The sequence below is a fragment of the Massilia sp. UYP34 genome (assembly GCF_056279385.1).
The window spans coordinates 1-50,545 of sequence record NZ_JBWBRF010000025.1; the positions used below are offsets into that span (position 1 = coordinate 1).

Consider the following 50,545-nt stretch of genomic DNA (forward strand, 5'->3'; position numbering starts at 1 on the left):
TGTAAAGCATGCCGCCAGCGTTCAATCTGAGCCAGGATCAAACTCTTCAGTTCAATCTCTGTTTGTTGACTCTTTCGAGTCATCGGCTATTGCTAGCCGAGTCGCTCACTCAAAATACTGACCGTCATCTCATTGCTGAGACAACGTTTAATACTTTGTGCGAACATTTGATAATTTAAGTATGCAAGAACCGAGGTTCTTGGCACCTTCATCAAACGCCCACACTTATCGACTGTTAATTTTTAAAGATCAGAATTCGGTACTGCCTTGCTGCATCTGCGAATCGTTTTGTTCGTCAGCAGCAGAGGAGAGAGATTATGCTGTATTCCTAAAACCTCGTCAACCCCCTTCGTTTCGCTTCGCCGCAGTTTTCACTGCTGACCTCATTGCGCTAACCGTTTGATTTGGCTCGCGTTTTTCAGTCAGTTCCGAAGCGGAGGCGAACTATAACAAATCAAACGCAGGGTCCGCAAGAGGGCGCGAGAGAAAGTGTGGCGACTACAACAGCCAGTCGATTGGCAGCCACGATAGCGCCTTCACCGCGGCCCGCTTGAACCAGCTCGTGCCAGGTTCCGTTTCATGCCGGATTACCTGGTCGCCGCGCCGCTCCAGCCAGATCACCGAACCGCGATCATCGAGCTTCACTTCATAGGCGTGCGTCGGCAAGGTTCGGTCCAGCGTTTCGGTCAGGCGCGTCGCCAGCGCCGGGCTGTCGATCACCATCCCCATCTCGGTATTGAGGTGAATGGAGCGCTGGTCGAAGTTGAATGAGCCGACGAAGACCCGATTCCCGTCCACGCCGAAGGTCTTGGCATGCAGGCTGGCGTCCGAACTGCCTATCCTGCTCCCGGCGCCGCTGCCGGCGCCGCGCTGGTCCCGGGTCGGCTCGTCGGTGGCGTCCCGGCGCAGTTCGTACAAGGTCGCCCCTGATTCGAGCAAGGGTTTGCGCCACTTGGCGTAGCCGGCATGTACCGCCGCGACGTCGGTCGCTTCCAGCGAATTGGTCAAAATCCTGGTCCGGATGCCCTTTTTGGCCAGGTTGACGAAAGCGGCCGTTCCTTCGTGGCCGGGAACGAAATAAGGTGAAACGAGATCCAGGCTGCGTCGCGGCTCGCCCAGGATGTCCCGCAACTTGAAGGCGACATTCGCTTCCGGCACCGCCGTCCCCATCACTTTGGCCGGATCGTCGCTGACGAACCTGGCGCGTGCCCATTCCAGCGGCAAGCTTCCTTCCACCAGTTGCTCGAGAAATGCGGAGCGCCTGATGGCTTCCATATAGACTTGCGCCTCGGCATCGGGCTTCCAGGCGGGCGTGGCGGCGGCATCCGGCGCCAGCAGCTCCACGGGGTAGGCCGACGGACTATTCCAGTACAGGTCGAAATCGTCCGACACGGCGCGCACGACCGGGCCCGCGACAATGACGTCGAGATCGGCAAACGAGATTTCACCCGCCGCGCCGAAATATTCGTTGCCCACATTGCGCCCGCCAATGATCGTGAGCTGGTTATCGGCGGTGAACGATTTATTGTGCATGCGCCGGTTCAGGCGCATGAAATCGGCGACCATGCCGACCGCCCGCAGGGAGCGGATGCCGTTGGGGTTGAAAAGGCGCACCTCGATCATCGGATGGGCGTCGAGCGCGGCCAGCGATTCATCCAGCCCGGCCGTATTATTATCGTCGAGCAATAGGCGCACACGCACTCCGCGCTCGGCCGCACGCCTGAGCGCGTCGAACATCAGCCGGCCGGTGGTGTCATTGCGCCAGATATAGTATTGGACGTCCAGACTGCGGTCGGCAGCCTGCGCCAGCAGGGCCCGCGCGGCGAAGGCGTCGCGCCCGTCCGCAAGGGCATGGATGCCTGCCAGGCCGGGATCGGCCATCGTCAGGGGCGTGAGCGCCTTGCCGAGACGGGTATCGTCGGTGTCGGCGATCGCCGTGCTCGCCACCCTGCCGTCCAGCGGCGGCAACGACGAGCAACTCGTCAGCGCCAGGGACAGCGCCAGCAGCGCCCCCGGCAGCACCAGCCATCCCCGGCGCGGGCCCATCGATTACAGCCCGTCGAAATCCGGCTTGCGTTTCTCGAGGAAGGCCGACATGCCTTCTTTCTGGGCAGGCGTGCCGAAACCGGCGTGGAAATAGCGCCGCTCGTAGGCCACGCCCTGGCTCAGGGTCGTCTCGTACGCCTGGTTGACGCTGTCCTTGATCTGCATCGCCACCGACACCGGCATCTCGGCGATGTCCTGGGCGATCTTGATCGCCTCATTCATCACCTCGGCCGCCGGATACACGCGCGACACCAGGCCGCTGCGCTCGGCCTCGAGCGCATCGATCATGCGCGCGGTGAGCAGCATGTCCATTGCCTTCGACTTGGAGATCGCGCGCGGCAGGCGCTGGGTGCCGCCGGCGCCCGGGGTGACGCCGACCTTGATCTCGGGCTGGCCGAATTTGGCGCTGTCGGCGGCGATCAGGAAGTCGCACATCATCGCCAGCTCGCAGCCGCCACCCAGGCAATAACCCGACACCACGCCGATCACCGGCTTGCGCACGTCGAGGATGTGCTCCCAGTTGCGGCCGATGTAGTTATTGCCGTAGGTTTCCTGGTAATCGTAATTGGCCATGGCGGCAATGTCGGCGCCCGCCGCGAACGCCTTCTCGCTGCCCGTCAGCACGATTACATTGATCGCAGGATCCTTGTCGAACTTGCGCAGGGCGTCGCCCAGCTCGTTCATCATATTGTCATTCAGCGCATTCATCGCCTTTGGACGATTCAGGCGCACCACGGCAACCTTGCCATGGTTCTCGATCAACAGGTCAGCATAGTCCATATCACACCCTTCATTGGTTAATCACGACTCTGCGATTCTAGCGCTTTACGTACGCGTCAAGTCGAGCAGGTTCTTGCGTCAGAAAGGATACGCTGCAGATTAACTGGCGGACGCGGCCTTATGGGACGGCGTCCGGCGCCACGGTCCTGGGCAGCAACACCCACAGCGACCCCTGCTGCTTCATCAGCCCCGCATTCTCGGTGGCCTCGGGCCCGAAGCCGAAGAAAAAGTCGGCCCGCACCGCGCCGCGGATGGCGCCGCCCACGTCCTGCCCCATCACCAGGCGCTGCAACGGCGCGCCATCCTTGGGCATGGTGGTCGACAGCCAGACCGGCGCGCCCAGCGGCAGGATGCTGCGGTCGATCGCGATCGAGCGGCCCGGCGTGAGCGGCACGTTCAGCGCGCCGCGCGGGCCGGCGTTCGGGTCCGTCACCTTTTGCTCGGCAAAGAAGATATAGCTGGCGTTCACGTTCAGCACTTCCTGGCGGCGCGCCGGGTTGGCCGCCAGCCAGGCGCGGATCGACTGCGCCGACACCTGCTCTGGGGTCAATATCCCCTGCTCCACGAACCAGCGGCCGATCGCCTTGTACGGATGGCCATTCTGGTCGGCATAGCCGACGCGCACCGTTTCGCCGCTATCGAGCTGCACGCGGCCCGAGCCCTGCACCTCGAGGAAGAAGGCCTCCACCGGATCGTTCACCCACAGCAGTTCCCTGCCCTTCAGCGGCGCCCGGTCGATCTCGGCGCGGCTGTAATAGGGCACCAGCGTCTTGCCGGACAACCGCCCGCGCAGGCGCCGGTTCTGCAGGTCGGGATAAATGCCGCCCAGGTCGACCGTGACCAGATCGTCCGGCACCCGGTACAACGGGGTCTGGTAAGCGCCGCCGCGCTTGCGCGCGCCGTACAGCATCGCTTCGTAGTAGCCGGTGATCATGCCGGTGTCGGTGCCGTCGGGATTGCGCACCTGGTTGGGCGTGAAATACGTCTCGAAGAAGCGGCGCACCGCCGCCGCGTCGCCGGCGTCGACCGAGCGCGCCGCCGCGCATGGCGCCTTCCACTCGGCCGCGCGCGCGGCCAGCACGCCGCACGACTGCTGGAAAGCCGGCCATGCCTGGCGCACGTCGTCCTGCCGCCAGCCGGGCAGCGCCTCGAAACTCACTGGCGTCAAGGGCGGCGTCGGCGCGGGCGGAGGTTGGGGCGAAGGCGCGGGCGTCGGCGCCGGCTGTTCGGTGGGCGGCGTAGGCGGCACCACCACCGGCCCCAGCGGCGGCGGCATCGTGATGGGCGGCTGGGATGGCTGCGGCGTGGTCGAGCAGGCGCTCAGCAGGCAGACGAGGGCGACCAGGGAGGGTACACTGCGGCGTGTCGTATCAATAGAAGGCATGGAGACGAAAATGTGGATCCTGATGGTGGAAGCCGGCGTGGCGCTGTTCCTGCTCGTATTTATCGTCTGGTGGACCATGTTCGCCGGCCGCAAGGACGTCGACCGCAAGGACGTCGACCGCAGGGTCGACGAACGCGACGACACCCGGCCCTGATCAGTGCAGCGAACGCGGCGGCGACAGCACGAATTCGGGGATCGGGGTCTCGAAGCGGTGGCCATCTTCGGCCACGCAGAAGTACTCGCCGCGCATCGAGCCCTGGGCGGTGCCGAGCTGGGTGCCGCTGGAGTATTCGAACTGTTCGCCCGGCTGCAGCAGGGGCTGGTGGCCGACCACGCCCAGTCCGCGTACCTCTTGCATCTGGTTGTTGGCGTCAAGGATCACCCAATGGCGTGAGATGAGCTGGGCCGCGATGCTGCCGGTGTTCTTGATCGTGATGGTGTAGCTGAACACGAACTGGTTCCGGTCAGGGTCGGACTGCTCCGGCAGGTATTGCGTTCTGACGGTGACAGTGAAATCGTAGGCGGGCATCGGGTTTCCTTGGATGATCGTGGACAAGGCCGCTGCGCTCTTCGCGGCGGCCGGCGCGCCGTATGGCGCAAACAACAACATGATACCGCCTGCGGCCCAATCCCGGCGCGGCCCGGGGCCAGGGCACTGCAAGCCGGTCCCGGACCGGCGTAGAATAGCGGCTTCATTCAATCCCGCTCCATCGTCCATGACCACCTACCGCATCGCTCCCAGCATCCTGTCCGCCGATTTCGCCCGCCTGGGCGAGGAAGTGCGCAAAGTCGTCGCCGCCGGCGCCGACATCATCCACTTCGACGTGATGGACAACCACTACGTCCCGAACCTGACCATCGGCCCGCTGGTGTGCCAGGCGATCCGTCCCCACGTGGACGTGCCGATCGACGTGCACCTGATGGTCAAGCCGGTGGACCGCATCATCCCCGATTTCGCCAAGGCCGGCGCCAACATCATCACCTTCCACCCGGAGGCGTCGGAACACATCGACCGCACCCTGCAACTGATCCGCGACCACGGCTGCAAGGCCGGCCTGGTGTTCAACCCGGGTACGCCGATGCACCACCTGGAACACGTGATGGACAAGATCGACATGATCCTGATCATGTCGGTCAACCCCGGCTTCGGCGGCCAGTCCTTCATCCCCGAAGCGCTCAAGAAGATCGCGATCGCGCGCCGCATGATCGATGAATCGGGCCGCGACATCATGCTCGAAGTCGATGGCGGCATCAAGGCCGAGAACATCGCCGCCGCCGCCGCCGCCGGCGCCGACACCTTCGTCGCCGGCTCGGCCATCTTCGGCAAGCCGGACTACAAGGCCGTGATCGACGCCATGCGCGCCGAACTGGCGACGGTGGGTAAGTAATGCGGGCCGGCGCTGCAAGCATCCAGGCCGCCATCGTCGACCTGGACGGCACCATGCTCGACACGGTGCCCGATTTCGAGGCGGCCCTGAACGGCATGCGCGCTGACCTCGGCCTGGGGCCCATCACCCAGGCGGTGATCAAGCCGCTGGTCGGCAAGGGCTCCGAGAAGCTGGTGCGCGACGCACTCCTGCTCGACTGGGACGCGGCGCGCGTGGAAGCGGCGCATGCAGAAGCGATGGCCGGCTACCAGCGTCACTACCTCGCCATCAATGGCCAGCGCAGCACCCTGTTCGACGGTGTGCTCGAGGGCCTGCAAGCCATGCGCGACCTCGGCCTGCGCCTGGTCTGCGTGACCAACAAGCCTGTTGCCTTTACCCTGCCTCTGCTCGACCAGAAAGGCCTGGCGCCCTACTTCGAGCAGGTGTTCGGCGGCGATTCGTTCGCAAAGAAGAAACCGGATCCGATGCCCATGCTCGGCGCCTGCGCCGCGCTCGACCTGCCGCCGGGCCGCGTGGTGGCGATCGGCGACTCGTCCAACGATGCCGAAAGCGCCCGTGGCGCGGGCTGCTTCGTGTTGACCGTTCCATACGGTTACAACCACGGACGCCCTGTGCAAGAAATTCAATCCGATGGTATAGTTGATTCGCTGCTCGAAGCAGCGGCCCTGATCGCTGCACACAATCGCACCGCAAACTAAGTCATCTAATCATGTTTTTCACCAAAAAACACACTGTCAACCAGACCCGCGCCCTTGAGGCCTGGCTGTGGCGACGCTGGCAATCCTGGGCTAACTGAGCCGTACCGATTGCTGCCGGCGCTTGTATCCGCGATAGTGTCCGCGATACCAAACCGGCAGGTTTTTTGAAGCACACCACCGCCCCACCTTGCCGGGCGGTCCGGAGAAAACATGACCGAACTCGAATTCAAGTCGCTGGCCAACCAGGGCTACAACCGCATTCCACTGATCGCGGAAGCCTTCGCCGACCTCGAAACCCCGCTCACGCTCTACCTCAAGCTGGCCCAGTCCCAGCACACCGGCAAGAACACCTTCCTGCTGGAGTCGGTGGTGGGCGGCGAGCGCTTCGGCCGCTATTCCTTCATCGGCCTGCCGGCCCACACGCTGCTGCGCACCACGGGCAACCTCACCGAGATCGTCAAGAACGGCGAAGTGATCGAAACGCACGAGGGCAACCCGCTCGACTTCATCGAGCAATTCCAGGCGCGCTTCAAGGTGGCCCTGCGTCCCGGCCTGCCGCGCTTCTGCGGCGGCCTGGCCGGCTACTTCGGCTACGACACGGTGCGCCACATCGAGCGCAAGCTGGCCGATACCTGCCCGCGCGACGAACTGGGCCTGCCCGACATCCAGCTGATGGTGACCGAAGAACTGGCCGTGATCGACAACCTGTCCGGCAAGCTGTACCTGATCGTGTACGCCGACCCGGGCCAGCCAGAGAGTTACGCGCGCGGCCGCCAGCGCCTGAAAGACCTGCGCATGATGCTGCGCCGGAGCGTCGACGCCCCGGTCACCTCGAGCTCGGTACGCACCGAGGCCGTGCGCGACTTCAGCAAGGAAGACTACCTCAAGGCCGTCGCGAAAGCCCATGAATACGTGATGGCCGGCGACCTGATGCAGGTGCAGATCGGCCAGCGCATCCGCAAGCCCTATGTCGATTCGCCGCTGTCGCTGTACCGCTCGCTGCGCTCGCTGAACCCGTCGCCGTACATGTACTACTACAACTTCGGCGACATGCAGATCGTCGGCGCCTCGCCCGAGATCCTGGTGCGCAACGAGCAGTCGCCCGAGGGCGGCCGCAAGGTCACCCTGCGCCCGATCGCCGGCACCCGGGGCCGCGGCGCGACGCCCGAGCAGGATGCGGCGCTGGCCGAAGAGCTGCTCAACGACCCGAAGGAAGTCGCCGAGCACGTGATGCTGATCGACCTGGCGCGCAACGACATCGGCCGCATCGCCGACACCGGCAGCGTCAAGGTCACCGACCGCATGGTGATCGAAAAATACTCGCACGTGCAGCACATCGTCTCCAACGTCGAAGGCAAGCTGAAAGACGGCATGTCGAACCTCGACGTGCTGCGCGCCACCTTCCCGGCGGGGACGCTCACCGGCGCGCCGAAGGTGCGGGCGATGGAAGTGATTGACGAACTCGAGCCCGTCAAGCGCGGCATCTATGGCGGCGCCTGCGGCTACCTGAGCTTCGGCGGCGAGATGGACGTGGCGATTGCGATCCGCACCGGCGTGATCAAGGACGGCAACCTGTACGTGCAGGCCGCGGCCGGCATCGTGGCCGATTCGATCCCCGAGATGGAATGGCAAGAGACCGAAAAGAAAGCGCGCGCCGTGCTGCGCGCCGCCGAGCAAGTGCAAGACGGCCTGGATGGGGAGTTCTGACATGCTGCTAATGATCGACAACTACGATTCGTTCACCTTCAACATCGTCCAGTACTTCGGCGAGCTGGGCGAGACTGTCCGCACCGTGCGCAACGACGAGATCACGCTTGAACAGATCGCCGAGATGAAGCCGGACCGCATCTGCATCTCGCCGGGCCCGAAGGCGCCGCAGGATGCCGGCATCTCGCTCGACATCCTGCGCGAATTCAAGGGCAAGCTGCCGATCCTGGGCGTGTGCCTGGGCCACCAGGCGATCGGCGAAGCCTTCGGGGGCAAGGTGATCCGCGCCAAGCAGGTCATGCACGGCAAGACCTCGAGCATCGCCCACATCGGCGAAGGCGTGTTCACCGACCTGCCCAGCCCGTTCACCGTGATCCGCTACCACTCGCTGGCGATCGAACGCGCTTCGCTGCCGTCCTGCCTCGAAGTGACGGCGTGGACCGACGACGGCGAGATCATGGGCGTGCGCCACAAGGACTACGACATCGAGGGCGTGCAGTTCCACCCCGAATCGATCCTGTCCGAGCACGGTCACGCCCTGTTCAAGAATTTCCTGACGCGCTGATGCGTCCATGCGTGCGCGCCACGCTCGCGGCGCCACGCCCTCATTACGTCTAGACGAACTGGAACCATCATGCCGATCACCCCACAAGAAGCGCTGCTGCGCTGTATCGAACATCGCGAGATCTTCCACGACGAGATGCTGTCACTGTTCCGCCAGATCATGGCCGGCGAAATGTCGCCGACCATGGTCGCGGCCCTGACCATGGGCCTGCGCGTCAAGAAGGAAACCATCGGCGAGATCACCGCCGCCGCCCAGGTGATGCGCGAGTTCTCGACCAAGGTGCCGATGGCCGACACCTCCCACCTGCTCGACATCGTCGGCACCGGCGGCGACGGCGCCAATACCTTCAACATCTCGAGCGCCTCGATGTTCGTGGCCGCAGCCGCCGGCGCGCGCGTGGCCAAGCACGGCGGGCGCAGCGTCTCTTCCGCGTCCGGCAGCGCCGACGTGATCGAGGCCTTCGGCGCCCACATCGACCTCACGCCCGAGCAGATCGCCCAGTCGATCGCCCAGACCGGCATCGGCTTCATGTTCGCGCCCAACCACCATGCGGCGATGAAGCACGTGGCCCCGGTGCGGCGCGAACTGGGCGTGCGCAGCATCTTCAACATCCTCGGGCCGCTGACCAATCCGGCCGGCGCGCCCAATATCCTGATGGGCGTGTTCCACCCCGACCTGGTCGGCATCCAGGTGCGCGTGCTGCAGCGCCTCGGCGCCGAGCATGCGGTGGTGGTCTGGGGCCGCGACAACATGGACGAAGTCTCGCTCGGCGCCGGCACCATGGTCGGCGAGCTGGTGAACGGCGAGATTCGCGAATACGAGATCCATCCGGAAGACTTCGGCCTCTCGATGATCTCGAGCCGCAACCTCAAGGTCAGCAACGCCGAAGAGTCGAAGGCGCGCGTGCTCGAAGCGCTGCGCGGCGAGCCGGGTCCGGCGCACGACATCGTGGCCCTGAATGCCGGCACCGCGCTGTACGCGGCCGGCGTGACCGGCTCGATCGAAGCCGGCCTACACAAGGCGCGCGAGGCGATCGCCTCCGGCGCCGCCATCGCCAAGCTGGAGCAGTTCGTCCAGGTCACGCGCCAGCTCGGCGCGGCCAATTAATTCCACCTGCGAGAACATCGATGTCCGACATCCTGAACAAGATCCTGGCCGTGAAGGCTGACGAAGTGGCCGCGGCCCGCAAGCACCGCGACCTGGCCAGCCTGCGCAGCGACGTGGAAAGCGACCGTGAAGCGCGCGCCACCCTGCGCGGCTTCGAATCGAGCCTGCGCGCGAAAATCGCGGGCGGCCAGGCCGGCGTGATCGCCGAAGTCAAGAAAGCCTCGCCGTCGAAAGGGGTGCTGCGTCCCGACTTCCAGCCGGCCGCGATCGCGCGCAGCTATGCCGAACACGGCGCGGCCTGCCTGTCGGTGCTGACCGACGTCCAGTTCTTCCAGGGCTCGAGCGAATACCTGCAGCAGGCGCGCGCGGCCTGCGCGCTGCCGGTGCTGCGCAAGGACTTCATGGTCGACCCCTACCAGGTCTATGAAGCGCGCGCGATGGGCGCCGATGCGATCCTCCTGATCGTGGCCGCGCTCGACCACGGCCTGATGGCGGAACTGGAGGCCTGCGCCATGGACCTCGGCATGGACGTGCTGGTGGAGGTGCACGACGGCGCGGAACTCGATGCCGCGCTCAAGCTCAAGACACCGCTGCTGGGCATCAACAACCGCAACCTGCGCACCTTCGACGTCACCCTCGACACCACGCTCGGCCTGCTGCCGCGCATCCCGAAGGACCGCCTGGTGGTGACCGAATCGGGCATCCTGGGAACGGGCGACGTGCAGCGCATGCGCGAGGCCGACGTCCACGCCTTCCTGGTCGGCGAAGCCTTCATGCGCGCGGAACATCCCGGCCAGGAACTGCAGCGCCTGTTCGGCTGAAGTAACGGAACGGTAGAGGAACTCCGGATGCACGGATGGGTCGAACTGGTACGCCAATCCCGGCGCGACCTGCGACCATCCTGCATCCGCCATGAAGAACCCTCATCGCAGCCTGTTCGTCTTCTTCGCACTGATCGTGCTCGCGGCCCTGGCCGCATGCGGCACGTCGACCCGGGCGCCAGCGCCCCAGGCCCGGGCGGTGACCATTCCCCTGACGCCGATCCCCGCCCCTCCCCCAACACGCACGCTCGACGCCTATAAAGCCGACGTCGCGCGTCACGTCATGCAGCACAATCCAGAAAGAGTGTTCGAGGGAGAATTGCCGCCCATGTTGCCGGCGGTGGTGGTGCTGAACATCACGGTCGACCGCGCGGGCCAGCTCGCCGACGTCCAGGTGCAGCGCTCGCGCGACCAGGGCGCCTCCGAGGTCGCGCTGGCGTCGCTGCGCCGCAGCGGTCCGCTACCGCCACCCGATGGCCTGGGGCCGGAACACGCCGACCTGATGACGTTTTCCGAGACCTTCCTGTTCGGCGAGCGCTACCTCTTCCAGATCCGAACACTGGCGGGACCGCAACGCTCGGGCTTGTAGCAATCAGTGAGGATGGCAGGATGCCGGCGCGGAATGGGCGGCGGCGTCCTGTGCGCGAGCGCCGCAACGCTTGCAATGCCGGCGGTTGCGCAGGTGCGCATACAGCAGCATGAAGCCGCTGATGACGGCGAGTACCGCTTCGGCGGTTTCGCCGAACAGCGGGCTGGCGACGAACACGGCGCCGAGAAAGATCGCCAGGCCGGCGCAGCCGACCAGCAGGGTGGTCTTGTCGCGGTGCTTCAGGTAGCCGGGCACCAGCGCCAGCAAGACCGGCACGGTGATTGCCGCGATCAGCGTGTCGTGGAAGGTGTCGTGCACGTGAGCCAGCCCGAGCATCGGAAACGCCAGGATCACGAGCGGCATCGCCATGCAGTGCAGCAGGCAGAGGATCGATGCCGCCATGCCGGCGACATCGCCGTATTTGATCAGGGATTTCATGAACCCTTGTTCCTTTCTTTGAAACCGGCGCCGCGAAAACCGTTCGCCGCGCCGGTGGATTGGGTCCGGTCAGAACAGTACGCGCAGGCCGGCCGTGAGGTTACGGCCGGTCAGCGGCGCATAGTCCTTGATGAACGAGGTGTGGCCACCTTGCGGTCGATGATGTTCACCACGCCGCCGACGGCGCCGCCGCCATAGGCCAGGGCCGACGGGCCGCGCAAGACTTCGATGCGCTCGGCCAGGACGGATTCGACAGCGACGGCGTGGTCGGGGCTGATGGTGGAGGCGTCCTGGATCTCGGAACCGTCGGACAGGATCTTCACGCGCGGGCCATCCATGCCGCGGATGATCGGACGGCTGGCGCCGGCGCCGAAATGGCTCGAGGTAATGCCCGGCATGCTCGACAAGGTCTCGCCCAGGGTCGACTGGCGGGTACGTACCAGCTCGTTGCCGCCGATCGACGTTACCGGCGTGACCATGTCGTCGCTGGCCACGCCGAGCCCGCTGGCGGACACGACGACGGTCGCAGGCGCAGCGGTCGATTGCGCGTGGGCGGCCAGCGGGCCGCCAAGGACCAGTACGCAAGCCAGTGCGAACGGCGTGCGCCTGCCGGTGAAGTCAGTCATGGGAATCCTTGGTCGTCGAATGCGCCCTGGTGGCAATGATGCTCCATCAGCGAAACCTAATGATAACTCATTATCGTTAAGGATTCAATGCAGTGCAGTGACGCAGTGCGGCAAGACAGTGCAGCAACGCAGTGTTGCAACTGAGCGTCGCAATTAAACACCGGCGTGGGGCTGATGCCGTTAAGTTAAGCTGCTGAGCTAGCCGTCAAATACGTCGTCCCCGCGCAGGCGGGGACCCAAGTTCTGCAAACGTCGTCGAAACGCTTGCAAGATTGGGTCCCCACCTTCGTGGGGACGACGTTTTTACGCTAACTCAAGAAGAATTTCGCCTTCACTTAACGTCATTACAGGCGCAGGACCACATTGCCCTGCGACGGCCGATGATCGTCGAAACCCGGTCTTAGAAGATGACGCGAATGCCCGCCGTCAAGTTACGACCGGTCAGCGGCGCCGCGTTCTTGATGAACGAGGTGTGGCTATAGGCCAGTTCGTCGGTCAGGTTGTTCAGGCGCGCATAGAACTGGGTCGGCACGCCGCCAATGCGGGTCGAGTAGTGGGCGCCGATGTTGAGCATATTGTAGCCGGCGGTCTCGGTCTCGTACTCGGCCAGCTTGTCCTGCTTGCCCACGCGGTAGAACTCGACCATGCCGTGCCACTGGTTCCAGTCGCCGTCGAGCTTGACGCCGAGGCGCGAGGCCGGGATGCGCGGCAGGTTGCGGCTGCCCGCGCCCTCGTCGAAACGGGCGCGCACGTAGTCGCCGAACAGGGTCGCGCTGATCGTTGGGGTCAGCTTCCGGCGGATCTCGCCTTCCAGGCCGGTGAAGGTGGCGTCGCGCTGGGCGTATTCCACCAGCTGGAAGCCTTCGTGGTTGTCCAGCGTGTGCGCATAGATGTAGTTGTCGACGCGGTTGTGGAAGGCGCTGACCGAGAAGGTGGTGTCGCCCTCGAACTTGCGCAGGGTGAGGTCGATGTTGTTCGAGGTTTCCTTGTCCAGGTCCTGGTTGCCGACTTCATAGGTGGCGGTGGCCAGGTGCACGCCGTCGGCATACAGTTCTTCGGCGGTCGGCAGGCGGTGGCTGCGCGACAGCGAAGCGCGCAGCGAGTACTGCGGCGCGAACCTCCACACGGCGCCGACCGAGGCCGAGGTGCCGCGCGCGTCGGTGTCCCGCAGGCCCGGCGCATCGACCTCGATATCCTGCCATTCGTGGCGCAGGCCGGCCTCGAAGCGCCAGTGTTCGAGCTTGTATTCCTCGGTCAGGAAAGCGGCATGCTTCTTGGTGAGGGTCGGCGGCACATAGGCTTCGTCGCCGATGGCCGCGAAGTCGCGGCGCGTGGTCTGCACGCCGAATACGCCGCGCCAGCCGGCCAGCGGCGCATGCACCGCTTCCAGGCGGACGTCGTGCCCCTTGCTGCGGAACGACGTCGAGACGACGTTCTCTTCCAGCTCGTCGTGGACGTAGTCGGTGATCGATGCGCGCATGCGCACGCGCTCGATGCCGGCCACCGGGTTGCGGTACTCGCCGCGGATGTCCCAGCGCTCGCTGTCGAGCTTCACGATCGGCACGCCGTGCGCGTGCTCATGCTCGTGGCCTTCCTCTTCATGGTCGAGGCCTTCTTCTTCATGACCATGGCCGCCGCAGTCCAGGTGGCCGTCGTGCGGGTGGCAGTCTCCGAATTCTTCGCTGTGCCCCGGGATGCCGTACTCGGTGCGCTCCTTGGTGAAGGCGGCGCCGATGTAGCCGTTCTTGCCGATCCACGACAGGCCGACGGTGCCGGTCTCGGTTTCCTTGTAGCTGCCCTGGACGTGGCGGCCTTCGCTCCAGTCCTTGCCGACGCGGTAATCGTCGGTGTCGCGCTTGACGCCTTCCAGGTGCAGGGCCAGGTTGCTGCCGGCGGCGGTCGTGAATTCGAAGGCGCCGGTCTTTTCGCGCGCCGCGGAATTGGCGCGCACTTCCGCGCTGCCTTCCAGGCCCTTCTCGGGCATCACGGTCGGAATCTTGCGGTCGAGGATGTTCACCACGCCGCCCACCGCGCCGCCGCCATAGGCCAGGGCCGACGGGCCGCGCAGCACTTCGATGCGCTCGGCCAGCACAGGTTCAAAAGCGACAGCATGGTCGGGGCTGATGGTCGAGGCGTCCTGGATCTCGGAACCGTCGGACAGGATCTTCACGCGCGGACCGTCCATGCCGCGGATCACCGGACGGCTGGCGCCGGCGCCGAAGTGGCTCGAGGTGATGCCGGGCTGGTGGGCCAGGGTTTCGCCCAGCGTCGATTCGCGGGCGCGCACCAGTTCACTGCCGCCGAGCGAGGTCACCGGCGTGATCATGTCGTCGTGCACCACGCCCAGGGCGCTGGCGGAGACGACCACGGTCGGCACGCTGTCCGGATCCGACGCCGCCCGGCTCGTCGTCTGGGCATGGACGGCCAGGGGCGCGCCAAAGGCCAGCATCAGCGCCAGGGTCAGCGGTGTGCGCTTGCAAGTGAAGTCGGACATGGTGTTTCCTCGAAATAAATGGAGCGGCAAGATGACGATGAGTCCGATAACGATAATCCGTTATCATTAGCAATGAAATGATAAGCCATTATCATTAAGCATTCAACCGCTTTTTGGCGCGTTTTGGTTTTACTGCACGCTTTGAGGTATCCTTCCGCCTATGCAACGCAACACACGTCAAAAATCCGCCATCCTGCATGCGATCGAGCATGCGCAGCGTCCGCTGTCGCCGCAAGAGATCCTGGACGAAGCCAGCCGCGAGGTCAGCCAGCTGGGCATGGCGACCGTGTACCGCAACCTGAAGTCGCTGGTGGACGACGGCGCGCTCAAGGTCGTCACTTTGCCGGGCGAAGGCGCGCGCTACGAATCGACCAGCGCCGCCGAACACCATCACCACCACTTCCAGTGCACCGTCTGCCAGCGCGTGTTCGACGTGCACGCCTGCCCGGGCGACATCGAGCACATGGCGCCGAAGGGCTTCAGCGTCGAAAGTCACGAGCTGACCCTGTACGGCCGCTGCGCCGACTGCCTGGTAGGGTCGGCGGCTGAGCCGCCGACGCGGCGCTAGTTGGCTGCCAAATCATTTGGCGCGACATTATCAGCGTTAACAATCACCGCGTCGGCGGCACAGCCGCCGACCCTACGCCTTATTTACCGAGCACGTTCAGCACGGCCAGGGTCATCGCCTGGGCGCCGGTCTTGATCGACGGTTCCGGCACCGGCGCGTAGAACGGCGAGTGGTTGAAGGCGATCGGCTTGCCGCCCTCGCGCTCGGCCTCGGCCACCACCTTCGGATCGTAGACGCCGGTGAAGAAGAACATCGACGGCACGCCTTCGTTGGCGTACAGCGAGAAGTCTTCGCTGGCGGTCATGGCCGGCATGCGCTTGGCCTTGTCGCGCCCGAACGCTTCCTGGAACACCACCTCGGTCTTGTTCACCAGCTCGGTGCTGTTGACGATCGCCTGGCCGCCGCCGCCGATCAGCATGTCCGGCTTCGGCGCCCCGGCCATCGCCGCCGACCCTTCGGCCACGCGGCGCACCCCTTCGAGCAGCTTGGCGCGCACCAGCGGGCTGTACGAGCGGATGGTGCCGCGCACCTGCACGCTGTCCGGGATGATGTTGCCGACCGTGCCGCCCTGGATCGAACCGACCGTCACCACGCCGAATTCCTTCGGATCCTTCTCGCGGCTGACCACGGTCTGGACGTCGACCACGAAGCGCGCCGCGATCGCCACCGGGTCGATGGTCTTGTCCGGCGCCGAGCCGTGGCCGCCACGGCCCTTGAAGGTGATCTCGAGCCAGTCCGAGTTGGACGACACCGGGCCGTCGTTGAAGCCCACCGTGCCATGCGCCAGCGGCCAGGAATGCAGGGCGAATGCGTAGTCCGGCTTCGGGAAGCGCTTGAACAGGCCGTCGTCCAGCATGGCCTTGGCGCCGGCGACGATTTCCTCGGCCGGCTGGCCGATGAAGACCAGCGTGCCTTTCCACTGCGATTTCAGTTCGACCAGGGTACGCGCCGTGCCCAGCCAGCTGGCCATGTGGACGTCGTGGCCGCAGCTGTGCATCACGAAGGTGTCGCGGCCTTCGCTGGTGGCGCGGGCGCGGCTGGCGTACGGCAGGCCGGTGCGCTCTTCCATCGGCAGGCCGTCCATGTCGGTGCGCACCAGGACCGTCGGGCCGGCCCCGTTCTTGAGCACCGCGACGATGCCGGTCTTGCCGACCTTCTCGGTGACGGTGAAGCCGAGCTTGCGCATCTCGGTCGCCAGCTTGCCGGCGGTGCGCACTTCCTGGAAGGCGATCTCGGGATGGGCATGCAGGTCTTTATAGACAGCGTCGAGCCACGGATACATGGCGTCGACCCTGGCGACGACGTCGTTCTTGAGGGGCGCGGCCTGCTGGGCGTAGGCGAAGTTTGCGGACAGTGCAAGGGCGGCGGAAACCGCGGCGGCCGCGGCGAGTCGGGTGAAGGTCATGGGATGCTTGTCGTTATGGTCAATGCGTGAAAATCAGACTGCGCTGGGGCGCTTGATCGCGGTCGACTTGCGGCCCGCCACGGCCGGCGCCAGGCTGATGCCCGGCACGCGGTCGCCCTGCAGGGTGACGTCGAAGGCCATCAGCTCGTCGCGGCGGAAGGCGTGCACGGTGACGCGCTCGCCCACGCGGTAGCGCGCCAGCAGCGCGTCGACGTTGGGCGGATTGCCGTTGACGCGCAGGCCGTCGATCGCGATCACGACGTCCAGCGCCGACAGGCCGGCCTGGTGGGCGGCGCCGCCCTCGTGCACCTGGGTGAGCCTGGCGCCGAGCGGGTCGCGACCGATGCCGGCGTCCAGCGTGGCCCTGCCGCCCTTGCGCTCGTCGACCAGCTTCACGCCCAGCGGCGCGAACAGCTTGGCCAGCGGCAGGTCGTCAAGGCCGCGCACGTAGCGCTCGAACATGTTCTTGAGCTTGAGGCCGCTTATCTCGTCGAACAGCGCTTCGACTTCCTGTTCCGTCACGCCGCGGCCGGCGCCGTGGTAGAAGTCGCGTCCATAGCGCTCCCACAGCGCCAGCATGACGTCGTCCAGCGATTTCGCGCCGCCGGTCCTGGCGCGGATGGTCAGGTCGAAGGCCAGCGCGATCAGCGACCCCTTGGTGTAGTAGCTGATGATCGCGTTCGGCGAATTCTCGTCCTGGCGGTAGTACTTGCTCCAGGCGTCGAAGCTCGAATCGGCCACGCTCTGCTTGAGGCGCCCGCTGCCGCGCAGCACGCCGCCGATGGTCTTGGCCAGCAACTTGAAATAAGTGGCTTCGCCGATGATCCCGGCGCGCACCAGCATCAGGTCGTCGTAATAGCTGGTGAAGCCTTCGAACAGCCACAGGAGCGGCGTATAGTTCTCGGCCTGCAGGTCGTAGGGAGCGAAGGCGGCCGGCTTGATGCGCTTGACGTTCCAGGTGTGGAAATACTCGTGGCTGCACAGGCCCAGGAAGCGCAGATAGCCTTCGCCCGGCTCGGCCGCCTTGGGCGTGGCCAGGCTTGGCAGGTCGGCGCGCGCGCAGATCAGGGCGGTCGAGGCGCGGTGTTCGAGGCCGCCATAGCCATCGCCCACGGCCATGGTCATGAACACGTAGCGCTCGAGCGGCGCGCGCTTCGTCTTCGGCTCGAAGAAGGCGATCTGGGTCTCGCAGATCGCCTTCAAGTCGGCCTGCAGGCGCGCCATGTCGAGGTTGGGCACGCGGCCGGTGATCACGATGTCGTGCGGGATGCCATGGGCCTTGAAGGTGGCCAGCTCGAAGTCGCCCATCTCGACCGGATGGTCGATCAGTTCGTCGTAGTCGGCGCAGGCGTAAGTGCCGAAGCCGTAGCGCCTGGCGCCCGCCTCTGGCATCGCTGTGGCCACGCGCCAGGTCTTGGCGGCCGGATCGAAGGGGCGCTGGATGTCGACCTGGTGGACCAGCGACTCCTGCCCCACCACGCGCAGGAACACGCTGGTGCCGTTGAAGAAGCCGTGGGTCTGGTCGAGGTGGGCGGCGCGCACCGACAGGTCCCAGGCATACACCTCGTAGTGCAGGGTCAGGGGGCCGGCGCTGGGGGCGGCGCGCCAGGAGTGTTTGTCCAGCTTGATGAGCGCGACCTCCTGGCCGCCGCTGTCGGCGCGGATGCGCACGATATTGCGCGCGAATTCGCGGATCATGTAGCTGCCCGGGATCCAGGCCGGCAGCGCGAACGTCTGGCCGTCGGGATCGGGATTGGCGACCGTGACGGTGACGTTGAAGAGGTGACCGGCCAGGTCCTTGGGAACGATGGTGTAGTGGATGGCGTGCTGCTTTTTCTGCGATGGCTTTTTCATGATCTTCTTGAATGGTCTCTCGGGACGCGCCGAATGGGCATAGTGTAATCCATCGGGCGAAACGCCCGCCATGCAGGGTGGATGGCGGCGCGCCGGCTAGGCCGGCAGATCGGAGGGGGAATCGATGTCGCGCAGGACGCCGGGATCAGGCACCTCGATCGCGGCGACCGGGCTGCTGGCAAGCAGGCGCCGCGCGCCCTGGTCGCCGTCCAGCGCCAGCAGGTCGTCGCGGTGCTGCGCGCCGAAGGCGACCGGATTGCCGCGCCGGCCCGCGAACAGGGGCGCGGCGATGGCGGCGCCCTCCTTGACCGCGGCCTCCAGCGCACGCAGGGTGGATGGGGCGACGAAGGGCATGTCGCCCAGCGCTACCAGCCAGCCTTCGCCGCGCGCCTGGTCGCCCGATTGAGCACCCAACTGAGCATCCGATCGAGCATGCAGGCAATGGCGGATCGCGTGCGCCAGCGACAGGCCCATGCCGCCGTCGGCCTGCGGGCATACCGTCACCTCGCAGCCCAGTTGGCGCAGCACGTCCCCCACCCCGCCGTCATCCGGCGGCACCACCGCCACCACGCGCGCGAACACGGCCAGCAGCGTGCGCGCGCTGGCGGCGACCACCAGCTCGCCGCCGGGCAGGCGCTGCAACAGCTTGTTGTTCTTGCCGGCCGGGTCGAAGCGGCGGCCCCGCCCCGCGGCCAGCAGGATGCCGGTCAGCGCCATGGTTTCATGCCTCCAGTGCCGCGGCGGCGTCCTTGATGGCCGCGCGGATCCGCTGATAGGTGCCGCAGCGGCACAGATTGCCGCTCATGGCGTTGTCGATGTCGGCATCCAGCGGACGCCGGTTGGCGCGCAGCAGCGCGACGGCGCTCATCACCTGGCCGCTCTGGCAGTAGCCGCATTGCGGCACGTCGTGGCGCACCCAGGCATCCTGGACCGCCCTGCCGACCGGATCGTCCTGCATCGCCTCGATGGTGGTGATGGCCTGGCCCGCGACCGCCCCGATCGGGGTGACGCAGGCGCGGATCGGGGCGCCGTCCAGGTGCACGGTGCAGGCGCCGCACAGGGCCGCGCCGCAGCCGAACTTGGTGCCGGTCAGGTTCAGATTGTCGCGCAACGCCCACAGCACGGGCGTGGCGGGGTCGGCGTCGACTTGCAGGTCTCTTCCGTTGATGTTCAATGTGAGCATGCATGGCCCCCAAGGTAGGGTTGGCAGCGTTGCTGCCGACGCGGCGATTGTCATCCGCTTCGATGTCGAGCCGGATGATTTCGCCGCCAACCATCACCGCGTCGGCGGGATACCCGCCGACCCTACCGCGCCGGCTTCGCTTCCAGCGAATCGAGCTTGGCTTCGAGCGACTTCAGGTCGATCGCACCCGGAATGCGGGTGCCGTCGCTGAAGAAGATCGCCGGCGTGCCGGTGATGCGCAGCTTCTGGCCGAGCGCCAGCACCTTGTCGTTCGGCGATTCGCAGGCAGCCGGCGTCGCCGGCGGCACCTTGCCGTTGATCATCCAGTCATCCCAGGCCTTGTTGCGGTTCGGCGCGCACCAGATGTTCTTCGACTTTGTGAACGAATCCTGGGACAGGATGTTGTACATGAAGGTATAGATGGTGACGTTATCGATCTCGTTGAGCGTCGTCTGGCGCAGGCGCTTGCAGTAGCCGCAGTTCGGATCCTCGAACACCGCGATCACGCGCTTGCCGTTGCCCTTGACCTGCTTGAGCGCCATCTCGAGCGGCAGGTCGCTGAACTTGATCTTGTTGACCTCGTCGATGCGTTCGCGCGTCAGGTTGCGCGAACTCTTGACGTCATATACCTGGCCGATCACGAGGAACTCGCCCTTTTTGTCGGTGTACAGGATGTCGCCCGCGACCCGCACCTCGTACAGGCCGCCATACGGCGTTTCCTTGACCGACTCGATCTTGGCGCCGCCCAGATGCGGTTCGAGCGCCTTCTTGATGTTTGCCTCGACCGTGTTCTGCGCATCGACGCACGATGCGAGCAGCGCCGTCGCCAGCAGGACGGCGAGCTTCATTTTGATCATGCTTGGTTCCTCAGATTGATGACTTGCCCATCGCATGCGCCATCAGGCGCCGCTTCAAAGCAGGCATTTTATCAAGCAAGTTGAGTCCAAGATTGCGCACGACGCGCACGGGCTCCAGATTTGCCCCGAACAGACGCTCCAGGCCATCGGTGGCCAGCTGCATCATGAGCACGTCTTCCTTGCGCTTGCGGGCGTAGCGCGCCAGCACCCGTTCGTCGCCGATCGCGCGCCGCTCCTCGCGCTCGCGCACGGTGGCGAGCAGGTCGACCACGTCGCCGAAGCCCAGGTTCATGCCATGCCCGGCCAGCGGATGCACGGCGTGGGCGGCGTCGCCCACCAGCGCCACGTGCGGCGCCACGATCGCATGCGGCTTGACCAGCGCCAGCGGCACCGCCGCCACGGCCTCGGGTTGCAGGGGACGCAGGGCGCCCAGCTTGTCGTCGGCATATTCGCCGAGCCGGATCGCCAGTTCGCCCAGCGACTCGTCCATCAGGGTGTCGGCCAGGGTCTCGGGCGCCGACCACACCAGCGAGACGCGGTTGCCCGGCAGCGGCAGCAACGCGATGATGCCGTCGGCGCAGGTGAACCACTGATGGGCCACGCCATGGTGCGGCTTGTCGCAGGCGAAGTTGGTGACGATGGCGCGCTGGTGGTACATGCGGTAGTCGACGCCGATGTCGCACTGCCCACGGACCCAGGATTCGCGGCCGTCGGCCCCAACCAGCAGCTCGCACTCGATCCGGCGGCCGTCTTCCAGGCGCAGCGCGGCGCCTTCGCCGCTGCAGGTGAGCTCGCAGGCCCGGCCCTCGACGCGTTGCACGTTGTGGGAGAACTTGAGCGCGGCATCGAGCGCCCCGTTCAGGTTATGGTCTTCGACGATCCAGGCCAGGGTGCCGACCCGGGCCCCGAAGGCGTCGAAACCGAGTTTGCCGCCGCCCTCGCCGTCGCCATGCACGTCCATGGCATCGACCGCGGCGACGCGCGCCAGGTCGAGGGCGCCCCAGACCTTGAGCGAAGCCAGCAGGTCGTGGGCCGTATGGTTGAGCGCATAGACGCGCACGTCCCATGGACGGTCCGCGGCCGAGGCCGTCGAGCCGCCCTGCGCCTCGGCCCCGGGACGCGCGGGCGGCGCCAACAGGGTCACGCTGTGTCCGGCCTGGGCAAAGCCGAGCGCGGTGGTCTTGGCGATGGCGCCATTGCCGACGATGCAAACATCGGTCCGGGTGGTGGAGGTCGTGGGCGTGGTCATAGTGCTCATTATAGCGATATGCCCATCCCGCACGCAGGGTGGGCCGGGGGGGCGCGCCAGCGCTACATGCTGACAATGCATCAACAAGCACTTGCGCAACTGAAAATCGCTGGCTATAATCATGCCTCTCTTGGCCTGGTAGCTCAGTTGGTAGAGCAGAGGATTGAAAATCCTTGTGTCGGTGGTTCGATTCCGCCCCGGGCCACCAAGAACATGCCTCACGAAACGCCCACTCATGCAAGTGGGCGTTTTTCGTTTCTGCGGCACTATTGTCCTGTCCGGTGCGCAGAATGCGCACGCGCCCCTCCGAATAAACCACCGAAACGAGCGACCATCTCGTCCAGGCGCCCTCCAGACGTCCGCATTCCTGCATGGACGACTGGGCGCTTGCGGCAGTCCTAAGCTACTGACACTACACAATAAAACACCGCCCTCTCCAAGGTAAGCTCAGCAACGGGGATATGACAAGTCTCTACCGTTTGTACGGCGATCAATTCGCAGTGAGCACAGGAAAACCGCATGGGCAACTTCCCTTGTAGCCTGAAAGAAATCCTCCAAGAACGCCAGACCGCCCGTATCCTGCGTCTGGCGTTCCCCTTTGATGACGCGCCAACATCCGAGCTGCTGGTCAACAAACTCGATGCCACCGAGGGGCTGTCGCGCGATTTCGAATTTGCTGTCGAGCTGCTGTCGGACAACGCCTTGCTCGACCTGAAAGACATGCAGGGCAAGTTGCTGTGCGTGGAATTGGTGCGCCACGACGGCGCCTTGCGCTATTTCACCGGCTACGTCTTCAGTTTTCGCCTTGTCAGGACAGATGGCGGTGTCGCGTTCTACGAAGCCAGGCTCGGGCCGTGGCTGAAATACCTTTCTCTGCGCAAGGACTGCTTTCTATTCCATAACGCCACCCTGTACGAGCAAACGACCAGCATCTTCCGCGACTACCTCGCGCATCCGGAATGGGAATTTCGCCGCCACGGCGACGATCCGGCGATGACCGATGCCTGCCAGTTCAACGAATCCGATTACAACTACCTGAGCAGACGCTGGGAGGCGGCAGGCTGGCACTACACCTACGACCATACGGCAAAGGGCCACACGCTCATCCTGAGTGACGATTCGACTTGCGCGGAACCGATAGACGGCACGGAAATCGCGTTCCAGCGCGATTGCGGCTCATATGAGGATAACGGCATTGGCGAGTGGTCGGCGACCCGTCGCATCGTGTCCGCCAGCACGGCGCTGTCCTCCTTCAATTTCAAGTCGCCCAGGCCGGTCAACGTCGAGAGGCCGACGATCATCGAGCAGGGCAAGGTGCTGCGCAAGGAGGTCTACGAATATGCGGGCGCCTATGGGTTCAAGGATAGTCGCGACGGCGAACGCCGGGCGACGCTGCGCATCGAAGAGATCGAGCACGCAGGAGAACTATTCGAGGGCGCAAGCACCAACCGCAACGTGGTTCCCGGGCGCTGGTTCCGCCTCACCGGCCACTTCTACGGCGGCAGTAACCAGGGCCAGGAATTTCTGATCATCGAGGTGCACCACAGCGCCAGCAACAATTACCACGTGAACGACGCCAGTCCACCGCATTACGAGAACCGCCTGTCCTGCATCCGCAAGTCCATCCCATGGCGCCCCGGCCGGGGCTTCAACAGCGTCGAGCCGAAAATGTACGGCCTGCAGACGGCGATCGTGGTCGGCCCCCCGGGCGAGGAAATCCACACCGATGAGTATGGGCGTGTCAAAGTCCAGTTCCATTGGGACCGCGCAGGAGAGCTGGACGAACGCAGTTCGGCATGGCTGCGCGTGGCGACGGCGTGGGCCGGTCCCAACTTCGGCATGACATCGATCCCGCGCATCGGCGCCGAAGTCATCGTGCAGTTCCTTGACGGGAATCCCGATCGTGGATTCGTCACCGGCATGGTGCCGAACGCGCACAACATGCCGCCGTGGGATCTTCCCGCAAACAAGACCCAGAGCGGCATCCTGTCCCGCTCGACACCGAAGGGCACATACGGCAATGCCAACGCGCTGCGCTTCGAGGACAAGCAGGGCCAGGAACAACTGTGGCTGCATGCCGAACGCGACCAGCTTACCGAGGTCGAGCACGACGAAGATAAATGGGTCGGCAACGACCGCCGCAAGACCATCGACCGCGACGAGACCTCGCATATCAAGCACGACCGCAAGGAAACCGTCGACCACGACGAGACCATTACCGTCCACAACGACCGCACCGAGCAGGTCGACAAGAACGAAACCATCGGCATCGGTGGCAACCGCGTCAAGACGATCGGCAGGAACCGCAAGGACGACATCGGCAGGAACTGGTCCACCCACGTTGCCCGCATGAAGACGGAGACGGTCGGCATGGCTTACATGCAGAACGTTGGCCTGGGCCGCATGGAGAACGTCGGCCTTGCCTACAACCTCAACGTCGGAACGATCATGGCCACCGTGGTCGGTATCAGCCAGATCACCAAGGTCGGCAAGGCGGTATCGATCACGGCGGGCGAAGAGCTGTCGATCACCGTCGGCCTGGCGCGACTGAAAATGACGGCGGACGGCAAGGTATTCATCAACGGTTCGCAAATCGGCATCGAGACCAGCGGACCGGTGCAAATTTCCGGCAACGACGTGGACGTCAACTGACCGGCCCCCGCGCATGGAATTTCGCAACCTTACGCCTTTTCCCGCGATAGCGTTCGATAGCCTGGACCAGCACGACCAGCGCTTCCACAGCGTGGTCATGCGCCTGACTTTCGAGGTAGGGGACGACGGCAAGCTCACCCTGGCCCCCGTACAGACGCCGTTGGCGATGACCGACGAATTCCACGGCGAAGCAAACCAGTCCAGCGTCAGGCAAGAGTCCGACCTGGCGCCCTACAAACCGCACACGGACGTGATCGTCATCGCCGACGCCTGCGCCCCGCAGGGCAAACCCAGCAAACTGTTCGGCGTCGCCCTCAAGATCAACAGTGCGCCGACCGCGCCGGATTTGCCGCCCGAGCCGCACGGCCTTAATCCGACGTATCGCGCCTCACCCGAACGCATGGCCGAGTGGCGGGAAGAGTGTGCCCGGTTGACGGCACATGCGCTGGAAGGCCCTCTCGTGTTGCGCAAAGTCCTGCTGATCAGAGGCGGGCGCGAATGGCGCAAACGCCCCACGGTGACGCGGGCGCTGAGCCTGTTTACGCTGCCGCGCTGGAAGCTGACAGCGCCGATACCTGTCACCACCCTCCCCCTGCGCTACGAATACGCCTATGGCGGCGAAAACAAGATTCTCGCCACCGAGCAGGCGGCCAGTCGGGTGGACAAAAAATATCGCTTGCCCGGTCGCGTGCCGCAACCCGGCAACGCCGGCGCGGGCGATTTGCATGAAGCAATCGCCCACAGCGTGTACGAACAAAATCCGGTTGGTCGTGGCTTCGCCGAGCGCTGGTATCTGCACGCGGCCAGGCTCGCATGCGTGCCGGCGCCGCAGATAGAGGCGCCCAGCCAGCCCATAGGGCGCTTCGGCAAGCAATACACGCCGCAGGGCTTTGGCGTCGTTGGACGCGGCTGGCGACCGCGCTTAGGGCTGGCAGGGACCTATGACCAGCAATGGCAGGATGAACGTCACCCGAATTTGCCCGCCGACTTCGATTTTGGGTACTGGAATGGCGCGCCCGTCGATCAGCAAGTGACACCCCACTTGGGCGGCGACGAGCAAATCTCGCTGTTCAACCTGTGCCCCGAGGGCGCGGCAACCAAGCGCGACGCCTCCGGCAATACCTGCCTGTCTTTCTCCCTGCCGGGGCATTTGCCGTTTGTGCTGGTGCGGTTCCAGGATGGACGAATCGGCGAACTGGCGGCGAAGCTCGACACGCTCATCATCGATGCAGCCCCGGACGCCAGCGACCCGGAAAAGAGGATATCCGTCGTGTGCGTCTGGCGCGCCACAGTCGCCACCGCCCCCAGTGTGCGGGTGCTCGAGGCACGCATGCTGACCCATGCCGACGTCGCGGCGCTGCGCGCTCGGGGGCAGGACGTCAAGCCCCCATCGCCCCCGCGCCTGACAGTCGTGCCCAGCCAGGAATCGCCGCCAACCGTCTAAGAGGAATCCATGCCGACTGCTGCCCGCAAGAACAGTATCTTCCTGGCCGTCAGCCTGCTCCCTGACGTGTGCAAGACGCCGATGGGGCCGAACATGGTCCCGGTTCCCTACCCCATCGTTGCGGACCTGAGCAACAGCGTGGAAGTAGCGAAGTCGGTCCGTTTCAATGGCGATCCCGTCTTCCTGCTCAACGACAGCGTTGTCGCCACCGTGACCGGCAACGAGGCCGGAACGGGCGGCGGCATGAAGTCCGGCGTCAACAGAGGCAAGGTGCGTGCGACAGCCAGCGCCAAATCCGTGCGGGTGGAGAAAAAATACGTCGTGCGGCATGGCGACGAGTGCGACATGAATCTGGCGAGCTGAGCATGACCACCAAAGGTGTGATTCTCGAACAGGCGAAGCCCTCGACAACGCACATCGATCCGGACGGCGGCGGCGCCAATCCGCCGCTCATGCCGGAAACCGAAGCCGAACAAACCATGTGGCAGAAGGCTAGCCCGTGGGTGCATGGTTTGCTGGGCGTGGCCAGTTTCGTTCCAGGCTTATCGGTCGTGACAGGCGCGGTGGATGCGGCCATCTACGCGGCTGAAGGCGAGGCGGTCGAGGCAGGCCTTGCATTGGCAAGCATGATCCCCGGCGGCAAGGTGGTCACGACCGTCGGCAAGGTCGCCAAGGGCGCAGTCGGAATGGCGAAAGGAACGGGAACAGCAGCGCGGGTCGTCAAGGGGGCGCACGAAGCGGAAGAAGTGCTACAGGCGGCCAGGAAAGCGGAAGAGACGGCCAGGATTGCGAAAGAGGCCAAGGCAGCCAGGGAAGCCAGGGAAGCGCAAGAGGCAGCGGAGAAGGCGCGGGAAGCAGCTTCGGGCACAAAGAAGCCGAAAAAAGAGGTGACGGTCAAGGCGCGCGCGCATAAAGTGCCCTGCTTCCATCCGTTCGACAAGAAGAAGTTCATGCAGATGAGCAAAGCCGATCAGAAAGCCTATTTGAAGGAGATGGCCGCGCAACTCAAACGCCAAGAGGATGCAATCAATAGCCTGACTGTTACCGAATACAAAGCGGCAAGGGATGCATTTGGAGCGATGAATCGCAATCCAGCTGCGGCTTCGGCACAGGAATCAGCGCGTAAATTATTCGAAGAGAGAGTTGCAGGAAATATCAAGAAAAGTCTGCAAAAGGGGGGCATGGGAGCGCTAAAGGCAAAACAAGAAGCTGCTGCTCGTGCTAAAGACGTGATGAGCAAATTGGCGGCATTGCACGATCCAGACATGGTGGCCGGCGGGTGGATGCACCCAAATTCCACGGGGATGGGACGTGCAGACGTGAACTCGTCGATAGGCGGTGGCTGGAATCAAAGCGATAGGATTTCCGGAATGGATCGGGAAGCAAACAGGGCAATCGAAGGCGGTAGAGTAGACCAAAAAATGAATGTTAAACTGGAGCCGTGCCGCGGCAGGGGACTGAGATGAGAGACGAAGACTTCGAACTTTTTATAGACGAGTTTGGCGAAGCGACCAGCCGGACGGATGTTCCAATGGAAGCTATCCAGAAATGGCGCGGTAAGCTTCCGGACCAATTATTAAAGTATTGGCAGGCAGAAGGTTGGTGCGGCTATGCAAACGGCTTGTTCTGGACAGTTAATCCGGATGACTATGAAGATCTAGTAGATGAATGGCTTGCTGACACGCCACTTGAGCAACTTGATAGCTTTCATGCAATTGCTCGAACCGCATTTGGGTGCCTGTACCTGTGGGGAGAGAAAACGGGCGATAGCGTAACTGTCGCATGTAGTATTAACTCAATAATTGCGTTTAGCAGTAACCTAAAGCAAGAAATGGACGATCCGGATTTCGATGCACGAGTGTTCTTCAGCAATAAGTCACCCGATCACTGCGACCTTAAGGATGAATCGGGGCAGCCACTTTTTGAACGCGCTTTGGCTAAACTAGGTCCACTTGAGCCGGACGAATTATATGGCTTCGAACCTGCACTCGTGCTCGGCGGGAAGATGCGTCTAGAAAACCTCACCAAGCTCAACCTGGATGTGCATTTGACCATCCTTCGTCAACTCGCCTCACCGACACTGCCGTTCTCGCATGTTGACCTCGACAATTTACTTAATTCGTAATTTTCCTCTGCTGTACAGATCGCACGCCATCGGATAGTTAATCAGAATCCCGTTTTCGGAAAATCGTGTTAACTGGCATCACAGGCATATATTTTTGTAATTAATGGTCGAACAGTCAAATCCCAAAGCCCCAGCCGGAGCTTTGGGCTTTTTGCCCGACAAAGCCAGTGCCCGGCATGGCACGGGCTCCCCCGGTCCATCCGGCGCATGCCCGGCTCGCGCCCGGATGCTCCTGATCAGAATCGTTCTCAGCGGTCTCCACCCGCCATGGCAGGCACCGGGCGTACCGGCTTGCCTTGCGGCCGTTGCGCCCGCTCCAGCTGCGGCCGGACCGGGGCCGCCAGCGCCGGCGCGGCCGGGCCGTCGATCTTGAAGATGCTCACTGCTTCGGCCAGGCTGGCCGCTTGTTCGCGCATCGACGCGGCCGCGGCAGCCGCCTCCTCGACCAGCGCCGCATTCTGCTGCGTCACCCGGTCCATCTGGCCGATGGCCTGGTTCACCTGCTCGATGCCGTCGCTTTGCTCTTTCGAGGCGGACGCGATTTGCGACATGATGCCGCTCACGCGCTGGACGCTCCCCACCACCTCCTGGATGGTCGCGCCGGCCTGGGTCACGAGGCGGTTGCCGACGTTCACCTTCTCCACCGAATCGTCGATCAGGGTCTTGATCTCTTTGGCCGCCGCCGCCGAACGCTGCGCAAGGCTGCGCACCTCGGACGCCACCACCGCGAAACCACGGCCCTGCTCGCCGGCGCGCGCAGCCTCGACCGCCGCATTCAGGGCCAGGATGTTGGTCTGGAAGGCAATGCCGTCGATGACGGAGATGATGTCTTCGATCTTGTGCGCCGAATCGTTGATCGCGCCCATGGTTTCCACCACCTGCGAGACCACGCTGCCGCCCTCGATCGCGATCTTGGACGCGCGCGCGGCCAGCTCGTTGCCCTGGTGCGCGTTTTCAGCGTTCTGTTGCACGGTGCTGGTCAGTTCTTCCATCGACGAGGCGGTCTCTTCCAGCGCGCCGGCCTGCTGCTCGGTGCGCGCGGACAGGTCCTGGTTGCCTGCCGCGATCTCGGCAGATCCGGTGGCGATGGTGTCGGTGCCGGCGCGAACGCCGGCCACGATCCGGTTGAGGTTGTCGGTCATGCTCGAGAGCGCGTCCATCAGCTGGCCGGTTTCGTCGCGCGAGTACACCTCGTCCTTGCGCGACAGGTCGCCCGCGGCCACCGAGCGCGCCACCTCGACCGCCTTGCGCAGGGGAACGGTAATGCTGCGGCTCAGGAGGTACGCGAGCAAGGCGCCGAGCACCAGCGCCGCACTGCCGACGGCGACCAGGATCGTCCGGCTCGAGGCCACGGTCTGGTCGACCCTGTCCTTGGTCTCGTCGAACAGGCGCTGCTGGTGCGCGGCGAGGCTGGCGACCGTGGCGTCGTAGGAGACCAGCGTCGGCCGCATTTTTTGCTCGATGAGCTCGCTCACCTGCTGCATGCTCTGGCCGCTGTCGCGCAGGGCGAACACCTGATTGCGCACGTCCATGTAGACAGTGCGGGCGGCGGCGATTTGCTCGACAATGCGCTTGCCTTCGTCGCCCATGACGGTCGCGGTCAGCTGGTCCTTGATCCGGGTGATGTCGGCGCTCCTGGCTTTCATCTTGTCGTCGACCAGCTTCGTGTCCTGCGCATCGTCGGCGCGCAACCGGGCCTCGGTCATCGCATCGTTGATCAGGTTACCCGAATACCAGAGCGCGGCAAGGTCGGCCTTGTGCTTGGCCTCCTCCATCTCGGCCGTGGCGACACCTACCTCCTGCAGGCGCATCACGGCTACCGCCATCAGGGCGAAGTTCAGGAGCAGCATGGCGATAAAAGCCATACCGAGGCGGGTAGCGATGCGGAAGTCTTTGAGGTTCATTTGTCGACGGAAGAGGAAGTGCTCGAGATCGTGGGGCCTTCTGGTGGCCCGATGGCAAGCGAGCTGCGGCATGAAAGGGTTGCCGATATGGAATTTATATGCGCTCACGCGAGGCGAAAGGCATATGCATGTAAGTTCACCCACGGTACCGCGCGGTGCGGTGTCCATGTGGTGCCCATCAGGTAAGCACAATGCGTGCCAATATTGAACAGTGGAAACACCGCTTACTTGATGGCACGAATGCGCCATTCGGGTGCATTGCTGCGCCAGAGCGCACCAGCACGTGCACCAGAACAGACAGGACGATATTTCTGCGAAGTCCCAGGTCGACGCTAGTCTGATGATCTGGATTAGGCGGCAGCGACCGACGACACGTGACGGTGTGGTCGCTCGTTCGACCGGATGGCGGCTGAGCCGCACGCGCTTTCCACGACGCGCTTTGGTCGTGAAAGCATGCCAGGCATTGCTGGCGCCGCCTTGTCGCCAACGACGGCGCAGACCTGCCTGAGGAAGTTCAGTCCTTGATGAGCGCGTTCGAAGGCAGGGTCACCCTGCATTCCGGATGACTGCCATTACGCGCCGGGGCCGGGGGCTCCCGGCCCGGTTCTCATGACGGGCGCAGTGCGCTGCCCTTGCCTGCGCCGTCGGCCCCGGGGACCGGCTGCGCGGGCCGGATCTTCACCCACAACACCGCCACCGCCGCGCACAGCATCAGGGCCCCTGCCAGGCGGATCACGTTTTCCGGATTGCCGCCCAGGGCGCTGCGGTAGAACAGCGGCAGCGTGAAGATCTGGATGATCATCGGAATCACGATGAACATGTTGAAGATGCCCATGTAGACACCGGTCCGATCCGGCGGGATGCAGCCGGCCAGCATGACATACGGATTGCCCATGATGCTGGCCCATGCCAGGCCGATCCCCACCATCGGGATGAATAGCATTGCGCTCTCGCGAATCAGCGGGATCGACAGCATGCTCGCGCCGGCGACCGCCAGGCAGAAACAGTGCATGTGCTTGGCGCCGAAGCGGCGGGTGAACGGCACCAGCGCGAAAGCGGCAAGGAAGGCGACGAAGTTATAGAAGGCGCCGATCTGGCCGTTCAGCAGGCCGGCCTCGCGGAAACCCGCGCTCGCCGGATCGGTGGTGCCGAACAGCGTGGTCGACAGCGACAGCATGATGTACTGCCAATAGCAGAACAGTGCATACCACTGGAACAGATTGACCACCACCAGCTGGCGCATCGTGGGCGGCATCTCGCGCAGGGCCTGCCAGATATCGGCCGCCACGGTCTTGATGCCGATGCGGTGCGCGCGCAAGCGTTCCACCTGCTCCGGCGCGAGCGGCAGCTCGGGAGTGGTCTTGAGCGACCACAGCACGCTCGTGATCGACACCACGGCCCCGATCATGAACGCCGCCACCACGACTTGCGGGATGTTGCTGTCGTTGGTGGCGTCCCGGTCCATGCCGAAGAAGACCAGCAGCGATGGCGTCAGATAGGCCAGTGTCTGTCCCAGGCCGGTGAACGCGCTCTGGGTCAGGAAGCCAAGCGAATGCTGGGGTGGCGCCAGCTTGTCGCTGACGAAGGCGCGGTACGGCTCCATCGTCACATTGTTGGCGGCGTCGAGGATCCACAGGAGGCTGGCCGCCATCCACAAGGTCGGGCTGAAGGGCATGAACAGCAGGCCCAGGCTGCAAAAGATCGCGCCGATCAGGAAATACGGGGTGCGCCGGCCCCAGCGGGTGACGGTGCGGTCGCTCATGGCGCCGACGATCGGCTGCACGATCAGCCCGGTGACGGGCCCCGCCAGCCACAGCAGGGGCAGCGTCGCTTCGTCCGCCCCGAGGTACTTGTAGATCGGACTCATGTTGCTCTGCTGGAGACCGAAGCTGAACTGGATGCCGAAAAAGCCGACGTTCATGTTCACGATCTGCCAGAACGACATATGGGGTTGATGTTGCATCGCGTCCTCTTTCAGGTAGGGCTGGCAAACCACCGCGCACGCCAGGGTGCATGGAAGGAAGGGTCGGACGGCACGGCGCCGCGTACCTCGCAGATGGCGCCGGCAAACGCCACGGCCCGGTCCAGTATCGTCTGCATCGGCCACTCGAGCACGCTTCCCAGGACGAACACGGCGGAAAACGCGTCGCCCGCGCCGACCGTGTCGCACAGGGCGTCGACCGGCGCCGCCGCCGCATGCAGGCGCGTGCCGTCGGCGCCGAACCACAATGCCCCGCGTTCGCCGAGCGTGACCACCAGGCCGCGCAGGCCAAACGCCGCGATCAGGCCGGCGCAAGCGGCGGCGGCCGCCGCGCCGAAGATGTCCTCACCCAGGGGAGGAACGTCGCTCAGCATCGCATGCACCCGCTGCAATTCTTCTTCATTGAGCTTGGCGATAGTCGCCTGGCGCAACGAGGCCAGCACGCAATCGTCTCCCACCTGATCGGCGCGCAGGTTGACGTCGAGGAAACGCGGTGCGCGCGGTGCGGCGGTCGCTTCCAGCAGCCCGGCCAGCGCCGCGCCCGATGCCGGTGCGCGCTGGGCCAGGGTGCCGAAATACACCAGGGCGGGCGTGGCATGGCCGAGCGCATGCAGCAGGGCCGGCGCCGCGATGTAGTCCCAGGCCTGGTCGGGAAGGATCACGAAACGGTGCTCGCCGCCGTGCTGCTCGACCACCACCCGGCCGGTGGGCCGGGCCGGATCGATCTGCAACCCGTCTTCGCGCAGACCGAAGCGCCCGAACTGCGCGCGCACCAGCGCGCCGTTGGCGTCCTGGCCAATCCGCGTGAACAGCTGGGGCGAAGCGCCGAAGGCCGCCAGGTGGCGCGCGACGTTGAACGGTGCGCCGCCAACCACCGGGCCGTCCGCGAATTCATCGACCAATGCTTCGCCGAATACGGCGACGTTTTGGCTATCCTGTCTCATAGATATGTTTTCTGTTTTATGGATGCTTTGTTGGTCGGCGCAGGGCTAGCGCTGCAGCCAGCGCATGCCCCACGGTTCCAGCACGACCCGCTCCGGCCAGTCCAGGCCGGCCGGCGGCGCCGCCTCCACGCTGCGTCCGGAAAAATTGAACAGGCCGAGAAAGCGTTCGCCGCGGGCCAGGGCCAGCACCGCGGGGTCGCCGGCGTCGAGCAGCGCACGTGGCGCCGACGCCGCCAGCGCCGGAGTGCGGCGGCGCTCCGCAGACAGCGCGCACAATGCCGCGAATGCCTGTCCGGCCCAGGCATCGGGCTCGTCGCGGCGCGCCAGGATGCCGGCATCGAGCCGGGGACGCTGTACCCAGCGCGTATCGTGGGCGCGCTCGGGGTCGTCCCGGTAAGCGTGATCGTTGCCCATGCCCAACTCGTCGCCCATGTACACCAGCGGCATGCCGCCGAAGACCAGCGCCACGCCGTAGACCAGCAGCAGGCGGCGCAGCGCCAGTTCGCGCGCGACCGGGCCCTGCGCCGTATCGAACCCGGCAAGCGCGGCGGCCATGCCATTGGTGGCATGCACTGCCGCCTTCGATCCCGCCTGGAACGGCACCCCGGCCGCGAAGCTGCCGGGTGCGCCATGGAAGAAGTCCGCGATCGCTGCCAGCCGGTCGGTCGACCCGGCCTCGTCGGCCAGGATCTTCCAGCCGATGTCGTCGTGGCAGCGCACATAGGTCAGCCAGGAAGCCCCCGCGGGCAGCGCGGGCGTGCCTTCGATGACGCTGCGCAGCAGGCCCGCGTCCTGCTCGGCCAGCGCGGCCCAGCTGGCGGCCATCAGGGTGCTGTGGTAGGCCAGGTGGCATTCGGGCGCGTCCGGCGCGCCGAGGTAGGCCGGCAGCTCGCGCGTGGGCACGATGGCCTCGGCCTTGAGCAGGACACCGGGCGCCACGATCGCGACCATCGCGCGCAATGCCTGCAGCAGGGCGTGCACCTCGGGCTGGTTCATGCAGCCGGTGCCTTCGCGCTTCCACAGGAAGGCCGTGGAATCGAGCCGGAAGGCCTCGACGCCGCGGTTGGCCAGGCGCAGCAGCGCGCCCACGATCTCCGTCAGCACCAGCGGGTTGGCATAGTTCAGGTCCCACTGGAAAGGATAGAAGGTGGTCCAGACCCAGCCCAGGTTCGGCACGAAACTGAAGTTGCCTGGCGCCGCCTCCGGGAAGACCTGCGCCAGCGTCGCCTCGTAGCGCTCGGGCAGCGCGCGATCCGGGAAGACATGGAAGAAATCGCGCCGGGCCGGGTCGCCGGCGGCCGCTTCCCGGGCCCAGGGATGGTCGTCGGCGACGTGGTTCAGCACGAAGTCGGCGCACAGGCTGATGCCGGACTGGCGCAGTTGCGCGCACAGGTGCTCGAGGTCATCCATGGTGCCGAGCGCGGGCTCGATCTCGTCGAAGCTGGCCACGGCGAAGCCGCCGTCGTTCTCGCCGGCGCGCGCGCGCAGGAACGGCAGCAGGTGCAGGTAGGTCACGCCGAGCGCGCTCAGGTGGCCGATCCGTTCCTCCACACCGCGCAGGTTGCCGGCGAAATGGCCGGTATAGGCGCTGTAGCCCAGCATGTCCTGGCGGGTGAGCCAGCCGGGATCCTGCTCGCGGCGCGCATCCAGCGCCAGCAGCTCGTCCGGCCGCGCCGCGTGCAGTGCGCCCAGTGCGGCCAGCAGGCCGCCATACCAGCGGTCGAAGTCGGCCAGGTCCCCGTAGACGCTCGCCAGGCGCCGGTACAGGAGCGGGCCAAGGACGGCGTAGCGGCGCGCCACTTCGTCCCGGCGTGCGGCCGGAAGCGCTGCCAGCAGCGGTTCTGGCGAAGGAAAATCGGTCATCGTCGAAGCAGGATAAGAAGCCGGCGCCCATGCGGGCGCCGGCTGGCCATCAGAAGGAATACATCAGAAGGAATACTTGACCGTCGCCTTGACCGAGCGCCCGCTGATCGAGCGCGCGGCATGGCCGCTGCCCTCGACTTCGGTATAGCCGATCTCGTCGAACAGGTTATTGGCCGACACGGACAGCATGACGCGCTGGGTGACGGCATAGTTGACGAAGGCGCTGACGGTCCGGTAGGCCGGCATCCGGATCGTTTGCTGGTCGTCGGCCCACGACTTGCCGGTGCCGACCAGGCTGGCGCCGAACAGCGCCGGCCCGACCTCGTAGCTCGTGGCCAGCTGGTACACCGCGCGCGCCTGGCGCCGCGGCGTATTGCCGATGACCGCTTCGTCGCCCGGCGCCGTGCCGACGATCTCGGCGTCGGTCAGCGTCAGGCCGCCGTTGAGCTGGAACGCGCCACGGCGCCAGGCCGTCTCGATTTCCACGCCCTTCGCTTCGTAGCTGTTGGCGGTGGTGGTCCGGGTGGTCACTTCATAGTTGCTCTCGCGCGTCTTGGCGTGGAAGGCCGTAATGAAGGTGCTCAGCGGGCCATTGCGCCATTTCACGCCGCCCTCGAGCTGGCGCACGGTGTTGATGCTGACCGGCGTGCTGCCGTCGAGCGGGTTGCCGAACAGGATGCGGTCGGCATTGAAGGCGACGCCTTCGCTGGCGCGGGCGAACACGGCGAGCGCTTTCGTCACGCGGTAGTTCGCGCCCAGCGAGTACGAATTGTGGCTCAGGTCGTAATCCACCGCTTGCACGGTCGACGGTTCGTAGCGCTGCGCCGCGGTGGCGATGTTGGCGCTGCCCCGGGCGCTCTGGCGGTCGTGGCGCACGCTGGCGTCGACGTTCAGCGGGCCCTTTTCGACACCGATGTTCACATAGGGCGACAAGTAGCGGTATTCCATGTCGACCACGCGCGAGCAGCAGCCTCCGAACGCCGGGCCGACCAGTCCGGGCGTCGCGTTCCCGGTTTGCAACAGTGCCGGCTTGTCGCCGCTGGCCTGCATCAGGTATTCGTTGAAGTTCCAGGTCAGGCCCAGGTCCTGGACCGATGCATACAGCCCGCCCGTCAGGCTCAGGCGGGCGCCGCCGGACAGTTGAAAATCCTTGGCCAGCTTGGTGTCGCTCATGGTCGAACCGGCGTCGTCGATAGAGGTGTTGAACACGACTGCGGAGAAGGCCCGGCCCGCGTAGGGCTGCCCGGCGCGCGGGCCGGTGGCGAAGGTGTAGTTGCCGACGGTGCCATTGTTGGCGGCGAAGACGCCCAGGAAGCGGCCCTCGTTGCGCGACTTGCGCAGGCGTTCGGTTAGGGTCCAGCCCTGGCCGAGCGCCAGCTCCGCTTCGAGACCGAAGGCGTCGCTGCGCACGCGCATGCCATCGTTGACGTCGTGGGCGACCAGGCTGTTGTTCCTGTCGAGCGCGACGTCCGGCACCCAGTAGGGCGAGTAGAAAGTGACGGTGCGCGGGTCGATGCCTTCGATCGTGGAAATGCGGCCGTTGGTGACGCGCACCGGTACCGGCAGCGCCGTCGGGCTGCGGTCGTCGAGGTGCTTGTACGAGACCCGCACATAGCCTCCGTCGAATTCATGGGTCAGGTTGGCGCGCAGTTGGCCGCCCTGTTCGCTCGTCACGCCCGTCTTGCGCACGCCTTCGCCGGTGCGGTAATGGCCGCCCACGAAGAAACGCGTCCTGGCTCCCAGCCTGCCGCCGATGTCGGCGTCGACGCGGTTCGCATCGTAGTCGAGCCCCGAGGTGAGGCTGATGCTGCCGCCCTCTTCCTCGCCGGTCTTGCCGATGAAATTGATGATGCCGCCCGGGGCATTGGTCGCCAGCGTCGATGCCGAGCCGCCGCGCACCACTTCCAGGTGCGACAGCGAACCGTCGATACGCACGTAGGCGTCCGGGGTGATGAAGTTGAAGTCGCCCGACTGCAGTACCGGCAAGCCGTCTTCCTGGATCTGGACATAGCGCGCGCCGCCTGCCGAAATCGGCACGCCGCGCACCGTCATGTTGGCATTGCCCTCGCCGCCGGAGGATTCGGAGCGCACGCCCGGCACCGAACGCAGCACGTCGGCGGCGCTGGTCGGAACGGTCTGGGTGATGGTGTCGGCATCGAGGGTACTGATCGATACGCTGGACTTCATTTTCGAGGTGCCGACGGCGCTGCCGGTAACCACCACGCGCTCCAGCTGCAGGCCGTCCTCGGTCTGCAGGGACGGCGCCGGCGTTTCCTGGGCATGGACGCCGCTCATTTGTAACAGGGCGAGCGATACCGCCGCCCCCAATCGGGTGCATGGGAATTTCATAGTCTCCTCCGTTGTATTTATTACACAGCATGCTGCGCTACGGCTTGTCTGACGCCGTAGCGCTCGCCTGTGACTTCATTATCACCACTTTTTTAAAGCATTACAATCGATTGCAATCGAAATTCCGCATGTGGCTGTTTGGAGACATCTTGCCAACGTAGGGCATATACCGGGATTCGCAGACGGGAGTTGAGAGAAAGTCGAAGGGGTGCTTGCAATTAACTGTAATCGTTTGCAACCGACTCAGTCGGGCATGCGCGCGGGCGGCGCCGCATGCCCTTCAGTTCGGGATTTCGCCAGCGCTGGCGCGCACCACCAGCTCGGTCGGCAACTCCATCGACGCGGCCGGCCTGCCGTCGATCTGGGCCAGCAAGGCTTCGACCAGGGCGCGACCGGCGGCGCCGATCGGTTGGCGGATCGTTGTCAAGCGGGGGTGGAAATAGGCCGACTGGTCGATGTCGTCGTAGCCGACGACGGCCACATCGTCCGGAACGCGCCGGCCATGCGCGCGCAGGCTGTCGATGGCGGTCATTGCCAGCAGGTCGCTGCACGCGAAGACGGCATCGTAATCGACGCCGCGCGCCACCAGCGCATCGACCGCCTCCTTGCCGCCGCCCGGCAGGAAGGAACCCGACACCTGCAAGCGCGGATCGACCGGGATCCCATGGCTTTCCAGCGCTGCGCAATAGCCGCGGTAACGCTGCGCCGGCTCGGGCAGCGCGAGATCGCCGAAGAAGGCGATGCGCCTGCGGCCTTGCGCAAGCAGGTGGGCGGTGGCCAGCCTGCCCCCGCCGACGTTGTCGCTGCCGATGCAGCAGTACAGTTGCTGCGGCAACTGCGCACCCCATACGGCGAGCGGCACCTTGCGCGCCGCCAACTCGTTGAGTTCCCGGTGGCGCCCCCATTGGCCGACCATGATGATGCCGACCACGCGCCCGGAATCGTAAGGCGCCGCCGCCTTGCCGATCTCGTCCGTACCAACGCGCGAGAACAGCATGTCGAAACCGCGTTCCGTCAGGGCATCGGCCAGGCTGCCCAGCATGGTCAGCAGGAAGGGGTCGGTCAGGTTCTGGTGCGTATCGCGATCGACCGGAATCTGGACGCTGATCGTCCGGTTCTGCTTGAGGCGCAGGTTCTGGGCGCCGATGTTGATCGAATAGTTGAGCGACGAGGCCAGCTCGAGGATGCGCCCACGCGTTTCTTCATTGACCAGCGGGCTATGGTTCAGTGCGCGCGACACGGTGGCGGTCGACACGCCAGCCAGCCTGGCGATGTCGGCCATCTGAAGACGGCCTTGCGCCGCGTGTTGTCCATCACGGTCCTGCCTTGCTTTCGCCATACATCCATTTCGTTGAGCTCCGAAGGGAGAATGGATTGTATGACAGGCCCGGCGCCACGCAAAGCAGGCACGCGGGATGACGCGATGTCGGGGGTGGCCGGGCTGACCGGGGAAGCACTGATGTATTATGCACGGCAACTGATGGGGATCGGCGCCGGGCCGGAGTTCGTTGCAGCCGTGCGTGCGGCTGGCATGCGATCCGGACATGCGGCGCCCGTCCGATGGCGCGCAGCCGCTGCCGAGCGGCGTTTGCCCATCTGCTTCCCGATTGCGGCCCTCGAGCGCCGCCGATGATTTTCAAGGTTCACATGCACACCCTTCCTCCCTGCCCCCACTGCCAATCCGCCTATACCTATGAAGATGGCGGCGGCCAGTATGTGTGCCCTGAATGCGCCCATGAGTGGCCGGCCGAGGCGGCCGCGGCCGCCGCCGATAGCGTGCGTGTCTACAAAGACGCGTCAGGCAATGTCCTCCAGGATGGCGACACCGTCACCGTGATCAAGGATCTCAAGCCGAAGGGTTCGGGCAGCGTGATCAAGCAAGGCACCAAGGTCAAGAACATCCGCCTGGTTGACGCCGACCACGACATCGACTGCAAGATCGATGGCTTCGGCGCCATGAGCCTCAAGACGGAATTCGTGCGCAAGGTATGAGCGCCCCCTGTGCAGGGGCCTTCAGCCTTCTGCCGCCGGCACGCGCGCCAGGCGCGGCAGGGACGACTCCACCTACCGGGATGGGCTCTCAGTGCAGCGAGCCTGCCGCCTCGCGGGTCAGCACGATCTCGAGGTATTCGGCCGGCGCCACCACCGAATCCGGCCCGGCCGTATTGAAACGGTCGACCAGGGCCAGCAGGTCTTGTTCGAGCGCGTCGGCGGCAGACGGCGACAGGGAGGCGAACGCCCGGTTCAGCGGTCCGTAGTAATCGCGGAACACATGCAGCCAGTGCGTGGGCGACGCGTAACGGAAGTTGAACATCCTGGGTGTGATGCGCACCTGGCGCGCGTCGGCGCCGAACAGCTGGCGCACATAGTCTTCATTTCCCCACAATAGCGGCGACGCCAGCCCGACCGGCGGCGAAACGTGCTTGCCGACCACCTTGAACAGCTGGCCGATGAAGCCTTCGGGCGTCCAGTTCGCCATGCCGATGCGTCCGCCTGGTCGCACCACGCGCCGTATCTCGGCGGCGGCGCGCGCCTGGTCGGGCGCGAACATCACGCCGAAGGTGGACAATGCCACGTCAAAACTGGCGTCAGGGAACGGCAGCGCCTCGGCGTCCGCCTCGCGGAAGTCGACCGCCAGGCCCTCGGCGGCGGCGCGCGCCCGCCCCTTCTCGAGCAGCGCCGGCACGTAGTCGGTGGAGGTGACGCGGGCGAAGCGGCGCGCCGCGGCCAGCGTGGCGTTGCCATTGCCGGCCGCGACGTCGATCACGCGCTCGCCGGCACGCACGTCGACGGCCTCGGCCAGCAGTTCGCCGACGATCTGCAGCGTGACGCCGACGACGGCGAAGTCGCCGCTGGCCCAGGTGGCCTGCTGGCGCTGCTTGATCGCCGCGAGATCGGGACCGGGAGCGGCCGACGCCGGCTGGGACGACGGCGCGGGGTGGGCGGGCTGGGTCATGATCGTCCTCCTTGAGCAGGCATGTTGTCGATATGACTGGCCACGCCACCCGTGGTTCGGCACCGTGCCTTGTGCCTTCTCAATCCCGAAGTGGGAAATCGGTCCGCCGATGTGACTCCAATGACACTGACACTGCAGGCACCGCGCCGCACCGGGAGGGAGTCATGAAAAAACCGCGCCTCTTTTCATCGCGCCTTGCATCGCGTGGCGTCGCCGCCGTTGCCGCAATCGTCGTCCTTGCCTTTGTCGTGATCGGCGCAGTAGCGCTCGCCGCCATGCCGTCGCTCTGGTCGGGACGCGGCACGGCCAATACCGGTTTCGACCCGCTGTTCGCAGGCGCGGCCGGCGGCGCTTGCGCGCCGGCGCGCGCCGGCGCGCCGCCCCTGCTGGCCCACCTGGTGCGGGCGCAGGCCCAGACCGAGACCCGTCCCTTCGCCCCGGGCCAGCAGGCGCCGGCCAGGCCGGACGCCAAGGCCGCGGACAAGCCGGGCCAGGCCGCGCCGCCGCCCCTGTACGACAACCTGGGCACGCTGCACGTGCCGGTCACCACCGCCAGCAAGCGCGCCCAGGCCTATTTCGACCAGGGCATCCGCCTGACCTTCGCCTTCAACCACGCCGAAGCGGCGCGCGCCTTCCGCGCCGCGCAGGACGCCGACCCGAACTGCGCCATGTGCTACTGGGGCGAGGCGCTGGTGCTGGGCCCGAACATCAACGCCCCCATGTTCCCCGAGGCCGTGGCGCCGGCGGTGGCCGCCGCGGCCGAGGCCGAGCGCCTGGCGCCGCGCACCCGGCCCGACGAGCAGGCCCTGATCCGCGCCGTGGCGCGCCGCTACAGCGCCGATCCCGGCGCCGACCGCGCCGCGCTCGACAAGGCCTACGCCGACGCCATGGCCGAGGCGGCGCGTGACTTCCCGACCCACGACACCATCCAGGTGCTGTTCGCCGAATCGCTGATGGACCTGTCGCCCTGGGACTACTGGGCGAACGGCGGCGCCCGGCCCAAGAACCGCACGGCCGAACTGGTCGCCGCGCTCGAGAAGGTCCTGGCGCGCAACCCGACCCATGCCGGGGCCGCCCACTACTACATCCATGCGATGGAAGCCTCGGCCCGGCCCGAAAAAGCCTTGCCCGCCGCGCGCGTGCTGGCGAGCCAGATTCCCGGCGCCGGCCACATCGTGCACATGCCCTCGCATATCTATTACCGGCTGGGCATGTACCGCGAAGCACTGCGCGCGAATGTCCAGGCGGTCGCCGTCGACGAACGCTACTTTGCCGACGCGGCCAGCGATCCCGTCTACCGGGGCGCCTATTACCCGCACAATATCCACTTCGTGATGGTGTCGGCCCTGATGGGCGGCGACGGCGCTACCGCACTCGACGCCGCAGGCAAGCTCGACAAGGTGATCACGCCCGACCTCCTGACAGCCATCGGCGCGCTGCAGCCGGTCAAGTCGGCGCCCTACTTCGCGCACGTCCAGTTCAGCGATGCGGACACCCTGCTCGCGCTGCCCGACCCGGGCCCGCGGTTCGTGCTCGTTCGGGCGATGTGGCATTACGCGCGCGCCGTCGGCCATGCGCGCAAGGGCGAATTCGATGCGGCCGCGCGTGAAGTCGCCGCGCTCGACAAGATCGAGAAAAAGGGCGACTTCAAGCCGGTGAACGAATGGAACATTCCCGGCCGCGAGATCGTCCAGACCGCCCGCCTGGTGGCCCAGGCCCGGATCGCCGACGCCCGGGGCGACTTGCCGCGCGCGATCAACGCCTACCGCCAGGCGATCGCGGTGCAGGACGCACTGCCCTACATGGAGCCGCCCTACTGGTATTACCCGGTGCGCCAGTCGCTCGGCGTGGCGCTCCTGCGCAGCGGACAGCCGGACGCAGCCGAAAAAGTCTTCCGTGATTCGCTGGCGCGCACCCCGAGCAATGGCTGGGCGTTGCGCGGCTTGATGGAGGTGTACCGCAAGCGTGGTGACGAAGCCGCGCTGGCGGCCGTGCAAAAGCAGTTTGCGACCACCTGGCTTGGCAAGCCGGACGGGCCGGCCCTGTCTGCACTCTAGACCCTGGACGCATCTTGACGCGGCGTGATCGGGCCTTGCCGGGCGTTGCGCGCCCGGCCGTCCTCATCTGTGTCGCATCTTCCGCATCCGCCATGGTGCAGGCAGGCCGCCGTCATGCGGCGCGCATGCAAGTCATGCGACACAGCAATGCCATTGTCATTTATGCTAGGAGCCCGAATATTGACAAGAGGTTTCGATGAACGCCAAGCCTTCGTTCTTCGCGTCGTGCGCCGCCCTGGTCCTGTCCACCCTGTGCGCCGTTCCGGCGCTGGCAGCGGACAGCGCACGGCCGCTGCAGCCGATCGAATCGCTGGTGGTGCCGCGCTACATGGGCGTCTGGTACGAGATCGCGAAATTCCCCAACGATTTCCAGAAAAAATGCGTCGGAGACACCACCGCAAGCTACAACCTGGGCAAGGATGGACGTGTGCAAGTCGTCAACCGCTGCCGCACTGCCGAAGGTAAGTTTGACGTGGCCGATGGCGTCGCGCGCCAGCTCGGCGGCGCCACCTCGCCCAAGCTCAAGGTGCGTTTCGCGCCGGCGATCCTGTCCTTCATCCCGATGGTGTGGGGGGATTACTGGGTCATCGACCTCGACGAGAAATACCAGTTGTCCGCGGTCAGCGAACCCAAACGCGAATACCTGTGGATCCTGTCGCGCACGCCACAAGTCGACCCAGCCGACTACGACGCCCTGCTCACCCGCCTTGCGGCCCAGGGACTGGATGTGTCCAGGCTGGTGCGCACTTCGCAAACCCAGTTGCAACAGCCCGGGCGATAGGTTCTGGCAGCCTAACGGACGTCGGCGGCGCCCGCCGGTCCTTGCCGTCAGCGCCGACGAACGACCCAGCAGGCCTGGAAATCCAGGCAGGCGTCCCCATCTTCAATTTCAGCGGGATTCGCACACGGCGCCGAGATCCGGTCGGTGTTTCGCCGTCCGTAATTCTTTCCGCATAGGTAATATCCCCAGCCAACACCGTGCGCCGGCCCCGCCGGCTGCCCTGCAGTCCTTGAAGAGTTCGATGCCCGGTCCGATTTTCTCTCCCGCGTTCCGTCTTATCCTGTCGACCTCGGCCGCGGTGGCTACGCTGCTGGCGCCGCATGCCGCCCTGGCCGCCGCCTCCATTGCTCCCGTCTCCGCGCCCGCCAGCAGCGACGATCCGCTGGCGACGCTGGTCAATGCCTACCGCGCCGATCCCGGCGCCTGCGACGGCCGTCCCGCCGCGCCGGCCGCCGCGCTCGATCCGCACCCCGCCCTGGCCCAGGTGCGCATCGGCGCCGGCACCTTCATCGAATCCGCGCTCGAACGCGCCGGTTATGCCGCCGCGCAGGCGCAGGCGGTCTACGTCACCGGCCCCGAGGACGCCCAGGCCGCCATGACGGTGCTGGCGCAAAAATACTGCAAGGTATTGCTGAGCGACCGTTTCTCGGCGGTGGGCAGCTACCGCGAGGGCGCGACCTGGACCGTCGTGCTGGCGCTTCCGGCGCCACCGCTGCCCTCGGCCACCTATCCCGACTGGCGCGAAGCCGGCCGCGCGATCCTGGATGAAGTCAATGCCGCGCGCGCCAGCGCCCGCTCCTGCGGCGAGCAAGCGTTCCCGGCGGCGCCGCCCCTGAGCTGGAACGGCGCGCTGGGCGATGCCGCACTGGCCCATAGCCGCGACATGGCCGCGCGCCGCTATTTCAGCCACCGCGCCAGGGATGGCAGCCAGGCTGCCGACCGCGTCCTGCGCGCCGGCTACAGCTGGCGCCGGGTGGGCGAAAACATCGCCTTCGGCCAGCGTTCGCCGCGCGAAGTCGTCGAAGGCTGGCTCGACAGCCCCGGACATTGCGCCAACATCATGAACCGCGATTTCACCGAGATGGGCGCCGCCTATGGCGTCACGCCGCAGCGGCAGGCCGGCATCATCTACTGGACCCAGGTGTTCGGCACGCCGCGCTGAGCCCGAACGAGGGCCGTCAAGGGGCCGCCGCCGTGCCTGCCCCGCCTTCGACCCGGATTGCGTCCCGCGCTGAACCTCTCCCGACAGCTGCTTCGGATAGACTTCCCTCAACATCAACCTCCCGTGCGCGTCCCGCCGCGCCGGCCCGGAACACATGACCCAGCCAGCCCCGCAACCACGACTCGGCCTCGTCTGCATCACCGTTTCCAAGGACGTGCGCTACCGCGCGCTCACGCGCAAGCGCCTGCTCGAACATTCTGAAGAGGGCCAGCGCCGCTTGCTGGAAGATATCTACCGCGACAATATCCAGACCCTGGACAATGCGCTGCGCTACTGCGAGCGCGAAGGCATCGCCCTCTACCGCATGCCCTCGTCGATCTTCCCGTTTGCCGATACGCCGTTCGGGCTGCACATCCTGCAACAGTTCAAGGAAACCCTGGGCCGCTCGGGCCGGCGCGCGCGCGAGCGCGGCATCCGCCTGGTGATGCACCCCGACCAGTTCGTGGTGCTCAGTTCGGACTCGGAAGACGTGGTCGCCAATAGCATCAAGATCTTGCAGATGCACGCCGACATCATGGATTTGCTGGACCAGCCGTGTTCGCCCTGGGCGCTGCTGGAAATCCACGGCGGCAAGGCCGACCGCGAAGACAATCTGGTCGCGCGCATTGCAGAACTGCCGGACGCGATCCGCCGCCGCATCGGCCTGGAGAACGACGAATACGCCTACAGCGCCGACGAGATCCACGCCGTGTGCGTGCGCGCCGGCGTGCCGATGGTGTTCGACGCCCACCACCACATCGTCCACGAAAAGCTGGACAGCTACGAGCATCCGAGCGTGGCCGAGATGGTGGCCAGGGCGCGCGCCACCTGGCCCGACCCGGCCCACCAGCTGGTGCATATCTCGAACGGCCGCGAGGGCTTCAACGACCGCCAGCATTCCGACCTGATCGCGACGATGCCCTCGTCCTACCTCGCCGCGCCATATATCGAGATCGAGGCCAAGCTCAAGGAAGAGGCGATCCGCGGCCTCGATGGCTGGTGTTCAAGGTTCACGCCGGCCTGATTCAGCTGTCCGGCAGTTGCGCCAGCCACGGCACGATCACGTCGCACAATGCCTGCGGCGCCTCGAGCGGGATCATGTGGCCGCTATCCTCGACCAGCGCGAACTGCGCCCCCGCGATGCCCGCATGCAGCTCGCGCGCTTCTTCCAGGCTGCGCAGGCGGTCGTGCCCGGCCGCCACCACCAGCGTCGGACAGCGGATCTCGCCCAGCAGGTGCAGGTCGCCCGGCCGCTCGACCATCGACTGGTTGCGAAACGCCGCGCCGCCCAGGCGCACGCCCATCATGCGCACGCGCTCGACCAGCGCCTCGTTATCCGCTTCGCGCGGATGCAGCGAGCTGGCGATCGCGGTGCGGCTGAGCCCCGCGAACGAGACCGACGGCGCCGCCCGCGCCACCGTGCGCTTGCCCTGACGGACGGCGTCGGCATCGGGCCGGGTCGAGGTGGCGATCAGCACCAGCGCGCGCACGCGCCCGGGCGCCTGGCGCACCATCTCGCGCGCGACGTAGCCGCCCATCGAAAAGCCGATCAGGATGAAGGACGGCGGCGCCTCGGCCAATGCACGGCGCGCCAGGTCCTCGATGGTGGAATCGTGACGCAGGTCGGCATGCGCCAGCGGGCCGAAGGGGGCCAACCGGTCGCGCATGCCGTCCCACAGCGTCTCGTCGAGCATGTAGCCGGGAACCAGCAGGATAGTCATCGCGCCATCATAGCAAAGCGCGATGACGGGCGCGCCGGGCCGCCCGTCGGGCCGCCTTCCTGGGGCGTGGTGGCCCGCTTCCGCGCCGCTATCGGCTGACTCAGGTATTGCGCATCTGCGCCTGCGACACATTGCTGCCCGGCGGGACGCTCTGGGTCAGCCAGACGTTGCCGCCGATGGTCGAACCGGCGCCGATCGTGATGCGGCCCAGGATGGTGGCGCCGGCATAGATGACGACGTCGTCCTCGACGATCGGGTGGCGCGGCGTGCCCTTGACCAGGGCGCCGCTGTCGTCGACCGGGAAGCGCTTGGCGCCGAGCGTGACGGCCTGGTACAGGCGCACGCGCTCGCCGAGGACGGCGGTTTCGCCGATGACGACGCCGGTGCCGTGGTCGATGAAGAAGCTGCCGCCGATCTGCGCGCCGGGGTGGATGTCGATGCCGGTCAGCGAATGACCGATGTCGGCCGTCACCCGCGCCAGGAACGGCACGCCGAGGCGGGTGAGGCAATGCGCGATGCGGTGGTAGAGGATGGCGATGGTGCCCGGATAGCACAGCATGATCTCGGCCACCGAGGTCGCGGCCGGGTCGCCGGCCAGCGCGGCCTGCACGTCGGACACCAGCAGCGCGCGGATGGCGGGCAGGCTGGCGGCGAACTCGCGCGTGATGGCGCGGGCGCGCTCGGCCAGCACGGCGTCCTCGGTCTGGTCGTGCTCGAAGGACGAATCAGGCGAATGCGCGGGCGAAAAGCGCAGCGCGCGCCGCACCTGCTCGGCCAGGCGGTCAAGCGCCACGTTGAGCGTGTCGGCGACGAAGTAGTCGATGCTTTCGTCGTTCAGGTCGGGGCGGCCGTAATGGGTCGGGAACAGCGCCGCGGAAATGCCGTCCACGATCTGGCGCACGACTTCGCGTGACGGCAGTTCACGTACCCTGCCCTGGTGCCGGATATTGTGGGTGGATTCGCGCGAAGTGCGCAGTGCCTCGATGACGGGTCCGAGGTGCCACTGCACCGATCCGCCTTGATGGAAAAATTCGCTGTTCATTCGCCGAGCCTATACGATTCGTTTTTCAATGACTATGATTTTATTGGTATGTCGATATGTCTGCTTTGACCGGCTCGAAAACAGTCCCCGCCAACGGCAGAACTTGCCGTGCGGCAGTTTCTAAGGCAACATCCAGCACTGATTTTCTTTTGTAATGACACGACCATGAACCTGCCCTCCCACCAGCTCAGCATGACGGTGCTGATGACGCCCGACACGGCCAACTTTTCCGGCAACGTGCACGGCGGCACCATCCTGAAACTGCTCGACCAGGTCGCCTATGCCTGCGCCAGCCGTTACGCCGGCCGCTACGTGGTCACGATGAGCGTCGACCAGGTGACCTTTCGCCAGCCGATCCACGTGGGCGAGCTGGTGACCTTCCTGGCCGCCGTGAACTACACCGGCCGCAGCTCGATGGAAATCGGGATCAAGGTGATCGCCGAGGACATCCGCAGCAAGGTGGTGCGCCATGTGAACAGCTGTTTCTTCACGATGGTGGCGGTGGGCGACGACAAGAAGCCGGCGCCGATCCCGCCGCTGGAACCGTCGACGCCGGATGAACTGCGCCGCTTCGAGGAAGCCAAGGGCCGGCGCGAGTCGCGCCTGGCGCTGGAACGCGACCACGCGCAGCGGATCTCGCCCAAAGGGTGAGGCGGCGCGGGATTGTTTATCCGCCGCAAACGCTGCTATAATTGCGGCCTCTTGGCCTGGTAGCTCAGTTGGTAGAGCAGAGGATTGAAAATCCTTGTGTCGGTGGTTCGATTCCGCCCCGGGCCACCAAGAATTTCTTAGAACGCCAACCCATGCAGGTTGGCGTTTTTGCATCTGCGACTAAACGTCAGCGTGTCCGGTCCATTTCCGGATCCGTGCGCAACTCCGTGCGGCATGACGATTCAAGCGAATTGCGAATGGAGTGTTACGCCATTCAGGGCGTGACCGCCTTCGCCGCCTTCACAGCAGCTTTGAGTGCTTCTTCAGACGCACACACTGCAATAAAATCTTCCCACTTCACCTTCACTCCATTCTCTTTCTTTTTCTTGCCGTTGCACCAAACCAAACCGGTCATTGTGGCGTAGCAATCTCCCAGCTGGGTCGTGCCATCCTTACTCCGAACCTCCAGCTCGATCCCCTTTTGCTTTACCTGCATCGCTACTTCAAGCGACTTGATCCAAACTTCCATTTCACTCTTTCGATTTAAATTATTACAGTTTGTTAATTGTTTCATAATGCGCACGACCTATGCGCCGCCTGATCCCTCCTGGGAGTACAGAGTGAAAAATGCTCTGGAACGACTTTTTAAGGATTTCGTCGACTTTTCAATGCCATTTTAAAACACGCTAAAATTAATAAGAGGAAAATTTGTGCTATACAGCCTGTGGCATCTCCTCTCTTTGCGCACCCTTTAGTTTGAGAACCAGAAGATGTTTGTTTTGCTCAAAGGTATAGATGGCAGCCAAAGGGATGGCCGTGATGAACATGCCCGAAAGAATTGCGGAGACTTGCGGATTGAATTTATTGAGCAGGGGCACTGACGCGATTCCTTGACTGATCACGCGCTGCACATAGACCCCTGCGACCGCCGATGCGGTTCCAAGCATGATCACTTGCAAAGCGGCGAGCTTGTCAGGTTCGTCACTGGCCAATACACGGACACAGCGCACAATGCTGAGCGTGCTTTCGCGGATGATGGAATAGATAAACGCCGGCATCTTCAGGATCAGAGAGATCAGTATCTGCGGAATCACGCTCAGGGCGCCCGAAACCCCCGCCTCCATGCCCAGCGCCTTCGCCTTGGCCCAGATCTGGCGCTCCTCGAAGCGCTCGCTCAAGCGGGCTGCAATCCGGTCCTTGCTGTCCCTGAATTCATCGATCATCCCGGCGCTGGAAACCAGCTTCACCTTTTTGAGCTCGTCCATGAAGACATCAATGGTCTCCACCACGATCAGGCCCACCACTTGTTGCGCCGCCATGGTGGCGCCGGTGACGGCCATTGAGCCCGCAATTCCCTTCACCGCTTCGATCTGGCCATCGCGATACGCTTGCTTGCTGTCGGCATAGGCCTGATCAATGGCCCGTTTATCCACCACATGCTCTTCGCCGGATCCTTTGATGGTGACGATCACCTTGTTCGGATCGGTAGGATGGGGTTTGCCAAATTTATCGAGCCAGTCGTAGACGTCCAGATTGCTTTTCTGGCTATTCAGATTGCGGTTCGCATACACCAGGTTGCGCGGATCGTTCATCACGTCGCCTAGTTCCTTATCGGTGAGGCCTGCTTTCAACAGCATGCTCTGGAAGATCTCATTCTTCGAAGTGACATGGTCGACGGAAACTTTGGTACCGCGGGATTTTTCATAGACCAGCGGCGCGTCTGGGTTGTAGCCGTTTTCGAAAACGGTGCCATCCGGCGTATTTCTGTTAGGTTTCAGGGCGCCATAGTTTTCATGCTTGTCACCGACCAGATCCTGGCGCGATGTACGGAAGGTATCGTAGCTGTCGGTAAGCTTGTCATACTTGGCCTGGCTTTTATCGTCCAAGATGTTCCCCAGCACGAACGCCGCTATCGCCCGACGCACCGCTTCGTTGCGGCATTGCTCGTAGATATCTTCCATAGACTGCGCAGGGACGGGAAGCTTGTTACGGATGTCGTTGACCATCTCGAAAGTGGACTTGTCCACCTCGAAGGTACTGCGAATGTAATGATGAAATTTGTTTGCCGATTCCTTTGCGAAACTGACAGCAGCTTCCCTAGATTCATCGAGATCGAAATTGCGCACTGTATCCGCTGCTTTCCCGACCATTTCACCGGCGCTCTCCCTCAGCCCGGACGCTGCCGAGTGGGCATGCTGCCTGGCGCCCTCGTAGTCGAATTCACGCACAGCATCGGCGGCATTGCTGGTGACCTCAGCGGCCATTTGAGCGATCTTGCTACCGGCTTCACCGGCCTTGGCATTCCATCCGCTGGCCGAGTCCTGCAATGTGTCCTTGGCACTCTCCAGCTTGTCTTTTGCAGCGGAGGCTGCGTTCTTGAGTGAATCCAAATTCAGCCGTTTTCCGAACAGTCCCATTTTTTTCTTCCCTCGCTTCTGCAATGGGAAAAGTATATCTTGCCATAAGAAAATAATGGGATTTCTGAACAGAATGTGCTGTAACCCGGCCGCGATGCGTCAGGCTCGCGATGTCGATATGACATCAACCCGGCGATGGTAGGACAATACCTGTAGCGCAAAAATGTTTTTCTTAGGCATCGTGACAGAATAGATAACACTTGTCACGTTGTTCACTCCTCGCAGTTTTGGACCTTGTAGTCGAGTTCGGCCACCACGGATTGTCCTCTGCCGGTCTTCTCAGCAATTCTCAACAAACTATGTGGCGAACCGGACACCGCTGCATCAGGAAGTTATCTAGCCCCTGCTCCTTGCGCACTTGAACCGACCGTTCCACTGCCCGTCTATTGCGCGGATTTCGCCAACCCGAGCGGCCATTATGTTTGTTAAGGGAATACGGTATGGACAGGCAGAACCACAGCGCGATGCGCCAGCGGGCCTGCCGCCGTGTTGTATCGGCAACGCTCCACGCCAGATCGGCGAGCAATAGCAGAACCTCTGCCCGGCAAATCGCTGAGGCCGTGACAGACGCGGCGCGAATATTGAAAATCCTTGTGTCGGTAGGTGTCAAGTCCCGCCTGTTCATAAACCCGCTTAACGAATAATTCCGGCCGTCTTTGTTGCCATTCCTTGAGTGCGAGGATGGGCGTCTTTGCATC

At 64.8% G+C, this 50,545-nt stretch carries 44 protein-coding genes, 2 tRNA genes and 1 pseudogene; 22 read left to right on the forward strand and 25 right to left on the reverse strand.

Annotated elements, in window-relative coordinates:
• Nucleotides 1–498: 498 nt before the first annotated feature.
• From ACZ9AQ_RS22170 to mltA, 3 genes are all read right to left on the reverse strand, one after another.
• The gene (locus ACZ9AQ_RS22170) at nt 499–2,046 is read right to left on the reverse strand and encodes a phospholipase D family protein (protein WP_429206837.1); all 1,548 of its coding nucleotides are present in this window, start codon (nt 2,044–2,046) and stop codon (nt 499–501) included.
• 3 nt (nt 2,047–2,049) lie between these two features.
• A complete protein-coding gene (locus ACZ9AQ_RS22175) occupies nt 2,050–2,826 on the reverse strand; it encodes an enoyl-CoA hydratase (RefSeq protein WP_429206838.1) in 777 nt (258 codons plus the stop codon).
• Between the two features lie 118 nt (nt 2,827–2,944).
• Nucleotides 2,945–4,210 (reverse strand): murein transglycosylase A, encoded by a 1,266-nt coding sequence (gene mltA, locus ACZ9AQ_RS22180; protein WP_429206839.1) that lies wholly within the window; start codon nt 4,208–4,210, stop codon nt 2,945–2,947.
• Between mltA and ACZ9AQ_RS22185 the strand changes: the two genes are divergently transcribed.
• Nucleotides 4,209–4,364, forward strand: coding sequence for a hypothetical protein (locus ACZ9AQ_RS22185; protein ID WP_429206879.1), 156 nt, complete (start codon nt 4,209–4,211; stop codon nt 4,362–4,364). The genes mltA and ACZ9AQ_RS22185 overlap by 2 nt on opposite strands.
• Here ACZ9AQ_RS22185 and apaG read toward each other — a convergent pair whose 3' ends face one another.
• The gene (gene apaG / locus ACZ9AQ_RS22190) at nt 4,365–4,739 is read right to left on the reverse strand and encodes a Co2+/Mg2+ efflux protein ApaG (protein WP_429206840.1); all 375 of its coding nucleotides are present in this window, start codon (nt 4,737–4,739) and stop codon (nt 4,365–4,367) included.
• Nucleotides 4,740–4,926: 187 nt separating this feature from the next.
• Here apaG and rpe point away from each other — a divergent pair, with 187 nt between their 5' ends.
• The 7 genes from rpe to ACZ9AQ_RS22225 all read left to right on the forward strand — a co-directional run bounded on the left by rpe (nt 4,927) and on the right by ACZ9AQ_RS22225 (nt 11,085).
• Nucleotides 4,927–5,598, forward strand: coding sequence for a ribulose-phosphate 3-epimerase (rpe, locus tag ACZ9AQ_RS22195; RefSeq protein WP_429206841.1), 672 nt, complete (start codon nt 4,927–4,929; stop codon nt 5,596–5,598).
• Nucleotides 5,598–6,296: a phosphoglycolate phosphatase gene (gene gph / locus ACZ9AQ_RS22200; RefSeq protein ID WP_429206842.1), complete on the forward strand. Its 699-nt coding sequence runs from the start codon at nt 5,598–5,600 to the stop codon at nt 6,294–6,296. Before rpe ends, gph begins: the two co-directional genes overlap by 1 nt.
• Nucleotides 6,297–6,506: 210 nt before the next feature.
• Nucleotides 6,507–8,003 (forward strand): anthranilate synthase component I, encoded by a 1,497-nt coding sequence (gene trpE / locus ACZ9AQ_RS22205; RefSeq protein WP_429206843.1) that lies wholly within the window; start codon nt 6,507–6,509, stop codon nt 8,001–8,003.
• Between the two features lies 1 nt (nt 8,004).
• Entirely contained in the window at nt 8,005–8,568 is a 564-nt protein-coding gene (locus ACZ9AQ_RS22210; RefSeq protein WP_429206844.1) for an anthranilate synthase component II, read from the forward strand.
• Nucleotides 8,569–8,637: 69 nt separating this feature from the next.
• Nucleotides 8,638–9,675 (forward strand): anthranilate phosphoribosyltransferase, encoded by a 1,038-nt coding sequence (trpD, locus tag ACZ9AQ_RS22215; protein ID WP_429206845.1) that lies wholly within the window; start codon nt 8,638–8,640, stop codon nt 9,673–9,675.
• A 20-nt stretch (nt 9,676–9,695) separates the two neighbouring features.
• Nucleotides 9,696–10,496 carry an indole-3-glycerol phosphate synthase TrpC gene (trpC, locus tag ACZ9AQ_RS22220; RefSeq protein ID WP_429206846.1) on the forward strand — a complete coding sequence of 267 codons (801 nt, stop codon included), beginning with the start codon at nt 9,696–9,698 and terminating at the stop codon, nt 10,494–10,496.
• Between the two features lie 91 nt (nt 10,497–10,587).
• Entirely contained in the window at nt 10,588–11,085 is a 498-nt protein-coding gene (locus ACZ9AQ_RS22225; RefSeq protein WP_429206847.1) for a TonB C-terminal domain-containing protein, read from the forward strand.
• Between the two features lie 3 nt (nt 11,086–11,088).
• On the opposite strand, the gene ACZ9AQ_RS22230 is transcribed toward ACZ9AQ_RS22225, so the two are convergent.
• From ACZ9AQ_RS22230 to ACZ9AQ_RS22240, 3 genes and pseudogenes are all read right to left on the reverse strand, one after another.
• Nucleotides 11,089–11,523: a MerC domain-containing protein gene (locus ACZ9AQ_RS22230; protein WP_429206848.1), complete on the reverse strand. Its 435-nt coding sequence runs from the start codon at nt 11,521–11,523 to the stop codon at nt 11,089–11,091.
• A gap of 140 nt (nt 11,524–11,663) precedes the next feature.
• Nucleotides 11,664–12,149, reverse strand: a pseudogene (locus ACZ9AQ_RS22235) (TonB-dependent receptor plug domain-containing protein); the annotation flags it as partial.
• Nucleotides 12,150–12,549: 400 nt separating this feature from the next.
• Nucleotides 12,550–14,643, reverse strand: coding sequence for a TonB-dependent receptor domain-containing protein (locus tag ACZ9AQ_RS22240; protein ID WP_429206849.1), 2,094 nt, complete (start codon nt 14,641–14,643; stop codon nt 12,550–12,552).
• Nucleotides 14,644–14,803: 160 nt separating this feature from the next.
• On the opposite strand from ACZ9AQ_RS22240, the gene ACZ9AQ_RS22245 reads away from it, so the two are divergent.
• Complete coding sequence (locus ACZ9AQ_RS22245) at nt 14,804–15,211, forward strand: Fur family transcriptional regulator (RefSeq protein WP_429206850.1); 408 nt, start codon at nt 14,804–14,806, stop codon at nt 15,209–15,211.
• A 79-nt stretch (nt 15,212–15,290) separates the two neighbouring features.
• Here the strand turns inward: ACZ9AQ_RS22245 and ACZ9AQ_RS22250 are convergent, their stop codons facing one another.
• The 6 genes from ACZ9AQ_RS22250 to ACZ9AQ_RS22275 form a co-directional block, all read right to left on the reverse strand.
• Nucleotides 15,291–16,616 carry an amidohydrolase gene (locus tag ACZ9AQ_RS22250; protein WP_429206851.1) on the reverse strand — a complete coding sequence of 442 codons (1,326 nt, stop codon included), beginning with the start codon at nt 16,614–16,616 and terminating at the stop codon, nt 15,291–15,293.
• Nucleotides 16,617–16,649: 33 nt separating this feature from the next.
• Nucleotides 16,650–18,470 carry a M61 family metallopeptidase gene (locus tag ACZ9AQ_RS22255; RefSeq protein ID WP_429206852.1) on the reverse strand — a complete coding sequence of 607 codons (1,821 nt, stop codon included), beginning with the start codon at nt 18,468–18,470 and terminating at the stop codon, nt 16,650–16,652.
• Nucleotides 18,471–18,566: 96 nt separating this feature from the next.
• Entirely contained in the window at nt 18,567–19,187 is a 621-nt protein-coding gene (locus ACZ9AQ_RS22260) for a nucleotidyltransferase family protein (protein ID WP_429206853.1), read from the reverse strand.
• A gap of 4 nt (nt 19,188–19,191) precedes the next feature.
• A complete protein-coding gene (locus ACZ9AQ_RS22265; protein WP_429206854.1) occupies nt 19,192–19,653 on the reverse strand; it encodes a (2Fe-2S)-binding protein in 462 nt (153 codons plus the stop codon).
• A gap of 122 nt (nt 19,654–19,775) precedes the next feature.
• Nucleotides 19,776–20,510 carry a DsbC family protein gene (locus ACZ9AQ_RS22270; RefSeq protein WP_429206855.1) on the reverse strand — a complete coding sequence of 245 codons (735 nt, stop codon included), beginning with the start codon at nt 20,508–20,510 and terminating at the stop codon, nt 19,776–19,778.
• A gap of 10 nt (nt 20,511–20,520) precedes the next feature.
• Complete coding sequence (locus ACZ9AQ_RS22275) at nt 20,521–21,759, reverse strand: FAD-dependent monooxygenase (protein ID WP_429206856.1); 1,239 nt, start codon at nt 21,757–21,759, stop codon at nt 20,521–20,523.
• Nucleotides 21,760–21,891: 132 nt separating this feature from the next.
• On the opposite strand from ACZ9AQ_RS22275, the gene ACZ9AQ_RS22280 reads away from it, so the two are divergent.
• The 6 genes from ACZ9AQ_RS22280 (at nt 21,892) to ACZ9AQ_RS22305 (ending at nt 27,980) form a co-directional block, all read left to right on the forward strand.
• Nucleotides 21,892–21,967 (forward strand) — tRNA-Phe (locus ACZ9AQ_RS22280).
• A gap of 311 nt (nt 21,968–22,278) precedes the next feature.
• Nucleotides 22,279–24,411 carry a type VI secretion system Vgr family protein gene (locus tag ACZ9AQ_RS22285; RefSeq protein ID WP_429206857.1) on the forward strand — a complete coding sequence of 711 codons (2,133 nt, stop codon included), beginning with the start codon at nt 22,279–22,281 and terminating at the stop codon, nt 24,409–24,411.
• A gap of 13 nt (nt 24,412–24,424) precedes the next feature.
• Nucleotides 24,425–25,855 carry a DUF2169 family type VI secretion system accessory protein gene (locus ACZ9AQ_RS22290; RefSeq protein ID WP_429206858.1) on the forward strand — a complete coding sequence of 477 codons (1,431 nt, stop codon included), beginning with the start codon at nt 24,425–24,427 and terminating at the stop codon, nt 25,853–25,855.
• A 9-nt stretch (nt 25,856–25,864) separates the two neighbouring features.
• Complete coding sequence (locus tag ACZ9AQ_RS22295; protein WP_429206859.1) at nt 25,865–26,218, forward strand: DUF4150 domain-containing protein; 354 nt, start codon at nt 25,865–25,867, stop codon at nt 26,216–26,218.
• Nucleotides 26,219–26,220: 2 nt separating this feature from the next.
• Nucleotides 26,221–27,321, forward strand: coding sequence for a polymorphic toxin type 15 domain-containing protein (locus ACZ9AQ_RS22300; protein ID WP_429206860.1), 1,101 nt, complete (start codon nt 26,221–26,223; stop codon nt 27,319–27,321).
• Nucleotides 27,318–27,980 carry a GAD-like domain-containing protein gene (locus ACZ9AQ_RS22305; protein ID WP_429206861.1) on the forward strand — a complete coding sequence of 221 codons (663 nt, stop codon included), beginning with the start codon at nt 27,318–27,320 and terminating at the stop codon, nt 27,978–27,980. The genes ACZ9AQ_RS22300 and ACZ9AQ_RS22305 overlap by 4 nt, the downstream gene beginning before the upstream one ends.
• A 248-nt stretch (nt 27,981–28,228) precedes the next feature.
• Here the strand turns inward: ACZ9AQ_RS22305 and ACZ9AQ_RS22310 are convergent, their stop codons facing one another.
• The 6 genes from ACZ9AQ_RS22310 to ACZ9AQ_RS22335 all read right to left on the reverse strand — a co-directional run bounded on the left by ACZ9AQ_RS22310 (nt 28,229) and on the right by ACZ9AQ_RS22335 (nt 38,360).
• On the reverse strand, nt 28,229–29,884 hold the full coding sequence (locus tag ACZ9AQ_RS22310) for a methyl-accepting chemotaxis protein (protein WP_429206862.1): 1,656 nt from the start codon (nt 29,882–29,884) through the stop codon (nt 28,229–28,231).
• Between the two features lie 607 nt (nt 29,885–30,491).
• Complete coding sequence (locus ACZ9AQ_RS22315) at nt 30,492–31,847, reverse strand: MFS transporter (protein WP_429206863.1); 1,356 nt, start codon at nt 31,845–31,847, stop codon at nt 30,492–30,494.
• Between the two features lie 11 nt (nt 31,848–31,858).
• The gene (locus ACZ9AQ_RS22320; protein WP_429206864.1) at nt 31,859–32,809 is read right to left on the reverse strand and encodes a PfkB family carbohydrate kinase; all 951 of its coding nucleotides are present in this window, start codon (nt 32,807–32,809) and stop codon (nt 31,859–31,861) included.
• Nucleotides 32,810–32,854: 45 nt separating this feature from the next.
• A complete protein-coding gene (locus ACZ9AQ_RS22325; RefSeq protein WP_429206865.1) occupies nt 32,855–34,672 on the reverse strand; it encodes an alpha-amylase family glycosyl hydrolase in 1,818 nt (605 codons plus the stop codon).
• Nucleotides 34,673–34,735: 63 nt separating this feature from the next.
• Nucleotides 34,736–37,021, reverse strand: a complete 2,286-nt coding sequence (locus ACZ9AQ_RS22330) for a TonB-dependent siderophore receptor (protein WP_429206866.1) — start codon at nt 37,019–37,021, stop codon at nt 34,736–34,738.
• A gap of 280 nt (nt 37,022–37,301) precedes the next feature.
• Nucleotides 37,302–38,360 carry a LacI family DNA-binding transcriptional regulator gene (locus tag ACZ9AQ_RS22335; RefSeq protein WP_429206867.1) on the reverse strand — a complete coding sequence of 353 codons (1,059 nt, stop codon included), beginning with the start codon at nt 38,358–38,360 and terminating at the stop codon, nt 37,302–37,304.
• Between the two features lie 308 nt (nt 38,361–38,668).
• Between ACZ9AQ_RS22335 and ACZ9AQ_RS22340 the strand changes: the two genes are divergently transcribed.
• Nucleotides 38,669–39,013, forward strand: coding sequence for a zinc ribbon domain-containing protein YjdM (locus ACZ9AQ_RS22340; RefSeq protein ID WP_429206868.1), 345 nt, complete (start codon nt 38,669–38,671; stop codon nt 39,011–39,013).
• 88 nt (nt 39,014–39,101) lie between these two features.
• Here the strand turns inward: ACZ9AQ_RS22340 and ACZ9AQ_RS22345 are convergent, their stop codons facing one another.
• Nucleotides 39,102–39,977, reverse strand: coding sequence for a class I SAM-dependent methyltransferase (locus ACZ9AQ_RS22345; protein ID WP_429206869.1), 876 nt, complete (start codon nt 39,975–39,977; stop codon nt 39,102–39,104).
• 164 nt (nt 39,978–40,141) lie between these two features.
• Between ACZ9AQ_RS22345 and ACZ9AQ_RS22350 the strand changes: the two genes are divergently transcribed.
• The 4 genes from ACZ9AQ_RS22350 (at nt 40,142) to uvsE (ending at nt 45,040) form a co-directional block, all read left to right on the forward strand.
• Nucleotides 40,142–42,034, forward strand: coding sequence for a tetratricopeptide repeat protein (locus tag ACZ9AQ_RS22350; RefSeq protein ID WP_429206870.1), 1,893 nt, complete (start codon nt 40,142–40,144; stop codon nt 42,032–42,034).
• A gap of 196 nt (nt 42,035–42,230) precedes the next feature.
• The gene (locus ACZ9AQ_RS22355) at nt 42,231–42,815 is read left to right on the forward strand and encodes a lipocalin family protein (RefSeq protein ID WP_429206871.1); all 585 of its coding nucleotides are present in this window, start codon (nt 42,231–42,233) and stop codon (nt 42,813–42,815) included.
• A gap of 241 nt (nt 42,816–43,056) precedes the next feature.
• Complete coding sequence (locus ACZ9AQ_RS22360) at nt 43,057–43,977, forward strand: CAP domain-containing protein (RefSeq protein WP_429206872.1); 921 nt, start codon at nt 43,057–43,059, stop codon at nt 43,975–43,977.
• 154 nt (nt 43,978–44,131) lie between these two features.
• Complete coding sequence (uvsE, locus tag ACZ9AQ_RS22365) at nt 44,132–45,040, forward strand: UV DNA damage repair endonuclease UvsE (protein ID WP_429206873.1); 909 nt, start codon at nt 44,132–44,134, stop codon at nt 45,038–45,040.
• A gap of 1 nt (nt 45,041) precedes the next feature.
• Here uvsE and ACZ9AQ_RS22370 read toward each other — a convergent pair whose 3' ends face one another.
• Together ACZ9AQ_RS22370 and epsC are read right to left on the reverse strand one after the other, a co-directional pair.
• Entirely contained in the window at nt 45,042–45,737 is a 696-nt protein-coding gene (locus ACZ9AQ_RS22370; RefSeq protein WP_429206874.1) for an alpha/beta fold hydrolase, read from the reverse strand.
• Between the two features lie 100 nt (nt 45,738–45,837).
• Complete coding sequence (gene epsC, locus ACZ9AQ_RS22375) at nt 45,838–46,779, reverse strand: serine O-acetyltransferase EpsC (protein ID WP_429206875.1); 942 nt, start codon at nt 46,777–46,779, stop codon at nt 45,838–45,840.
• A 165-nt stretch (nt 46,780–46,944) separates the two neighbouring features.
• Between epsC and ACZ9AQ_RS22380 the strand changes: the two genes are divergently transcribed.
• Nucleotides 46,945–47,430, forward strand: a complete 486-nt coding sequence (locus ACZ9AQ_RS22380; protein WP_429206876.1) for an acyl-CoA thioesterase — start codon at nt 46,945–46,947, stop codon at nt 47,428–47,430.
• A 53-nt stretch (nt 47,431–47,483) separates the two neighbouring features.
• A tRNA-Phe gene (locus ACZ9AQ_RS22385) sits at nt 47,484–47,559 on the forward strand.
• A 145-nt stretch (nt 47,560–47,704) separates the two neighbouring features.
• Here ACZ9AQ_RS22385 and ACZ9AQ_RS22390 read toward each other — a convergent pair.
• The 3 genes from ACZ9AQ_RS22390 to ACZ9AQ_RS22400 all read right to left on the reverse strand — a co-directional run.
• The gene (locus tag ACZ9AQ_RS22390) at nt 47,705–47,959 is read right to left on the reverse strand and encodes a hypothetical protein (RefSeq protein WP_429206877.1); all 255 of its coding nucleotides are present in this window, start codon (nt 47,957–47,959) and stop codon (nt 47,705–47,707) included.
• 184 nt (nt 47,960–48,143) lie between these two features.
• The gene (locus ACZ9AQ_RS22395; RefSeq protein ID WP_429206878.1) at nt 48,144–49,847 is read right to left on the reverse strand and encodes a hypothetical protein; all 1,704 of its coding nucleotides are present in this window, start codon (nt 49,845–49,847) and stop codon (nt 48,144–48,146) included.
• Nucleotides 49,848–50,272: 425 nt separating this feature from the next.
• The coding region (locus ACZ9AQ_RS22400) for a hypothetical protein (protein ID WP_429206880.1) at nt 50,273–50,545 on the reverse strand (273 nt) is incomplete at its 5' end.

Coding starts and splice junctions, on each gene's coding strand:
- ACZ9AQ_RS22170 (WP_429206837.1), bottom strand. CDS start 2,046: ATGGGCCCGCGCCGGGGATGGCTGGTGCTGCCGGGGGCGCTGCTGGCG.
- ACZ9AQ_RS22255 (WP_429206852.1), bottom strand. CDS start 18,470: ATGAAAAAGCCATCGCAGAAAAAGCAGCACGCCATCCACTACACCATC.
- ACZ9AQ_RS22275 (WP_429206856.1), bottom strand. CDS start 21,759: ATGACCACGCCCACGACCTCCACCACCCGGACCGATGTTTGCATCGTC.
- ACZ9AQ_RS22340 (WP_429206868.1), top strand. CDS start 38,669: ATGCACACCCTTCCTCCCTGCCCCCACTGCCAATCCGCCTATACCTAT.
- rpe (WP_429206841.1), top strand. CDS start 4,927: ATGACCACCTACCGCATCGCTCCCAGCATCCTGTCCGCCGATTTCGCC.
- ACZ9AQ_RS22330 (WP_429206866.1), bottom strand. CDS start 37,021: ATGAAATTCCCATGCACCCGATTGGGGGCGGCGGTATCGCTCGCCCTG.
- ACZ9AQ_RS22175 (WP_429206838.1), bottom strand. CDS start 2,826: ATGGACTATGCTGACCTGTTGATCGAGAACCATGGCAAGGTTGCCGTG.
- mltA (WP_429206839.1), bottom strand. CDS start 4,210: ATGCCTTCTATTGATACGACACGCCGCAGTGTACCCTCCCTGGTCGCC.
- ACZ9AQ_RS22240 (WP_429206849.1), bottom strand. CDS start 14,643: ATGTCCGACTTCACTTGCAAGCGCACACCGCTGACCCTGGCGCTGATG.
- ACZ9AQ_RS22305 (WP_429206861.1), top strand. CDS start 27,318: ATGAGAGACGAAGACTTCGAACTTTTTATAGACGAGTTTGGCGAAGCG.
- ACZ9AQ_RS22185 (WP_429206879.1), top strand. CDS start 4,209: ATGGAGACGAAAATGTGGATCCTGATGGTGGAAGCCGGCGTGGCGCTG.
- ACZ9AQ_RS22380 (WP_429206876.1), top strand. CDS start 46,945: ATGAACCTGCCCTCCCACCAGCTCAGCATGACGGTGCTGATGACGCCC.
- ACZ9AQ_RS22230 (WP_429206848.1), bottom strand. CDS start 11,523: ATGAAATCCCTGATCAAATACGGCGATGTCGCCGGCATGGCGGCATCG.
- ACZ9AQ_RS22360 (WP_429206872.1), top strand. CDS start 43,057: ATGCCCGGTCCGATTTTCTCTCCCGCGTTCCGTCTTATCCTGTCGACC.
- ACZ9AQ_RS22290 (WP_429206858.1), top strand. CDS start 24,425: ATGGAATTTCGCAACCTTACGCCTTTTCCCGCGATAGCGTTCGATAGC.
- ACZ9AQ_RS22260 (WP_429206853.1), bottom strand. CDS start 19,187: ATGGCGCTGACCGGCATCCTGCTGGCCGCGGGGCGGGGCCGCCGCTTC.
- ACZ9AQ_RS22310 (WP_429206862.1), bottom strand. CDS start 29,884: ATGAACCTCAAAGACTTCCGCATCGCTACCCGCCTCGGTATGGCTTTT.
- ACZ9AQ_RS22285 (WP_429206857.1), top strand. CDS start 22,279: ATGGGCAACTTCCCTTGTAGCCTGAAAGAAATCCTCCAAGAACGCCAG.
- trpD (WP_429206845.1), top strand. CDS start 8,638: ATGCCGATCACCCCACAAGAAGCGCTGCTGCGCTGTATCGAACATCGC.
- ACZ9AQ_RS22265 (WP_429206854.1), bottom strand. CDS start 19,653: ATGCTCACATTGAACATCAACGGAAGAGACCTGCAAGTCGACGCCGAC.
- ACZ9AQ_RS22315 (WP_429206863.1), bottom strand. CDS start 31,847: ATGCAACATCAACCCCATATGTCGTTCTGGCAGATCGTGAACATGAAC.
- ACZ9AQ_RS22395 (WP_429206878.1), bottom strand. CDS start 49,847: ATGGGACTGTTCGGAAAACGGCTGAATTTGGATTCACTCAAGAACGCA.
- apaG (WP_429206840.1), bottom strand. CDS start 4,739: ATGCCCGCCTACGATTTCACTGTCACCGTCAGAACGCAATACCTGCCG.
- ACZ9AQ_RS22320 (WP_429206864.1), bottom strand. CDS start 32,809: ATGAGACAGGATAGCCAAAACGTCGCCGTATTCGGCGAAGCATTGGTC.
- ACZ9AQ_RS22210 (WP_429206844.1), top strand. CDS start 8,005: ATGCTGCTAATGATCGACAACTACGATTCGTTCACCTTCAACATCGTC.
- ACZ9AQ_RS22345 (WP_429206869.1), bottom strand. CDS start 39,977: ATGACCCAGCCCGCCCACCCCGCGCCGTCGTCCCAGCCGGCGTCGGCC.
- ACZ9AQ_RS22370 (WP_429206874.1), bottom strand. CDS start 45,737: ATGACTATCCTGCTGGTTCCCGGCTACATGCTCGACGAGACGCTGTGG.
- ACZ9AQ_RS22225 (WP_429206847.1), top strand. CDS start 10,588: ATGAAGAACCCTCATCGCAGCCTGTTCGTCTTCTTCGCACTGATCGTG.
- epsC (WP_429206875.1), bottom strand. CDS start 46,779: ATGAACAGCGAATTTTTCCATCAAGGCGGATCGGTGCAGTGGCACCTC.
- ACZ9AQ_RS22295 (WP_429206859.1), top strand. CDS start 25,865: ATGCCGACTGCTGCCCGCAAGAACAGTATCTTCCTGGCCGTCAGCCTG.
- trpC (WP_429206846.1), top strand. CDS start 9,696: ATGTCCGACATCCTGAACAAGATCCTGGCCGTGAAGGCTGACGAAGTG.
- ACZ9AQ_RS22325 (WP_429206865.1), bottom strand. CDS start 34,672: ATGACCGATTTTCCTTCGCCAGAACCGCTGCTGGCAGCGCTTCCGGCC.
- ACZ9AQ_RS22270 (WP_429206855.1), bottom strand. CDS start 20,510: ATGATCAAAATGAAGCTCGCCGTCCTGCTGGCGACGGCGCTGCTCGCA.
- ACZ9AQ_RS22245 (WP_429206850.1), top strand. CDS start 14,804: ATGCAACGCAACACACGTCAAAAATCCGCCATCCTGCATGCGATCGAG.
- uvsE (WP_429206873.1), top strand. CDS start 44,132: ATGACCCAGCCAGCCCCGCAACCACGACTCGGCCTCGTCTGCATCACC.
- ACZ9AQ_RS22300 (WP_429206860.1), top strand. CDS start 26,221: ATGACCACCAAAGGTGTGATTCTCGAACAGGCGAAGCCCTCGACAACG.
- ACZ9AQ_RS22335 (WP_429206867.1), bottom strand. CDS start 38,360: ATGGCGAAAGCAAGGCAGGACCGTGATGGACAACACGCGGCGCAAGGC.
- ACZ9AQ_RS22390 (WP_429206877.1), bottom strand. CDS start 47,959: ATGGAAGTTTGGATCAAGTCGCTTGAAGTAGCGATGCAGGTAAAGCAA.
- ACZ9AQ_RS22350 (WP_429206870.1), top strand. CDS start 40,142: ATGAAAAAACCGCGCCTCTTTTCATCGCGCCTTGCATCGCGTGGCGTC.
- trpE (WP_429206843.1), top strand. CDS start 6,507: ATGACCGAACTCGAATTCAAGTCGCTGGCCAACCAGGGCTACAACCGC.
- gph (WP_429206842.1), top strand. CDS start 5,598: ATGCGGGCCGGCGCTGCAAGCATCCAGGCCGCCATCGTCGACCTGGAC.
- ACZ9AQ_RS22355 (WP_429206871.1), top strand. CDS start 42,231: ATGAACGCCAAGCCTTCGTTCTTCGCGTCGTGCGCCGCCCTGGTCCTG.
- ACZ9AQ_RS22250 (WP_429206851.1), bottom strand. CDS start 16,616: ATGACCTTCACCCGACTCGCCGCGGCCGCCGCGGTTTCCGCCGCCCTT.